Source organism: Sphingobium terrigena (assembly GCF_003591655.1).
Taxonomy (GTDB): domain Bacteria; phylum Pseudomonadota; class Alphaproteobacteria; order Sphingomonadales; family Sphingomonadaceae; genus Sphingobium; species Sphingobium terrigena.
This window is the reverse complement of the sequence record NZ_QVRA01000013.1, coordinates 56,395-108,663: the sequence shown is the minus strand read 5'-3', so window position 1 is coordinate 108,663 and position 52,269 is coordinate 56,395. Positions and strand designations below refer to the sequence as shown.

The 52,269-nt window shown below is 63.1% G+C and carries 68 protein-coding genes and 1 other RNA gene (1 of these 69 only partly in view); 31 read left to right on the top strand and 38 right to left on the bottom strand.

The genetic code is table 11. The features are described 5' to 3' along the window. Positions 1-106 precede the first annotated feature (106 nt). On the top strand, positions 107-349 hold the full coding sequence (locus D0Z70_RS15150) for a hypothetical protein (protein ID WP_119747885.1): 243 nt from the start codon (positions 107-109) through the stop codon (positions 347-349). A 150-nt stretch (positions 350-499) separates the two neighbouring features. Here the strand turns inward: D0Z70_RS15150 and D0Z70_RS15145 are convergent, their stop codons facing one another. Further along, entirely contained in the window at positions 500-937 is a 438-nt protein-coding gene (locus D0Z70_RS15145) for a glycine zipper 2TM domain-containing protein (protein ID WP_119747883.1), read from the bottom strand. A 298-nt stretch (positions 938-1,235) separates the two neighbouring features. Here D0Z70_RS15145 and D0Z70_RS15140 point away from each other — a divergent pair, with 298 nt between their 5' ends. After that, a complete protein-coding gene (locus tag D0Z70_RS15140) occupies positions 1,236-2,228 on the top strand; it encodes an esterase-like activity of phytase family protein (protein ID WP_119747918.1) in 993 nt (330 codons plus the stop codon). A 204-nt stretch (positions 2,229-2,432) separates the two neighbouring features. On the opposite strand, the gene rpmB is transcribed toward D0Z70_RS15140, so the two are convergent. Beyond that, complete coding sequence (rpmB, locus tag D0Z70_RS15135; protein ID WP_119747881.1) at positions 2,433-2,726, bottom strand: 50S ribosomal protein L28; 294 nt, start codon at positions 2,724-2,726, stop codon at positions 2,433-2,435. A gap of 143 nt (positions 2,727-2,869) precedes the next feature. Here rpmB and D0Z70_RS15130 point away from each other — a divergent pair, with 143 nt between their 5' ends. Both D0Z70_RS15130 and D0Z70_RS15125 read left to right on the top strand, forming a co-directional pair. Further along, positions 2,870-3,091 (top strand): hypothetical protein, encoded by a 222-nt coding sequence (locus D0Z70_RS15130; RefSeq protein WP_119747879.1) that lies wholly within the window; start codon positions 2,870-2,872, stop codon positions 3,089-3,091. A gap of 40 nt (positions 3,092-3,131) precedes the next feature. Beyond that, complete coding sequence (locus tag D0Z70_RS15125) at positions 3,132-3,590, top strand: nucleoside deaminase (RefSeq protein WP_119747876.1); 459 nt, start codon at positions 3,132-3,134, stop codon at positions 3,588-3,590. Here the strand turns inward: D0Z70_RS15125 and D0Z70_RS15120 are convergent. Further along, positions 3,552-5,450: a hypothetical protein gene (locus D0Z70_RS15120; RefSeq protein WP_119747874.1), complete on the bottom strand. Its 1,899-nt coding sequence runs from the start codon at positions 5,448-5,450 to the stop codon at positions 3,552-3,554. The genes D0Z70_RS15125 and D0Z70_RS15120 overlap by 39 nt on opposite strands. Positions 5,451-5,492: 42 nt before the next feature. On the opposite strand from D0Z70_RS15120, the gene D0Z70_RS15115 reads away from it, so the two are divergent. Next, positions 5,493-5,909, top strand: coding sequence for a GtrA family protein (locus tag D0Z70_RS15115; RefSeq protein WP_119747872.1), 417 nt, complete (start codon positions 5,493-5,495; stop codon positions 5,907-5,909). Between the two features lie 104 nt (positions 5,910-6,013). After that, complete coding sequence (locus tag D0Z70_RS15110; protein WP_119747870.1) at positions 6,014-6,307, top strand: GIY-YIG nuclease family protein; 294 nt, start codon at positions 6,014-6,016, stop codon at positions 6,305-6,307. Between the two features lie 38 nt (positions 6,308-6,345). Here the strand turns inward: D0Z70_RS15110 and D0Z70_RS15105 are convergent, their stop codons facing one another. From D0Z70_RS15105 to D0Z70_RS15095, 3 genes are all read right to left on the bottom strand, one after another. After that, complete coding sequence (locus D0Z70_RS15105; RefSeq protein ID WP_119747868.1) at positions 6,346-7,149, bottom strand: LytR/AlgR family response regulator transcription factor; 804 nt, start codon at positions 7,147-7,149, stop codon at positions 6,346-6,348. Then, positions 7,146-8,252 (bottom strand): sensor histidine kinase, encoded by a 1,107-nt coding sequence (locus tag D0Z70_RS15100; RefSeq protein WP_119747866.1) that lies wholly within the window; start codon positions 8,250-8,252, stop codon positions 7,146-7,148. The genes D0Z70_RS15105 and D0Z70_RS15100 overlap by 4 nt, the downstream gene beginning before the upstream one ends. Before the next feature lie 85 nt (positions 8,253-8,337). Beyond that, positions 8,338-8,820: a winged helix-turn-helix transcriptional regulator gene (locus D0Z70_RS15095; protein WP_119747916.1), complete on the bottom strand. Its 483-nt coding sequence runs from the start codon at positions 8,818-8,820 to the stop codon at positions 8,338-8,340. A 111-nt stretch (positions 8,821-8,931) separates the two neighbouring features. Here D0Z70_RS15095 and D0Z70_RS15090 point away from each other — a divergent pair, with 111 nt between their 5' ends. The 8 genes from D0Z70_RS15090 to D0Z70_RS15055 all read left to right on the top strand — a co-directional run bounded on the left by D0Z70_RS15090 (position 8,932) and on the right by D0Z70_RS15055 (position 15,158). Beyond that, complete coding sequence (locus tag D0Z70_RS15090) at positions 8,932-11,037, top strand: RelA/SpoT family protein (protein ID WP_119747864.1); 2,106 nt, start codon at positions 8,932-8,934, stop codon at positions 11,035-11,037. 405 nt (positions 11,038-11,442) lie between these two features. After that, on the top strand, positions 11,443-11,958 hold the full coding sequence (rplJ, locus tag D0Z70_RS15085; RefSeq protein ID WP_006956162.1) for a 50S ribosomal protein L10: 516 nt from the start codon (positions 11,443-11,445) through the stop codon (positions 11,956-11,958). A 72-nt stretch (positions 11,959-12,030) separates the two neighbouring features. After that, a complete protein-coding gene (gene rplL / locus D0Z70_RS15080) occupies positions 12,031-12,402 on the top strand; it encodes a 50S ribosomal protein L7/L12 (protein ID WP_006956160.1) in 372 nt (123 codons plus the stop codon). A gap of 281 nt (positions 12,403-12,683) precedes the next feature. Then, positions 12,684-12,995: a hypothetical protein gene (locus D0Z70_RS24650; protein WP_147418772.1), complete on the top strand. Its 312-nt coding sequence runs from the start codon at positions 12,684-12,686 to the stop codon at positions 12,993-12,995. Positions 12,996-13,080: 85 nt separating this feature from the next. Continuing rightward, positions 13,081-13,527: an HPr kinase/phosphorylase gene (locus D0Z70_RS15070; protein ID WP_119747860.1), complete on the top strand. Its 447-nt coding sequence runs from the start codon at positions 13,081-13,083 to the stop codon at positions 13,525-13,527. Next, positions 13,524-14,462: an RNase adapter RapZ gene (gene rapZ / locus D0Z70_RS15065; RefSeq protein ID WP_119747858.1), complete on the top strand. Its 939-nt coding sequence runs from the start codon at positions 13,524-13,526 to the stop codon at positions 14,460-14,462. The genes D0Z70_RS15070 and rapZ overlap by 4 nt, the downstream gene beginning before the upstream one ends. 22 nt (positions 14,463-14,484) lie before the next feature. Further along, positions 14,485-14,889 carry a PTS sugar transporter subunit IIA gene (locus D0Z70_RS15060; protein WP_119747856.1) on the top strand — a complete coding sequence of 135 codons (405 nt, stop codon included), beginning with the start codon at positions 14,485-14,487 and terminating at the stop codon, positions 14,887-14,889. After that, the gene (locus tag D0Z70_RS15055; RefSeq protein WP_119747854.1) at positions 14,886-15,158 is read left to right on the top strand and encodes an HPr family phosphocarrier protein; all 273 of its coding nucleotides are present in this window, start codon (positions 14,886-14,888) and stop codon (positions 15,156-15,158) included. Before D0Z70_RS15060 ends, D0Z70_RS15055 begins: the two co-directional genes overlap by 4 nt. Positions 15,159-15,368: 210 nt before the next feature. Here the strand turns inward: D0Z70_RS15055 and D0Z70_RS15050 are convergent, their stop codons facing one another. Beyond that, the gene (locus D0Z70_RS15050) at positions 15,369-16,451 is read right to left on the bottom strand and encodes an AI-2E family transporter (protein ID WP_119747914.1); all 1,083 of its coding nucleotides are present in this window, start codon (positions 16,449-16,451) and stop codon (positions 15,369-15,371) included. 127 nt (positions 16,452-16,578) lie between these two features. Here D0Z70_RS15050 and D0Z70_RS15045 point away from each other — a divergent pair, with 127 nt between their 5' ends. From D0Z70_RS15045 to D0Z70_RS15035, 3 genes are all read left to right on the top strand, one after another. Next, on the top strand, positions 16,579-17,376 hold the full coding sequence (locus tag D0Z70_RS15045; RefSeq protein ID WP_119747912.1) for a TrmH family RNA methyltransferase: 798 nt from the start codon (positions 16,579-16,581) through the stop codon (positions 17,374-17,376). A 123-nt stretch (positions 17,377-17,499) separates the two neighbouring features. Continuing rightward, on the top strand, positions 17,500-18,780 hold the full coding sequence (locus tag D0Z70_RS15040) for an MFS transporter (protein ID WP_119747910.1): 1,281 nt from the start codon (positions 17,500-17,502) through the stop codon (positions 18,778-18,780). A 48-nt stretch (positions 18,781-18,828) separates the two neighbouring features. Further along, positions 18,829-19,320: a DUF4402 domain-containing protein gene (locus tag D0Z70_RS15035; protein ID WP_119747852.1), complete on the top strand. Its 492-nt coding sequence runs from the start codon at positions 18,829-18,831 to the stop codon at positions 19,318-19,320. A 12-nt stretch (positions 19,321-19,332) separates the two neighbouring features. Here D0Z70_RS15035 and D0Z70_RS15030 read toward each other — a convergent pair whose 3' ends face one another. From D0Z70_RS15030 to D0Z70_RS14975, 12 genes are all read right to left on the bottom strand, one after another. Next, positions 19,333-19,860 carry a GNAT family N-acetyltransferase gene (locus tag D0Z70_RS15030; protein ID WP_119747850.1) on the bottom strand — a complete coding sequence of 176 codons (528 nt, stop codon included), beginning with the start codon at positions 19,858-19,860 and terminating at the stop codon, positions 19,333-19,335. 64 nt (positions 19,861-19,924) lie between these two features. Further along, on the bottom strand, positions 19,925-22,600 hold the full coding sequence (locus D0Z70_RS15025; RefSeq protein WP_119747848.1) for a TonB-dependent receptor plug domain-containing protein: 2,676 nt from the start codon (positions 22,598-22,600) through the stop codon (positions 19,925-19,927). Positions 22,601-22,934: 334 nt separating this feature from the next. Beyond that, positions 22,935-23,303, bottom strand: coding sequence for a 50S ribosomal protein L19 (gene rplS, locus D0Z70_RS15020; protein WP_119747846.1), 369 nt, complete (start codon positions 23,301-23,303; stop codon positions 22,935-22,937). Positions 23,304-23,309: 6 nt separating this feature from the next. Continuing rightward, positions 23,310-24,047, bottom strand: a complete 738-nt coding sequence (gene trmD, locus D0Z70_RS15015; RefSeq protein WP_119747844.1) for a tRNA (guanosine(37)-N1)-methyltransferase TrmD — start codon at positions 24,045-24,047, stop codon at positions 23,310-23,312. After that, positions 24,044-24,316 (bottom strand): hypothetical protein, encoded by a 273-nt coding sequence (locus D0Z70_RS15010; protein WP_119747842.1) that lies wholly within the window; start codon positions 24,314-24,316, stop codon positions 24,044-24,046. The genes trmD and D0Z70_RS15010 overlap by 4 nt, the downstream gene beginning before the upstream one ends. Positions 24,317-24,372: 56 nt before the next feature. Beyond that, positions 24,373-24,747, bottom strand: coding sequence for a type II toxin-antitoxin system VapC family toxin (locus D0Z70_RS15005; RefSeq protein ID WP_119747839.1), 375 nt, complete (start codon positions 24,745-24,747; stop codon positions 24,373-24,375). After that, positions 24,744-25,013, bottom strand: coding sequence for an AbrB/MazE/SpoVT family DNA-binding domain-containing protein (locus D0Z70_RS15000; RefSeq protein WP_119747837.1), 270 nt, complete (start codon positions 25,011-25,013; stop codon positions 24,744-24,746). The genes D0Z70_RS15005 and D0Z70_RS15000 overlap by 4 nt, the downstream gene beginning before the upstream one ends. A 31-nt stretch (positions 25,014-25,044) precedes the next feature. Then, positions 25,045-25,539, bottom strand: a complete 495-nt coding sequence (rimM, locus tag D0Z70_RS14995; RefSeq protein ID WP_119747835.1) for a ribosome maturation factor RimM — start codon at positions 25,537-25,539, stop codon at positions 25,045-25,047. A gap of 5 nt (positions 25,540-25,544) precedes the next feature. Next, positions 25,545-26,009: a 30S ribosomal protein S16 gene (gene rpsP, locus D0Z70_RS14990; RefSeq protein ID WP_119747833.1), complete on the bottom strand. Its 465-nt coding sequence runs from the start codon at positions 26,007-26,009 to the stop codon at positions 25,545-25,547. A gap of 129 nt (positions 26,010-26,138) precedes the next feature. After that, on the bottom strand, positions 26,139-27,614 hold the full coding sequence (ffh, locus tag D0Z70_RS14985; RefSeq protein WP_119747831.1) for a signal recognition particle protein: 1,476 nt from the start codon (positions 27,612-27,614) through the stop codon (positions 26,139-26,141). A 215-nt stretch (positions 27,615-27,829) separates the two neighbouring features. Further along, the gene (locus D0Z70_RS14980; protein ID WP_119747829.1) at positions 27,830-28,087 is read right to left on the bottom strand and encodes a BrnA antitoxin family protein; all 258 of its coding nucleotides are present in this window, start codon (positions 28,085-28,087) and stop codon (positions 27,830-27,832) included. After that, a complete protein-coding gene (locus D0Z70_RS14975) occupies positions 28,047-28,322 on the bottom strand; it encodes a BrnT family toxin (RefSeq protein ID WP_119747827.1) in 276 nt (91 codons plus the stop codon). Before D0Z70_RS14975 ends, D0Z70_RS14980 begins: the two co-directional genes overlap by 41 nt. 101 nt (positions 28,323-28,423) lie before the next feature. Here D0Z70_RS14975 and D0Z70_RS14970 point away from each other — a divergent pair, with 101 nt between their 5' ends. Both D0Z70_RS14970 and D0Z70_RS14965 read left to right on the top strand, forming a co-directional pair. Then, entirely contained in the window at positions 28,424-29,830 is a 1,407-nt protein-coding gene (locus tag D0Z70_RS14970; RefSeq protein WP_119747908.1) for an amino acid permease, read from the top strand. Continuing rightward, positions 29,827-30,450, top strand: coding sequence for an energy transducer TonB (locus D0Z70_RS14965; RefSeq protein ID WP_119747825.1), 624 nt, complete (start codon positions 29,827-29,829; stop codon positions 30,448-30,450). Before D0Z70_RS14970 ends, D0Z70_RS14965 begins: the two co-directional genes overlap by 4 nt. Before the next feature lie 15 nt (positions 30,451-30,465). On the opposite strand, the gene D0Z70_RS14960 is transcribed toward D0Z70_RS14965, so the two are convergent. Further along, complete coding sequence (locus D0Z70_RS14960; protein WP_119747823.1) at positions 30,466-30,762, bottom strand: HigA family addiction module antitoxin; 297 nt, start codon at positions 30,760-30,762, stop codon at positions 30,466-30,468. Beyond that, complete coding sequence (locus tag D0Z70_RS14955) at positions 30,752-31,042, bottom strand: type II toxin-antitoxin system RelE/ParE family toxin (protein WP_119747821.1); 291 nt, start codon at positions 31,040-31,042, stop codon at positions 30,752-30,754. The genes D0Z70_RS14960 and D0Z70_RS14955 overlap by 11 nt, the downstream gene beginning before the upstream one ends. Positions 31,043-31,143: 101 nt before the next feature. On the opposite strand from D0Z70_RS14955, the gene dapF reads away from it, so the two are divergent. The 4 genes from dapF (at position 31,144) to ispZ (ending at position 35,049) form a co-directional block, all read left to right on the top strand. Then, entirely contained in the window at positions 31,144-31,944 is an 801-nt protein-coding gene (gene dapF, locus D0Z70_RS14950; RefSeq protein WP_119747819.1) for a diaminopimelate epimerase, read from the top strand. A gap of 3 nt (positions 31,945-31,947) precedes the next feature. Continuing rightward, positions 31,948-33,270, top strand: coding sequence for a tRNA (N(6)-L-threonylcarbamoyladenosine(37)-C(2))-methylthiotransferase MtaB (mtaB, locus tag D0Z70_RS14945; RefSeq protein ID WP_119747817.1), 1,323 nt, complete (start codon positions 31,948-31,950; stop codon positions 33,268-33,270). Between the two features lie 109 nt (positions 33,271-33,379). After that, entirely contained in the window at positions 33,380-34,318 is a 939-nt protein-coding gene (ftsY, locus tag D0Z70_RS14940; RefSeq protein WP_119747815.1) for a signal recognition particle-docking protein FtsY, read from the top strand. A gap of 104 nt (positions 34,319-34,422) precedes the next feature. Continuing rightward, on the top strand, positions 34,423-35,049 hold the full coding sequence (gene ispZ, locus D0Z70_RS14935) for a septation protein IspZ (RefSeq protein WP_119747813.1): 627 nt from the start codon (positions 34,423-34,425) through the stop codon (positions 35,047-35,049). A gap of 40 nt (positions 35,050-35,089) precedes the next feature. Here the strand turns inward: ispZ and D0Z70_RS14930 are convergent, their stop codons facing one another. Continuing rightward, positions 35,090-35,653 (bottom strand): urate hydroxylase PuuD, encoded by a 564-nt coding sequence (locus tag D0Z70_RS14930; protein WP_119747811.1) that lies wholly within the window; start codon positions 35,651-35,653, stop codon positions 35,090-35,092. 212 nt (positions 35,654-35,865) lie between these two features. On the opposite strand from D0Z70_RS14930, the gene D0Z70_RS14925 reads away from it, so the two are divergent. Together D0Z70_RS14925 and D0Z70_RS14920 are read left to right on the top strand one after the other, a co-directional pair. After that, positions 35,866-36,480: a superoxide dismutase gene (locus tag D0Z70_RS14925; RefSeq protein ID WP_119747809.1), complete on the top strand. Its 615-nt coding sequence runs from the start codon at positions 35,866-35,868 to the stop codon at positions 36,478-36,480. A gap of 132 nt (positions 36,481-36,612) precedes the next feature. Further along, a complete protein-coding gene (locus D0Z70_RS14920; RefSeq protein WP_119747906.1) occupies positions 36,613-37,047 on the top strand; it encodes a hemerythrin domain-containing protein in 435 nt (144 codons plus the stop codon). Positions 37,048-37,049: 2 nt separating this feature from the next. Here the strand turns inward: D0Z70_RS14920 and D0Z70_RS14915 are convergent, their stop codons facing one another. The 14 genes from D0Z70_RS14915 to mscL all read right to left on the bottom strand — a co-directional run bounded on the left by D0Z70_RS14915 (position 37,050) and on the right by mscL (position 47,053). Next, on the bottom strand, positions 37,050-37,385 hold the full coding sequence (locus D0Z70_RS14915; RefSeq protein WP_119747807.1) for a (2Fe-2S) ferredoxin domain-containing protein: 336 nt from the start codon (positions 37,383-37,385) through the stop codon (positions 37,050-37,052). After that, on the bottom strand, positions 37,358-37,906 hold the full coding sequence (locus D0Z70_RS14910; RefSeq protein ID WP_119747805.1) for a J domain-containing protein: 549 nt from the start codon (positions 37,904-37,906) through the stop codon (positions 37,358-37,360). Before D0Z70_RS14910 ends, D0Z70_RS14915 begins: the two co-directional genes overlap by 28 nt. Positions 37,907-38,144: 238 nt before the next feature. Further along, entirely contained in the window at positions 38,145-38,543 is a 399-nt protein-coding gene (locus tag D0Z70_RS24645; RefSeq protein WP_147418771.1) for a hypothetical protein, read from the bottom strand. Then, positions 38,543-39,079 carry a hypothetical protein gene (locus D0Z70_RS24640; protein ID WP_147418770.1) on the bottom strand — a complete coding sequence of 179 codons (537 nt, stop codon included), beginning with the start codon at positions 39,077-39,079 and terminating at the stop codon, positions 38,543-38,545. The genes D0Z70_RS24645 and D0Z70_RS24640 overlap by 1 nt, the downstream gene beginning before the upstream one ends. Beyond that, positions 39,073-39,234 (bottom strand): DUF6471 domain-containing protein, encoded by a 162-nt coding sequence (locus tag D0Z70_RS25830; RefSeq protein ID WP_220475650.1) that lies wholly within the window; start codon positions 39,232-39,234, stop codon positions 39,073-39,075. Before D0Z70_RS25830 ends, D0Z70_RS24640 begins: the two co-directional genes overlap by 7 nt. A gap of 138 nt (positions 39,235-39,372) precedes the next feature. Next, positions 39,373-39,760, bottom strand: an RNA gene (rnpB, locus tag D0Z70_RS14905) — RNase P RNA component class A. A gap of 160 nt (positions 39,761-39,920) precedes the next feature. Beyond that, on the bottom strand, positions 39,921-40,619 hold the full coding sequence (locus tag D0Z70_RS14900; protein ID WP_119747904.1) for an N-acetylmuramoyl-L-alanine amidase: 699 nt from the start codon (positions 40,617-40,619) through the stop codon (positions 39,921-39,923). Positions 40,620-40,718: 99 nt separating this feature from the next. Beyond that, entirely contained in the window at positions 40,719-41,597 is an 879-nt protein-coding gene (locus tag D0Z70_RS14895; protein WP_119747803.1) for a CheR family methyltransferase, read from the bottom strand. Next, complete coding sequence (locus tag D0Z70_RS14890) at positions 41,597-42,679, bottom strand: chemotaxis protein CheB (protein ID WP_119747800.1); 1,083 nt, start codon at positions 42,677-42,679, stop codon at positions 41,597-41,599. The genes D0Z70_RS14895 and D0Z70_RS14890 overlap by 1 nt, the downstream gene beginning before the upstream one ends. A 72-nt stretch (positions 42,680-42,751) precedes the next feature. After that, positions 42,752-43,117, bottom strand: coding sequence for a response regulator (locus D0Z70_RS14885; RefSeq protein ID WP_006958812.1), 366 nt, complete (start codon positions 43,115-43,117; stop codon positions 42,752-42,754). A gap of 114 nt (positions 43,118-43,231) precedes the next feature. After that, positions 43,232-43,669: a chemotaxis protein CheW gene (locus tag D0Z70_RS14880; protein WP_119747798.1), complete on the bottom strand. Its 438-nt coding sequence runs from the start codon at positions 43,667-43,669 to the stop codon at positions 43,232-43,234. A 4-nt stretch (positions 43,670-43,673) separates the two neighbouring features. Beyond that, a complete protein-coding gene (locus D0Z70_RS14875) occupies positions 43,674-46,076 on the bottom strand; it encodes a chemotaxis protein CheA (protein ID WP_119747902.1) in 2,403 nt (800 codons plus the stop codon). Between the two features lie 131 nt (positions 46,077-46,207). Beyond that, entirely contained in the window at positions 46,208-46,477 is a 270-nt protein-coding gene (locus D0Z70_RS14870) for a hypothetical protein (RefSeq protein ID WP_119747796.1), read from the bottom strand. 144 nt (positions 46,478-46,621) lie between these two features. Then, positions 46,622-47,053 (bottom strand): large conductance mechanosensitive channel protein MscL, encoded by a 432-nt coding sequence (mscL, locus tag D0Z70_RS14865; RefSeq protein WP_119747794.1) that lies wholly within the window; start codon positions 47,051-47,053, stop codon positions 46,622-46,624. Between the two features lie 101 nt (positions 47,054-47,154). Between mscL and D0Z70_RS14860 the strand changes: the two genes are divergently transcribed. The 4 genes from D0Z70_RS14860 to D0Z70_RS14845 are packed head-to-tail and all read left to right on the top strand — an operon-like array spanning position 47,155 to position 49,754. Further along, a complete protein-coding gene (locus D0Z70_RS14860) occupies positions 47,155-47,757 on the top strand; it encodes a LemA family protein (RefSeq protein WP_119747792.1) in 603 nt (200 codons plus the stop codon). A 1-nt stretch (position 47,758) separates the two neighbouring features. Beyond that, a complete protein-coding gene (locus D0Z70_RS14855) occupies positions 47,759-48,550 on the top strand; it encodes a TPM domain-containing protein (RefSeq protein WP_119747790.1) in 792 nt (263 codons plus the stop codon). Continuing rightward, positions 48,550-49,227: a TPM domain-containing protein gene (locus D0Z70_RS14850; protein ID WP_119747788.1), complete on the top strand. Its 678-nt coding sequence runs from the start codon at positions 48,550-48,552 to the stop codon at positions 49,225-49,227. The genes D0Z70_RS14855 and D0Z70_RS14850 overlap by 1 nt, the downstream gene beginning before the upstream one ends. Continuing rightward, the gene (locus tag D0Z70_RS14845) at positions 49,224-49,754 is read left to right on the top strand and encodes an NUDIX hydrolase (protein WP_119747786.1); all 531 of its coding nucleotides are present in this window, start codon (positions 49,224-49,226) and stop codon (positions 49,752-49,754) included. The genes D0Z70_RS14850 and D0Z70_RS14845 overlap by 4 nt, the downstream gene beginning before the upstream one ends. A 4-nt stretch (positions 49,755-49,758) precedes the next feature. Here D0Z70_RS14845 and D0Z70_RS14840 read toward each other — a convergent pair whose 3' ends face one another. Then, on the bottom strand, positions 49,759-50,217 hold the full coding sequence (locus tag D0Z70_RS14840) for a DUF6456 domain-containing protein (protein ID WP_119747784.1): 459 nt from the start codon (positions 50,215-50,217) through the stop codon (positions 49,759-49,761). A gap of 103 nt (positions 50,218-50,320) precedes the next feature. Here D0Z70_RS14840 and D0Z70_RS14835 point away from each other — a divergent pair, with 103 nt between their 5' ends. Both D0Z70_RS14835 and D0Z70_RS14830 read left to right on the top strand, forming a co-directional pair. Continuing rightward, the gene (locus D0Z70_RS14835; RefSeq protein ID WP_119747782.1) at positions 50,321-50,884 is read left to right on the top strand and encodes a helix-turn-helix domain-containing protein; all 564 of its coding nucleotides are present in this window, start codon (positions 50,321-50,323) and stop codon (positions 50,882-50,884) included. Between the two features lie 58 nt (positions 50,885-50,942). Further along, complete coding sequence (locus D0Z70_RS14830) at positions 50,943-52,118, top strand: glycosyltransferase (RefSeq protein WP_119747780.1); 1,176 nt, start codon at positions 50,943-50,945, stop codon at positions 52,116-52,118. 104 nt (positions 52,119-52,222) lie between these two features. Here D0Z70_RS14830 and D0Z70_RS14825 read toward each other — a convergent pair whose 3' ends face one another. Next, positions 52,223-52,269: the end of a molybdopterin oxidoreductase family protein gene (locus D0Z70_RS14825; protein WP_119747778.1), read on the bottom strand. Its footprint extends 1,570 nt past the window's final position; the window shows 47 of its 1,617 coding nt (coding positions 1,571-1,617); its start codon lies off the right edge, out of view; it ends in the stop codon at positions 52,223-52,225.

The following is a 52,269-nucleotide window of genomic DNA, read 5'->3' as shown; positions in this document are numbered from 1 at the left end:
AGGGCGACACCCCTCCACCGGCTCCGCCGGTCCCCCTCCCCTTGCAGGGGAGGATTTTTACGGGGCTTGCAGCGAGTATAATCGCCGTTTGATTGGGGACTGACCGATGATCCGCACCTTCTTCATCGCCGCTGCGCTGCTGCCACTGACCGCCTGCGGTTCGGGATCGCCCGATGGCGTCGGCGGGGTCAGCGCCAGTGAAGCCAGCGCGCTCAATGATGCAGCGGCCATGCTCGACGCGCGCGCCGGCGCAGCGCAGAGCGGCGACGCGGGCCTTAATCCCGCCGCCAAAACGGCGGCAGGGGCCGATCGTGGCCGGGTTGCCCCGCAGCCGGAGCCAAAGCCCTGACGCAAAAAGGCCGCCCCGGATGAGACGGCCTTTTTACTTGGTGCGTTAGCCAATTCAGCACTGAGTGTTCCCGCGCAGGCGGGAACCCAGTTGAGAGGACGGAACTGGGTTCCCGCCTGCGCGGGAACACAATCTCACTTGCGCCAGCTTTTAGCAGTTGCGGTCGATCGCCCGGCCGGCGAGAGCGCCTACGCCTGCGCCGATGATCGCGCCGGTCGTGCCGTCACCGCGACGGCCATAGCGGCCCGAACCCTTGCCGACTTCATTGCCCAGCAGGCCACCGGCAATCGCACCGATGATGGTGCCGCCCGTGCCATTGTCCCGGCAACGATAGCCACCGCGATCGCGATAGCCGCCACGATAGGCGTTGCTGCGATAATAGCGGTCATTGCCGCGATAATAGCCACCGTCGCCGCGATAGCCACGGTCACCCCGATATCCGCGATAGCCACGATCGCCATAATAATCGCCACGGTCATAACCGCGATAATAGCCGTCACGGGCCATGGCCGGGGTTGCGGTCACGGCCAGCGAAGCAGCGCCCATCGCCAGAGCGGCTCCCATATTGATCAGAAACTTCATCTTCATGGCGTTGCTCCTTCCAAAATTCGTCTTTTCGTCGGCGCTTCCCAGAGACGGGTTTCGCCAGTGATGAACCTCTTATGGGTGATTCGCCTTGAGCCGACCCTGAATGGGGCTGACAGCCATTGTTAAGAGTTGGTCTCCAGTCCCGCACCGGCCCTCACCCCCACCCGACCTCCCATTCAGGATACACTCTGTGGGCGGTCGGGTGGGGGTGAGGGCCGGTGCGGATGCGCCGAAGGCGCATTTCCAAGCTGACAACGCCTTGCTGCGTCCTGGCTGATATTATCCTATGGCGAAGGGAATGTCGCGAATCCTGATCGTCCTGGCGCTTGCCATCCTGCTGCTGCCAGCCCCGCACAACAGCAAGCCCGAAGCGGTGCAGCCCGGCGCTTTGCTGGTCGCCGCGCGCGCGCTGCCGCTCAGTACGAGCGATCCGGCGCTGCGGCAGGTGGGCTTGCTCGACTATCTGGGCGGCTGGGAATTGCGCAGCGCCAATCCGGGCTTTGGCGGCATATCGGCGCTGCTGGTGTCGTCCCCCGGTGATGTGCTGGCGCTGAGCGACTCCGGCATATTGATGGGACTGCATGTCGGGCCGGGAGAGGCGCGCCGCCGCCCCTTCATCGCCCCCCTGCCCATCCGGCCACAGGACCGCGATCGTCCCTGGTGGGCATGGGATTCAGAATCGCTGACCCATGATCCGCTGAGCGACCGCTATTGGGTGGGGTTCGAGTTGCAACAAGCGATCTGCCGCTATGCGCCCGGCTTTGCGCGGATCGAGGCGTGCCGGACCTGGCCCCAGATCATGGCATGGCCCCCGACCGGATCGATCGAATCGCTCAGCCGCCTGCCCGATGGCCGTTTCATTGCGATTGGCGAGATGGGGATGACGCCCGATGGTCGTCATGACGTGCTGCTGTTTCCGGGCGACCCCGCCGAGCGGGATACCGCCGATCCGATCCACCTGCGCTACACCCCGCCGCAGGGCTATCGCCCGACCGATGCGGTGGCGCTGGATGCACGGCATCTGCTGGTCCTCAATCGCCGCCTGACCTTGCAGGAGCTGTTCACCGCCACCATCGCGATCGTCGATCTGCCCGAACGGCTGGAGCCAGGCATGGAGTTGAAAGCCCGCACCCTCGCCCGCCTCGCCCCGCCGCTGCTGGCCGATAATTTCGAGGGGCTGGCGGTGAGCCTCGAGGACGGACGGACGATCCTGTGGGTCGTGTCCGACGACAATCACGAGTTTTTCCAGCGGACCTTATTGCTGAAATTCGGGCTGGATTGGGTGGAGTGACCACGCTGTTCGGCCTTGTTCCCCCTCCCGCTTGCGGGAGGGGGCTAGGGGGTGGGCTTGCGCAGCGTGGCGTTGGCCCACCCCGCTGCGACTAAGGCGCTGCGCGCCCAAGTCTCGCTGCCCCTCCCGCTTGCGGGAGGGGTGCGCAACGCAAAAAAGCGGCCTGTCGCCAGGCCGCTTTTTATGCCGAAACGAATCGAGAAATCAGGCGGCTGCGGCAGCCTGCTTCTTGACGATGTCGCGCTTCAGGCGACGGGCCTTGAGCGACAGCTTGTCGTCGCTGGTCTTGACCAGCCAGTTGTCCAGACCGCCATTATGTTCGACCGAACGCAGACCATGGGTCGATACGCGCAGTTTGAAGCTGGCTTCCAGCGTTTCGGAGATCAGCGAAACATTCTGAAGGTTGGGCAGGAACACCCGCTTGGTCTTGTTATTGGCGTGGGAAACATTGTGACCCACCTGGCGACCCTTGCCGGTCAGCTCGCAAATGCGCGACATAATCAATAAACCTTGTAGTTCGGGTTCGTTCGGAAAGCCGCGCCGATAACGGGATTCCCGCTGGCCGTCAACCCGCCGCACGGCCGGTCGCAACCCTTTTGCACGGCGAAGCGTTGTGGCCCCGTAACATATGGGAGGTTGAAATGCGATTCATTGGTGGGCTGTTGATCATCATCTTGCTCGTGCTGGCTGGCGGCATCGCCACCGGCTTCATCGACCTGCAAAAAACGCAGGACGGACGCCTGCCCGAAATCGCCGTCAAGCAAGGCGCGCTGCCGAAATATGAGGCGAATGTCGCCAAGGTCGAGGTCGGCACCCGCAACGAGACGGTCGAAGTGCCGACGGTCGAGGTCAAGAAGCCGTAAGTTCGCATGAAGGGCAAGATGCTGTAAGGGCGGGGATGTCATGTCCTCACCCTTTCCCTTGCCCGACCCCATGCGCCGTGCGCTGGCCCTTGCCCGCGCGGCGGAGGCGGCGGGCGAGGTGCCGATCGGCGCGGTCGTGACCAAAGATGGCGTCATCATCGGCGAGGGCGAAAATCGCAACCGCCGCGACCATGATCCCACCGCCCACGCCGAAATCGTCGCGATGCGGGCGGCGGCGATCCATCTGGGCGATTTCCGCCTGACCGGCTGCGACCTGTGGGTGACGCTGGAGCCCTGCCCGATGTGCGCGGGGGCGATTTCCCACGCCCGGATCGCGCGGCTCTATTATGGCGTGGGCGATCCCAAGGGCGGGGCTATCGAGCAAGGGCCACGGCTGTTCGCCCAGCCGCAATGCCTGCACCGTCCCGAAGTCTATGGCGGATTGGCCGAAGCCGAAGCCTCAGCGCTGCTCAGGGACTTTTTTGCTGCCCGACGCTGAATAATCGATGCGGTAGAGCTGATAGGGCAATGTCATGCCGCTGTTCAGTGCCACCGGCACCAGCCAACCCGGTATCGTCCCCCGCATCAGGTCCGCATAGAAACCGCGCGGGCTGCGCGACTGGTAGATCGTGCCTTCGGGGAAATTGGGGCAGACCAGCAAATAGGTCGCATGATGCCGCGCCGCGATCGGCCGGAAGGCGTCGGCGGGGCCGTCATAGGCGTGGTGGATGTCCAGGATCGTCGCGCCGTTGCGATGATAGGGACCGGCCAGCGCGCTATGATGGGTCGTGGCAATCAGGCGCGGGCCGAGATCGACCATGGTGAAGATGGTGGCAGGCGGCAACTGGTCCAGCACTTCGAGCGCGGGTAGCGTGCGGCAACGGCCATTCGCTTTCTTGATCGCATCGTTGCGGGCGATGGCGGAGGGGCGCCAGGGTTTGGGCTTCGTCCCCGCCGCCTCCTGATACAGCCTCACCGCCTGCGGATAGAGCGGATAGGCGCAGGCAATCGCCGCCAGCAGCGCCACCCCTGCCCCCGCCGCGATTCGCACCCGGCGCGTGCCGGTAAAGATAGCGCCGATCAGCCGGTGCGCGGCCCAGGCGGCGGGCGGGATCGCCAGCAATTGCGCCGCCGGGCCAGCCCGCAGCTGCCAGAAGAGCAAAGCGGTGGAAAAGAGCATCATCAGGCCCACGGTCGCCCAGGCCCAAAGCCGCTCAGCGTCGCGCTGCGCATCCCACAAGGCCCAGATCAGGCCGATCAGCCCCGCAACCGGGATCGCCAGCAGCGGCACGACCATGCTCTGCGCCTGCGCCGTGATCGGCTTGGCCTCGCGGATATTGGCAAGCCAGAGCCGCTGAAGTTCGGGCGAAATCTGATAGGGGCTGAGGCATTGCGGCCAGTTCAACCAGAAGAAGGCCGCGACCGCACCGCCGACAACCATCCCTGCCGCCAGCCGCATCGCCCAGCCGCGTAACGGGGCGAGCGAGAGCAGCACCATACCCGCCGACGCTGCGCCGAACACCGCCACCCAGATCGGCGAGATCGCATCGCACACTTGTGAAGCGTTGGCATAGCTGGCGAACAGCAAGTAGCAGAGCGAAGTCGCGCCGCCCAAACTCAGCGCATAGGGCAGCATCCGCCGCTCCGCCCCTTCGCGAAACACCCAGCGCAGCGCAATGAGGCCGCCGCCCGCCGCCAGATAGACGATCATCTCCATGCCGATCGCGATCGACAGCGCGCTGCTGACCCCGGCCATCACCCCGCCGCGCAGCCGGTTGGTGTCGATGACCCCGGCCAGCATCGTCACCGCCAGCGCCAGTTGCCAGCCATGATGGTCGATCCGCATCGGCGCATACATGCCCAGCCCCATCTGCGCGGCTAGCGGGGCGAGCGCCGCCAGCAGCCAGCCATGCGGCCCGGCCAGCCGTCGCCCGATAAAGCCAAGGCTGAGCATCAACAGCAAGAGCGGGAGCAGCGGCGCGATACCGCAGGCCAGCCGATCGGCCAGCCCTTGATCGACAAAGGCGCGGAAGAAGAGGATCAGCCCGGCGATCGGGATATCGACCAGCCGCGACCAGTGGATATTCGCGCCGCCCGGCGGATCGAGCCGATACTGGCGCAAATCATACCAGCCCTGCCCCGCCAGCCAGTCCTTCACCTGCACATAGCGGATATTGTCGTCCGTATCGCTCAGCACCAGCCAGTGGATCGCGGGCCAGCGAGTCGTGACCATGGCGACCGCAATGACGATCCAGATCAGGAAGGTCAGCCACTTCCAGTGCCGCGCGCTCCACGCCAGCAAGGGGGGCAGGATATGGGTCACCCGCGCGCGCAGGGCATCGGCGCTTTTCAAGCTCATCCTTGCCCCCTAAACGAGCCGTGGCAAAGCGCAACGGGGACCATGGCCATCATCAACCGACTTTCACCGCAACATCGCGCGCTGTTCTGGCAAATCGTCCGCTATGGCGTGACTGGCCTGTTCGTCACCGCATGTCAGGCAAGCATCTACTGGAGCCTTGCGGCGCTGGCCGGGCTGCACCCGCAACTGGCCAATCTGGTCGGCTATGGCGCAGCGGTGGTGATCGGCTATGTCAGCCACAGCGCCTTCACCTTCCGCGGCCACGGCACCCGCGACAAGGCGGCAGCGCGGGGGTTTCGCTTCGTCGCGGTGTCGCTGGTCAGCTATGCGCTCAATGCCCTGTGGGTGTGGCTGTGCGTGACCCATATGGGCTGGCCCGAATGGTCGCCGATCCCGGCGATGATCTTCGTAACGCCCGCGGTGATGTTCGGGCTGAACCGGCAATGGGTGTTCAAGTAGCCCATTGGGCGATTTTGAAACAGCGTGCTCCCGCGAAGGCGGGAGCCTAGTTCCGCCCTCTGCACTGGGTTCCCGCCTGCGCGGGAACACGATATCATTTCGGCATGACTAGACACGGTTACGTCTATCTGATGGCAAGCAGCCAGAACGGGACGCTTTATCTTGGCGTGACCAGCGATCTTGTCCAACGGGCGTGGCAGCATCGCAACGGCTTTGGCGGTGAATTCAGCGCCAAATATCGCTGTCGATTGCTGGTGTGGTACGAAGCCTATGACGACATTCAGGAAGCGCGCCAGCGCGAGTTGCGGATGAAGAAATGGGAGCGCAAGTGGAAGCTGCGCATGATCGAGGAAATGAACCCAACGTGGCGCGACCTGTTTGAGGATATCGCCACATAAGCCGTGTTCCCGCGCAGGCGGGAACACGTCAGTTCAGGTCAATGAACGAACCGCGCCACCACGTCGCGGTAGGAGCGGCTGACCTTCACCTGTGCGCCCGATTCCAGCACCAGGAAACACTCGCCGTTGGTATGCGGCTTGACCTGCTTGACCTGGCTCAAATTGACGATGGTGGAGCGATGGACGCGCTGGAAATTGCGGGGGTCCAGGCGCTTTTCCAGATCCTTCATCGTTTCGCGCAGGATCAGCGAGTTGTCGGCGGTGTAGATGCACATATAGTCGCCCGCGGCGTCGATCCGCTCGATCGAATCGACGTCGACGCGGAAAATCTGGCCGCGATCCTTGATGTTGATGAGTTTCTCGAAACGGTTGGAGGCCGGGCCTTCTTCGTCCGCCGAATTAAAATCGCTCATCGCCTGGGGGGCGACTTCGGCCAGCACCTCACGCAATTTCTCCGCTTCCTGCACCTGCCGCTTGTCCGACAGGCGCAGGCGCACCCGGTCGAGCGCGTCGGCGAGACGGCCTTCCTCCACGGGCTTTAGCAGATAATCGACCGCCTGCGCCTCGAACGCGCGAATCGCATGATCCATATAGGCGGTGACGAAGATGAAGAGCGGCGGCTCGACTTCCATAATCCCCTGCACGACGGAAAAACCGTCAAAGCCGGGCATCTGGATATCGAGGAACACAAGGTCGGGTTTATGGGTCTTGATGGCGCGGATCGCTTCGCGCCCATTGTTGCAGGTTTCGATAATTTCGACATCCTCATGCGCTTCCAGACGCAGCATAAGCCCTTGGGTCGCCAGGCTTTCGTCGTCGACGAGGATTGTTCTGATCGTCATGCGGCCACTTTCGATGAATCTTCCAGATTAAGCGGAATTTCGATGATCACCGAAAAACCACTGGGACTTGAACGTGTTTCAAAGCTCTGTCGTTCCCCGAAGGCCTGAATGAGCCGGTCCCGGATGTTCGGCAGGCCAACGCCCGTCCCTTCACTGACGGCAATGTGTGGCTTCATTGCGCCTTCATTCAATCCCGGCCCGCTGTCGGATACGACGATCCGCACATTTTCACCGGCAGGCTGCGCGCTGACCGATATTTCCGCGCCCTCCTCCTTGGGCGTGACGGCATATTTGATCGCATTTTCGACCAGCGGCTGGAGCAGCAGCGATGGCAGCCGCGCCTGCGCGACCGCCGGGGCGATCAGGAACACCGGGCGCAACCGGTCCTCGAACCGCATCTTCTCAATCTCCAGATAGAGTTTGAGCGTCTCAATCTCCTGCTCGATCGTCACCTGCGCGGTCGGCTCGTTGATGAGGGTATAGCGCAGGAAGGAGGACAGGCGTGACAGCATGGCGTTCGCCCGGTCGGTCTGCTTGAGCAGCACCAGCGTGGAGATGGAGTTCAATGTATTGAACAGGAAATGCGGGTTGAGCTGATAGCGCAGCATCGCCAGCTGCGCGCTCGACGCCTGATTTTCCAGATGGAGCAGCTGGTCCGCCTGCTCCTCCACCGTCAGGTAGAAATTGATGGCATAATAGAGCGCGGACCATGCGCCCAGCAGCGTCATCGACAGGTAGAAAGCGCCCAGAAACAGTTGCAGCCCCGCCGTGTCGCTGCCCTTGTTCTGGGTCGAAAAGACCCAGGCGTCGATGAAGGCGACCAGTGCGGCGGCCGCCACCACCGTGACGATCGATACGCCCCAGGTGATGATCGGCTTTTGCTTGAGCAGGAAGCGAAACATCACCGCGATCAGCAGCGTCACCGAATAGCCGGTGACGGTGGAGATGAGGACCGGGACCAGGCTGGACAGCGGCTGGCCATTGGCGATGGTGGACGATCCGCGCAGCAGGAACGCGCCGGCCCAGCCGAGCGACTGCAGGTTCCAGAAAGCGCGATTCTTGTCCGCGAAAAAGGGCTGGGGCTGGAAGGGATGAACAGACATTGCGGGCAGTCTAGGCGATTTGAGGCGGCGGGTGAAGCCGCCGCTGCCCATTCCGTCCCGACCTTGGCCCTGCTGCCCCTGCCCGTCAGGCGGCGGCAGCGGGTTCCTCCGCCATCGGCGTGACTTCATCCGGGCATAGCCAGACCAGATCGCTCAGTTCGAGCACGCGGCCATCATGCGCCTGTATCGTGACCTTGCGGATCGGCAGGCCATCGCGCCGGTCGGCCAGCACCTGACAGGACACGGTGCCGCAGCCCCATTTTTCGCCCCACTGGCGCAGCGCGATCATGACCGGGGCCAGTGCCTGCCCCTTTTCGGTCAGGCGATATTCCACCTTGCGCCGGTCGCACTGCATCGGTTGGCGCAGCATGATGCCATTTTCGACCAGCCGGGCCAGACGGTTCGCCAATATGTTGCGGGCGATGCCCAGCGTCGACTGAAACTCCTCAAAATGGCGGATTCCCGACAGGGCGCCACGCAGGATGAGGAAGGACCAGCGTTCCCCCATCGCCTCCAGCGCGGCGGGAAGCGCACATTGTTCGAGATCCTGGGCCAGATTATGTTTCATGATCATGACTAGATAGCCCAAAGCGGGCGCAGTTGCAAAAGCGCCGTGTATTTAGGGCAAATGGGATTTTTTTGTTGCGCCGCAAGGCACTTCCCACACAATCGGGAAACGATGTTACGCCAGTATGAACTTGTCGAGCGCGTTAAACGCTATGATCCCAATGCGGATGAAGCGATGATCAACCGCGCCTATGTCTTTTCGGTCCAGAAGCATGGCAGCCAGAAGCGCGCCAGCGGCGACCCTTACTTCAGCCACCCGATCGAGGTGGCGGGCATCCTCACCGATTTCGGGCTGGACGACCAGACGATCGTGACCGCGCTGCTGCACGACACGATCGAGGATACGCTGGTCACCTATGAGGAGATAGAGGCCGCGTTCGGCCCCGATGTCGCGCGGATGGTCGATGGCGTGACCAAGCTCAGCAAGATCGAAGCCATGTCCGAAAATGAGCGGGCGGCGGAGAATCTGCGCAAATTCCTGCTCGCCATGTCGGACGATATTCGCGTGCTGCTGGTCAAGCTTGCCGACCGGCTGCACAATATGCGCACGCTGCACTTCATCAAAAATCCCGACAAGCGCCGCCGCATCGCCAAGGAGACGATGGATATCTATGCGCCGCTCGCCGAGCGGATCGGCATGTATGATTTCATGCGCGAAATGCAGCTGCTGGCCTTTCGCGAGATCGAGCCGGAAGCCTATGCCAGCATCACCAAAAGGCTGGAGCAGCTGAAGGAGGGCGGCCATGACAAGGTCGACCGGATCGGTGCGGAACTGCAATTGCTGCTGGGCGGATCGAACATCCCGGTCACCGTGTCGGGGCGCGAAAAACATCCCTTCTCGATCTGGAAGAAGATGCAGGAGCGGCATATCAGCTTTGAACAGCTAACCGACGTGATGGCGTTCCGCGTGATTACCGAGACGACGGCGGACTGCTACCGCGCGCTGGGCGTCATCCACCAGACGTTCAAAATGGTGCCGGGCCGGTTCAAGGATTATATCTCCACCCCCAAACGCAACGGCTACCGCTCGCTCCACACCACCGTCATCCATCAGGACAATGCCCGGATCGAGGTGCAGTTGCGCAGTCGCGACATGCACAACGACGCCGAACTGGGGCTGGCGGCGCACTGGGCCTACAAGCAAAAGGGCGACGCGACCGACCAGAATGCCGCATGGCTGCGCGATCTGGTCGAGATTTTGGAACAGAGTCAGGACGCGGACGAGCTGCTCGAACATACCCGCATGGCCATGTATCAGGACCGCATCTTCGCTTTCTCCCCCAAGGGCGAACTGCACCAGCTGCCCAAGGGATCGACCCCGGTGGATTTCGCCTATGCGGTGCATACGTCGCTGGGCAACCAGACGGTCGGCGCGAAGGTCAACGGCCGGGTCGTGCCGCTGCGCACGTCTCTGGAAAATGGCGATCAGGTCGAAATCCTCAAATCCGCGGGGCAGGAACCGCAGCCCGGCTGGCTGACCTTCGCCATCACCGGCAAGGCGCGCGCGGCGATCCGCCGCTATATCCGCCAGAAGCAACGCGGCGAGGAAGTCGCGCTGGGCGAGAAACTCTATGAGGAGATTGTCGGCCGCTTCTCCCACGACCTTGCCAGCGAATTGGGCGACAAGGCGCTCAAGGCCGCGCTCAAGCGGCTGAAACTGGATGATCGCGCCGCACTGATGGTCGCCATCGCCACCCATCGCCTGCTCGATTCGGAAGTCATGGAGGCGCTGGTCCCCGGCTCCACCACCGGCACCGGGATGGAGGAAGCCCATCCGCGCCAGCACGCGCCCATCTCCATTCGCGGCCTGACGCCGGGCATCGCCTACAGCCTGTCCGATTGCTGCCACCCCGTGCCGGGCGACCGCATCGTCGGCATCCGCCGCACCGGCGGGCCGATCGAGGTCCATACGATCGACTGTCGCACGCTGGAGGCGGGGCAGGATGACGACTGGGTCGACCTGTCCTGGGACAGCAAGTCCAAGGGCGGCACAGCCCGGTTGCAGGTCATCGTCAAGAACCAGCCGGGTGCGCTGGCGGCAGTCACCAACGTGTTCGGCGCGACCAAGGCGAACATCCTCAACCTGCAACTGGTCAACCGCGAAGGCCCGTTCCACACCGATATCATCGACCTGGAAGTCGCCGACGCCCAGCATCTGATGCGGATATTGTCAGCGCTGCGCGCGCTCGACACGGTGGTGCAGGCGGACAGGGTTTAAGGCATCATCCGTTCGGGCTGAGCGAAGGCGAAGCCTTCACCTGAGCGGAGGCGAAGGCACCTCGCTTCGCTCGGCAGAACCCTTCGACTTCGCTCAGGGCGAACGGTGTAAGGAATTTCCGCGTGACATCGCGGCCCTTCCCCGCTAATGGCCCCGCAGCGAACCCCCTGTGGGTTCACCGTCCGAGACAGTTGGTGAGGGGAATTTGCCCCTCTTAATGTCCAGCCTAGACGGGGAAAAGTTCTTTACCGGACGGGCCATTACGGTCTGTTTCGGGTCTGCCGCCTTCCTTCAAACGGACGAACGGCCAGTCGATCTCTCCCCTTCGGACTAACATCCCGTGTGCTTGCACGCGGGTTTTTGCCGTTCATCGGGCTTTCCGGTGGACATGAAGTGGAGAATGGCATGGATCGTAATCAGAAATCTGAGGTCGTCACCACGCTGAACGCTACTTTTGCCGACCTGGGTGTTGTCGTGGTCACACGCAACCTGGGCATGACCGTCGCACAGTCGACAGTCCTGCGGCAGAAGATGCGCGAAGCGGGCGCGTCCTACAAGGTTACGAAGAACAAGCTCGCCAAGATCGCGCTGAAGGACACGCAATACGAAACGATCAGCTCCATGCTGACCGGCCCGGTTGCGCTGGCCACTTCGGCAGATCCGGTCGCCGCCGCCAAGGTGGTGATCGATTTCGCCAAGACCAACGACAAGCTTGAGATCGTTGGCGGCGCAATGGGCGGTGTGCTGCTCGATGCAGAGGGCGTCAAGGCGCTCGCATCGATGCCCTCGCTGGACGAACTGCGTGCAAAGATTATCGGCCTCATCCAGGCGCCGGCAACCAAGCTCGCTACCGTCATCCAGACGCCGGCTTCGCAGCTCGCTCGTGTCTTCAACGCCTATGCGGAGAAGGAAGCGGCCTGATCGGTCGCAACCAACTTCCTGTAATCGTTTCAACATATTGCGGGGTTCACCCCGTTTAGAAGGAAAAATATCATGGCAGACATCAACGCACTGGTCGAACAGCTTTCGGCCCTGACCGTCCTCGAAGCCGCCGACCTGTCGAAGGCGCTGGAAGAAAAGTGGGGCGTTAGCGCCGCTGCCGCCGTCGCCGTCGCCGGCCCGGCCGCTGCCGCTGCCCCGGCTGCTGAAGAGCAGACCGAATTCGACGTGATCCTGACCGGCGACGGTGGCAAGAAGATCAACGTCATCAAGGAAGTCCGCGCCATCACCGGCCTGGGCCTGACCGAAGCCAAGACCCTGGTCGAGTCGGCCCCCAAGGCGATCAAGGAAGGCGTGAACAAGGAAGAGGCCGAGAAGGTCAAGAAGCAGCTTGAAGAAGCCGGCGCGACCGTCGAACTCAAGTAATCGGGAGGCTCCGCTTCATGCGGGGCTGAACGGCTGACCTTTGGGCTGGCGGATAATGGGGCGGTGCCGCAAGGTGCCGCCCTTTTTCTGTTTGGCGGTGTTGAGAGATGCGCGCGCCTCCTCCGTCATCCCGGACTTGATCCGGGATCCATTCACGCAACGGTCGTGATCCTGCGCGGTGGTAGAGCCAATGGATCCTGACTTTCGTCAGGATGACGGTGGTGGTAAATGGAAAGAAGTGACCGTTGGCGGCCATTGCGATAACTTCTATAGGCTAAAGCATGTTTCGTTTGGTGCCTCTGTCTTTGGCCTGCATATCGGTGGGATGCGGTGAAGCACCTCAATCGAAGGCGGCTGACAATGTGCAAAGCCTTGCGGTAGAATGTGGATTGCTTCCGCAATCTATAACTTTTTGGGAAGAAGGCGGCTATTTCGCTCTCACGTTGCCGCTTGATGCACACGGACAGCTTGATTGCTTGAAAGCAAACGCTTCACTCCATGACATCATGGTGAAAGCAGAGCGAGAGCGCGACGGTGTCAGCGTGGCACTGTTTGACTTAGTGCTGCCCTCTAATCCTGCGAAGACAGACTGACGACTCCCCGCCCCACGCTGGCACGCCCCACCCCCCAAAAACCCGTTCCCACTTTTCCCCAGACTGTTCTACAAGCGGAACAGATATGCCGCGCGCCCTTTCATCCGAGACGCTTCATGCGACCAGCGTGGCCATTGGTGGCCGCGCGGTTTTGTTGTGCGGGGTGAGCGGGATCGGGAAGTCCGACCTGGCGCTGCGGCTGATCGACCGGGGGGCGACGCTCATCAGCGACGATTATACGCTGGTCAAGCGGGTGGACGGGCAGTTGGTCGCCACCGCGCCCGTGACGATCATGGGCAAGATGGAGGTGCGCGGGCTTGGCATCGTGGCGATGCCGCATGTCGCCGATGTGCCGGTCGCGCTGCTGGTTGATCTGTTCGACAAGGTGGACCGGATGCCGCTGGAGCCGCTGATGCGCACGGTGGCGGGGATGGACGTGCGGGTGGTGAAGATCGCGCCGCTCGAAACCTCCGCGCCGATCAAGGTCGAACTGGCGCTGCGGACGCTGGGTCAGGGATCAGGCACGCCATGACCCAGTCCCATCCCAAGTCTATCCTCCTCCTGTCCGGCCTGTCGGGCGCGGGCAAGACCACGGCGCTGAAAACGCTGGAGGATATGGGCTGGGAGGTGGTGGACAATCTGCCGCTCGTCCTGCTCGACCGGCTGCTCGACACCCCCCTGCCCGCTGGCCATGCCGGTGCGGACGACCGGCCGCTGGCGCTGGGCATCGACGCGCGCACCCGTGGGTTCGACGCCAATGCCATCGTCCAGCGGATCAAGGCGCTGCGCGACAAGCATGGCCATGATGTCGAGACATTGTTCCTCGATTGCTCCGGCACCGAACTGGAGCGCCGCTTTGCCGAGACGCGGCGGCGGCACCCGCTGGCGCTCGATCGCCCGGCAGCCGACGGGATTGCGCGCGAACGCGAACTGACCGAACCACTGCGCCGCTGGGCCACACAGGTGATCGACACCACCAGTTTCTCCAGCAACGCCCTGCAACAGGAAATCCGCGACCGTTTCTCGCGTGAGCGCCTGTCAGACCCGGTGCTGACCATATTGTCCTTCGGCTTTTCGCGCGGGATGCCGCGCAACGCCGACCTGATGTTCGACATGCGATTCCTGCGCAATCCGCATTGGGACGAAACGCTGCGGGCCAAAACGGGGCAGGACGCGGATGTCGCCACCTATATCGTCGCCGATCCGGCCTATGAGGAGGCAGTCGGCAAGATTGAGGAACTGCTCAAAATCGTCTTGCCGCGCTACGCAGAAGCCGGAAAGGCCTATATTACCGTAGCGTTTGGCTGCACCGGGGGACGGCATCGGTCGGTTCATGTGGCCGAGCGTGTCGCCAGATACTTGCAAGATGCGGGGTTTTCGCCCACGGTCTCGCACCGCAATATGGAATCGGCGCCACAGGATAGTCTGGAGAAGCGCCCACCGGGAGGCCCGAAAGCAATATCATGAAGCAGGTGGGCCGCAAAAGCACATGATCGGACTCGTACTCGTCACCCATGGGTCGCTCGCGACCGAATTCGTCGTCGCGATGGAACATGTCGTCGGCCCGCAGCAGCAGATCGAAACGATCTGCATCGGGCCGGAGGATGACATGGAATTGCGCCGCGCGGACATCGCCACGGCGGTCGCCCGCGTCAATGACGGCAGCGGCGTCATATTGCTGACCGACCTGTTCGGCGGCACCCCTTCCAATCTGGCGATTTCGCTGCTCAAGGCAGGCGAGATCGAAGTGATCGCGGGCATCAACCTGCCCATGCTGATCCGGCTGGAAAGCGCGCGCAAGGTGATGGACGTGAAAGCCGCCGTCGCCGCCGCGCGGGAGGCGGGACAGAAATATATCAGCGTCGCATCGGAACTGTTGGGCAGCACCACATGAATGAAGTCAGCCGGGAAGTCCTTATCAGCAACAAGCGCGGCCTCCACGCCCGCGCCAGCGCCAAATTCGTGACCCTGGCAAGCGGCCTGCCCGCCGACATCATCGTCAGCAAGGATGGCAGCGACGTGACCGGCACGTCGATCATGGGCCTGATGATGCTGGGCGCGGCCATGGGCGACAGCATCACCATCAAGGCGACCGGGCCGGAAGCGGTCGATTCGCTGGGCAAGCTGGTGGGTTTGGTCGAGGACAAGTTCGGGGAGGAATGAGCTACTCCCCTCTCCCTTGAGGGTCGGCCAGAGTCACGTGCCTCTGGCCGAGGTGCGCAGACTTGGCAGCGTGCTGCCTAGTCGAAGCTGGGAGAGGGTGTGCCGCCCTCTCGCAAACGCGCCACCGGCGGCGCCCCCCTCTTCCAACTGCGCCTAACCTCACTGCGTTCGGCAAGGCTGCGCATCCTTCTCCCCCGTGGGGAGAAGGTGTCAGTTGCCGCCCACTTCGCCTTCGCGCCGCATCTGGGTAAAGATGTTCCACGTCGCGATGAACAGCGCCGCGATCACCGGGCCGATGACGATGCCGTTGAAGCCGAACATCTCGATCCCGCCCAGCGTCGAAATCAGCACGACATAGTCGGGGATGCGCGTTTCGCGGCCGACCAGTATCGGGCGCAGCAGATTGTCGACCGATCCGATGATCAGCGCCCCGGCCGCAACCAGCACCACCCCCTGCCAGATTGCCCCGGTGGCAAACAGATACAGCGCGACCGGCGCCCACACCAAAGCCGCGCCGATGGCCGGCAATAGCGAGAAAGCACCCATCAGCACGCCCCACAGCAAGGCACCCTGTATGCCCAGCATCCAGAAGATGACCCCGCCGATAAAGCCCTGCACGATGGCGACGACCAGGCTGCCCTTCACCGTGGCGCGGATCACCACGACGAAGCGGCGCAGCAGCGCCTCGCGCTGATGCGCGCGCAGGGGCGCGGATTCGGCGAAACGCTGCGCCAGCCGATCGCCATCACGCAACAGGAAGAAAGCGAGATAGAGCATCACGCCCAGCGCGACGATGAAGCTGAATGCGCTCTGCCCGATCAGCAGCGCCTGGCCCGCCAGCGTGCGGAAGCTGCTGGTGATGCCGCGCGTCACGGTGACGCGGGCCGCATCGAAATTGCTGAACCCCATGCGCCGCAACACGCCATGCGCCCAATTGGGCAGGGCGTCCTGCATCTGCGCGAACATGCGGGCAAAGTCGATCTTGCCCGACTGTATCTGCGCATAGAAATGCGCCGCTTCCTGGATCAGCGCGATCGACAGGAAAATGGCCGGGATGATGACGATGGCGATGATCAGCAACAGCGTCAGCAGCGCCGCGCTGTTGCGATGGCCCGGCATCCGCGCCGCGATCCGCTGGTTCACCGGCCAGAACAGCACCGCGATGATGACACCCCACAGCACGGCGGCGAAAAATGGTTCCAGCACGAACGCAAAGGCGATCGTGACCAGAATGACGAGGCCGAGGAAGAATCCGTCCTCGATGCGGGTGTGGCTGGTATGCGGCGTGGTCATTTCACCCCCGTAAGCAAGATCGGGCGGCAAATCCATGGGGCAGCCCATCGGTTCCAACCCCCCTGTCCTTTTACGCAATCCGCCGGTAGAGAAGCCGCTTCATCCGCCTATCGGGAACAGACGCAACGTGGCACGCGAAATCACCGGATTTTCCAACCCGCTGGTGAAGCGCGTCCGATCGCTGCGTGAAAAGAAATATCGCAAGGCCGAGGGGCTGTTCCTGGCCGAAGGACTGCGCATCCTGACCGAAGCGCGCGAGGAAGGCGTGCTGCCCGAAATGCTGTTCCATGCCGGGTCCACCCACAAGCTGGCGATAGACCTGATCGCGGCGATGGAGGCGGCGGGCGGCGACGTGATAGAAACCTCCGCCGACATTCTCTCCAAGATCAGCGGCAAGGATAATGCGCAGGCCGTGGTCGGCGTCTATCGCGACCGGCTGACCCCGCTGGAGCGACTGGACCGGACCAAGGCCGACATCTGGATCGTCGCGCAATCGCTGCGCGATCCGGGCAATCTGGGCACGATATTGCGCACCGGCGACGCGGTGGGGGCTGGCGGGCTGATCCTGATCGACGATTGCGTCGACCCCTTCTCGGTCGAATCGGTGCGGGCCAGCATGGGCGCGCTGTTCACCCAGTCGATCACCCAGGCGCGTTGGGGCGAGTTCATGCACTGGCTGCGGCAGGGTCCAGGCGAACTGATCGGCACCAGCCTGAAGGCTACCCATGATTATCAGGAGCCGCGCTATGCCAGCCCGTCCTTCCTGCTGGTCGGCAATGAGGCGCAGGGGCTGCCGGAATTCTACGAGGCGGAATGCGACCTGCTGGTCAAGATGCCGATGCTGGGCAAAGCCGACAGCCTGAACGCGGCGGTGGCGACGGCGGTGATGGCCTATGAACTGCTGAACCAGAAACGAAAGCGATAACGCCCGTCATCCCGGCGAAAGCCGGGATCCCGCTTCTTCGTTGCGCGGGACAAAGTCAGAGGGATTCCAGCCTGCGCTGGAATGACGGCATTTGGATTGATCAGGGGGCAAGAGATGACGAACATGAGCGGCATCGGCGAAATGTGGCGGCACAAGCGGGTGCTGACCGCCAGTCTGGTCGGCACGGCGGTGGAGTTTTACGACTTCTACATCTACGCCACCGCCGCCAGCCTGATCTTCCCCTCGCTCTTCTTCCCCTCCTCTTCGCCCACGGCGCAGTTGATGGCCTCTTATGGCAGCCTGGCCCTCGCTTTCTTCGCGCGGCCCGTGGGTGCGGCGGTGTTCGGCCATTATGGCGATCGCGTCGGACGCAAGGCGACACTGGTCGCGTCGCTGATGCTGATGGGCGGCTGCACGCTGCTGATCGGATTCCTGCCCACCTATGCGATGATCGGTTACTGGGCGCCTTTGATCCTGTGCGTGCTGCGCTTTGGCCAGGGCTTTGGCCTCGGCGGCGAATGGGGCGGCGCGGCGCTGCTGGCGGTGGAGAACGCCCCGCCCGGCTGGCGCGCGCGCTTTGGCATGTTCCCGCAGCTTGGCGCCCCGGTGGGCTTCATCGCCGCCAATGGCCTGTTCCTGATTTTGGGCGCGCTGCTGACCGAAGAGGATTTTCTGGCCTGGGGCTGGCGCTTGCCCTTCCTGGGCAGCGCGGTGCTGGTGATATTGGGGCTGTGGGTTCGCCTGAAGCTCACCGAAACGCCCGAATTTGCCGCCGCGCAGAAAGAAACCCCGCCGCCTGCCGTGCCGCTTGCCACCTTGCTCAGGTCGCATCTGGGCGCGGCGATTGCCGGCACCTTCGCCTGCGCCGCCTGCTTTGCGGTCTATTATATCGCCACCGCCTTCGCGCTCGGTTACGGCACCACGGCGCTGAAGATCGACCGGGAAATCTTCCTCGCCATCCAGCTGGGCGCGATCCTGTTCATGGCGGCCAGCATCATCCTGGCCGGCTGGTGGGCCGACCGCACCACCCCCACCACCGCGCTTGCCTGGGGCTGTGTCGGCACGGTCGTGATGGGGCTCGTCTTTGGCCCGATGATCGGCACCGGGGCGCTGCTGCCGATCTTCGTGGCGCTCAGCCTTGCGCTCTTCATGATGGGCTTCATCTACGGGCCGCTGGGTGCCTATCTGCCCGCTCTCTTCCCGATCCAGCTGCGCTATACCGGCGCATCCTTCGCCTTCAATCTGGGTGGCATCATCGGCGGCGCGCTGGCCCCGATCGTCGCCACCTGGCTGATCGGCGTGCAGGGTGTCGGGCTGGTCGGCCTCTATATGTCTTTGGCGGCGCTCATCAGCCTTGGCGGGCTGTGGTGGACCAGCCGCCAGCACAGCTTGCCGGATCGCTGACAAACATCGTTAATCCCGGCTTTACCATGTCGTGGCAAAGCCGGTTGGATGACGATCCGACGCCTTGCCTTTGCTGCCAGCATGATGCTGGCATTGGCCGACGCCCCGGTCGCCAGCGCCGCACCCGCGACCGGCGGGTCCAGCGCGACCATATTGGGCGGCCTGCGCGTGACCAAGACCAGCGATCTCAATTTCGGCCTGCTCGCTATCCCCAACCGGTCAGGCATAGTGCGCGTCCGCGCCGATGGCAGCCGGGTGTGCGGCAACGGGCTGGTCTGCATGGGCGGCACCAGTGCCGCATCCTTTACCGTCCATGGGCGGCCCGGCGAGCGGGTCGAGATTGATCTTGCCCAATCATCGGTCCGCCTGACCAACGCAGCGGGGAACCGGATGACCGCCAGCCTCAGCCGCTCCCACTCCTCCGTCCGCCTGACCGGGGGCGAAGCCATGTTCCAGATTTTCGGCACCTTGCAGGTCAGCGCCAGTCAGGCGATCGGCACCTATCGCGGCAGTTTCAACGTGCTGGTCCAATATGACTGAGGGCAGCGCCGTTCAGTCGATCACCTTGCGCATCAGGATCATCGGCACGCCGCTATCCTCGAACGGGCGCACATCGACAAAGCCGAAGCTGCGGTAGAGCGGCGCGCCCGCCAGCGTCGCGGACAATTCCAGCGCGGCAAACCCGTCCGCCAGCGCCGCCGCCTGACAGAGCGAGAGGACGAGCGTGCCGACGCCTTTGCGGACATGGTCGGGGTGGGTGTACATCGCCCGGACCTTGGCGGCCTCCGTCGCCGGATCGAGCAGCCGGTCATCGCGCCCGGCACTGTGATTGCCGCCATAGGCGGTCGCCCTGCGGCTCCAGCCACCACAGCCCGCGATGGCATTGCCCTCCTCCACCACGAAATAGGTGCCGTCGGCGATCAGGCGGCTGTCCAGCCCCATGAAAGCATGGCTGGCCCGCACCTGATCGGGCGTCAGGAACGGCGCTTGCAACCGGTCGATCGCCTGCCGCATCAACGCGGCAAGCATGGGTTCGTCGGCCGCAGTGGCGAGGCGGTTGGTCAGGGTGCGCGTCATCATCGCATCTTTTGAAACGGCAAAGGCCGGCCCCGCAAGGGACCGGCCTGCACCTGTCAGGATCGGATCAGAATTTGAAGCCGACTTTCCCGTACCAGAAGCCGCCGTTGAAGCCGAACGGCGACACGTCGGGGTAGATATCGCCGGTGAAGCGACCGCCGGTCGAACCAAAGACCGGACCAAGGCCATTGACCCGGTTGTCATATTTGTCGGGATAGTTGCTGAACAGGTTTTGGACGCCAACGCTCAGCGTGAAATTGTCATTCACTTCATAGCTGGTTTCAAAGTCGAAAACGAATTCGCTGCCGAAGGTCTGCGACACCGGGCCGTCATCCGTCTGGGTATATTTGCCGTACCAGTTCATGCGCGCCAGCACGGAGAAGGGACCGCTGTTCCAGTTTTCGGTCAGGATGACGCGCGTCTTGGGCAGGGTCTTTTCCAGCTGGGCGACACGGACGTCGGATACGATCGCCGGATCGCGCGCGATCACCTTGGTCTTGTTATAGTTGAACGCCAGCGTCGTGTTGAAGCTGCCCATCGTATCGGTCGCAAAGCGATAGCTGCCGACGACATCGACACCCTGGGTGCGGGTATCGAAGGCGTTGGTCAGGAACTGCACTTCGTTGACGGTCGCATAGTTGGCCAGCCCCAGCGACTGGAGCGTCGGCCGCTGCGAATCGGCGATTTCAAACGTGCCGGATGTGCCAATCCGGTCCTTCACCTTGATGTTGTAATAGTCGACCGACAGGGTGAAGCCGGGCGCAGGCGTGAACACGGTGCCCAGCGAGAAGCTGACCGACTCTTCGGGCTTCAAGGGCGTCGCGCCCAGGAAGGCGGCAACCGGGCTGGTAACCGGCAGCGTCATCGACTCGATCGCGTTGGGATTGCCGGGGTTGAAGCCGGTCGCGATGCTGCTGCTGTTGACCTGCCCTGGCGTAGGCGCACGGAAGCCCGTCGCCACCGTGCCGCGCAGCGCCACAACGTCAGGCACCACGGCATAGCGGGCCGAGAATTTGCCCGTGGTCGAATTGCCAAAGTCGGACAGGTGTTCGTAGCGGCCCGCAATGCCGAAGGAGAGCTGTTCGGTGATATCGCCTTCAATATCGATATACAGCCCCTTGGAATTGCGGTCGCTTTCGCCCGCAATTGCCGGGCCGTAACCGGGGAAGCCATTGGCACCCACCGGCAGCGCGACCGACAATTGGGTGCCGTCCGCGTTCAGCACTGGCGTGCCGTCCTGATGGAAAACCAGATTGCCGGTATATGGCCCAATCGCCCAGGACGGCTGGTCACCCAGACCCAGTTCATAGGCTTCGCGGAAATATTGGCCGCCAAAGGCGATCGTGACGGGGCTGGCAAAACCGACCTCCCAGGGATAGCTGAAGTCCGCGTTGAACAGGGTTTCGCGCTGTTCCAGCTTGCCGAGATAAAATTCGTTGGGCGATGTGATGCCCAGCGACGGGTTCATCGTCCCGTTCATCGTGTAGCGCAGGGTCGACTGGCCGTAGCTGCCCGAAATATCGTAATTCAGGCCGAAACCGAATGTGCCCTTATAGCCCACGGTGCCCGAAATATCGTCGATCTTGCCGAAGAAGATCGGCGTGAAGCCACCGGGATAGACGCAGCTCCAATTCTGGACCAGCGGATCGGAACAGGTCGCAACCTTGGTATAGTCGCGCGTGGTAACTTCATAATCGTTGGGCGCATAAACATTGCCCCCCGCAGCGCCGGTCTGGATGCCCGGCAATGTGTTGTCGAAATCGGTGAAATAGTCGTTGAAAATGCCATTCTTGCCGAAGCTGTTGCCTTCAATGTCCACGCCGCGCGTGTTCACCGACTGGCGATAATTGAAGCTTTCTTCCTGGAAACTGTGGCCATAATTGCCGAAGAAGTAGATCGAGCTTTCGCCCAGATCAAAGCCGCCATTGACGAAGAAGCGATAGGATTCCATCGCCGGGTTGCCGTAGCGCTGCGCGAGCTTGGGCACGCCGATGGTCGGCTGCTCCTGCGCCAGCAGATGCGCGCCCGCGCGGGTGACGCCCCGGCTGGTCTTGCCCGCATTCACATATTCGCCGCTGATGTTGATGAAGCCGCTGTCGCCCAGCTTGAACCCGCCATTGAGGGCCAGCTGATAATCCTCACCATCGCCGCGATAATATTGGCCGTAGCGGGCATAGCCCGAAAAACCGTCCGTATCGTCACGCAGGGTCATGTTGATAACCCCGGCGATCGCGTCGGACCCATATTGTGCCGACGCGCCGTCGCGCAGCACTTCGACCGCACGGACCGCAATGGCGGGCACCTGCGCAAGGTCAGCCGAATGAGCGCCGGCCGATTGCGCGTTCGCGCCAATCTGGACGAGCGCGGAACGATGCATCCGCTTGCCGTTGATCAGGACCAGCGTCTGGTCAGGCGCCAGGCCGCGCAGGTTGGGCGGGCGGACGAAGGAGGAGCCGTCGCCAATGGCGTAGCGCGCGACGGAGAAGGAGGGGACGAGGTTCTGGATGACCTGGTTCATGTCCGCCGTGCCCTGCTTTTGCAGTTCGACGCCGGAATAGACGTCGATCGGCGTCGGCGATTCGGCGACCGTGCGGTCGGTGCGGCGCGTACCGGTAACGATGATGGTTTGGCCCGGCGCGTCAGCGGCAGCAGCTTGCGGCGCGGCATCCTGCGCCAGAACAGGCATCGAATAGAACAACGCAACGGCAATGGCGCTGCGCGAAATCAGTCCCTGATACTTCATCAAAAAAAGCCCCCTAATGTCTCTTTTACAGAGGCCTTTTCGACATCCCCTTCCGCGTCCCGACTTTTCTGGGCTGAACAAGGCTACAGGTTACCCCGCCCGAAACCGCCGGTTTCAGTGCAACATTGTTCAGCAACATATGGAAACGTTAGGCTGGCATAAATCCACTATGGGCGAAATGGACCTTTTTTACAGGCGTGCGAATCCATTCGCAGGCGCGGCACGACAGGCTGTCCGCGCACCGGTCAAATCTTTGTAACATATAGAAAAGGCGGCAGTCCGTGGGACCACCGCCTGTTTCATTTTTACAACTGTCAAGAATTGATTCTTGCGATCAACCCTCGCTGCGCACGTCGCGGCGTTCGGCGATGCGCGCGCGCTTGCCGGTGCGGCCGCGCAGATAATAGAGCTTCGCACGACGCACGACGCCACGGCGGACGACGACGATCGAATCGAGGTTGGGCGAATAGAGCGGGAATACGCGCTCCACGCCTTCGCCGAACGAAATCTTGCGGACGGTGAAGTTGCTGCCCATGCCCTTGTTCGAACGCGCGATGCACACGCCTTCGTAATTCTGGACGCGGCTGCGTTCGCCTTCGACCACCTTCACGCCGACGCGCAGCGTGTCGCCGGGGCGGAAATCGGGAATGTCCTTGGCGAGGGCGGCAATGCTTTCCGCCTCGATCTGCTGGAGGATGTTCATGAAACGTCAGTCCTTCAAGTCGCGTTGCGCGCCAGAGGGCGACTGGACCCGAACGCCGATGTGACGTTCCCAAAGGTCCGGCCGCCGTGACCGTGTATCGATCTCCGCCTGCTGTTTCCGCCAGGCAGCGATCTTCGCATGATCCCCCGATCGCAACACTTGCGGGATCGTGCGCCCCTCCCATTCGACTGGTCGGGTATAATGCGGATATTCGAGCAGCCCTGTTTCAAAGGACTCCTCAACCCCGCTGGAAGCCGCGCCCATTACACCGGGAAGCAGCCGGACGCAAGCATCCAGCAGCATCAAAGCGCCCATTTCCCCACCCGACAGGATGATGTCGCCCATGCTGACCTGCTCGATCGGCCGGGCGTCGAAAATCCGCTCGTCAAACCCCTCGAATCGCCCGCATAATATGGTCGCGCCCGGACCGTCCACCAACGCGCGAATGCGGCTCTGGCTGATCGGCGCGCCGCGCGGGGTCATGGCGATAACCGGCAGGTCGGGCCGCTGTTCCAGCGCATGGTCGACTGCGCGCGCTATTATGTCGGCGCGCAACACCATGCCCGCGCCGCCGCCCGCTGGCGTATCGTCCACGGTACGATGCTTGTCGGTGGCGAAATCGCGCAACTGGATGGGCGCGCAGGACCAGCGCCCTTCCGCGAGCGCCCGCCCCGCCAGCGACACGCCCAGCGGCCCCGGAAACATCTCCGGGTAGAGCGTCAATATCTGCGCGGCAAAGCTCATCGACGCCGCGCGCGCAGCCAGGCCGCCGACACACCGCCCGCCAGACACAGCGCGCCACAGGCGAGCAGCGCCAGCCCGATGGCGCGCAGCAGGTCGGCAAAGGGCCGCTCAGGATGGATCAGGCCGGGCAGCAGCACCAGCAACGGCACCGGGCAGACAAGCGCTACCGCCGCGGCGATCTTGATCCGACGCGACCAGCCAAGGCCAAACAGCCGCCAGCCAGCGGCCAGCATCGCGAGGAGATAGAGAGCGGTAAGGATCTGAGCCATGATTGCCGCTTAGGCGATGGAGGCGGCATCGTCCAGTTCCCGGCTGGCGGCAAGCGTCAGCGCGTCCAGTCCTCGACGTGCAAGCCGGGCATGTCGGCAAAGTCGGCTGCGTTGCGGGTCACCAGCGCCGCATCCAGCGACAGGGCGTGGGCCGCGATCAGACGGTCGAAACTGCCGCGCCGAAAGGGAAGCGCCGCATAGGCCTGCGCCGCCGCCTCATCGAACGGAAGAATAGCGATCTCCGCGACAAAGGCCGACAGCGCTTCGGGTGGCGGCGGTTTGCCCCGCACCGTGCCATAGGCCAGTTCGGCATAGGTGATCGACGATATGAACAGGCTGCCAGCCGCCTGCTCCGCCATCCGGGCAATCAGCGACGGATAGATGCCGGTAAAGACATAGATGCAGCTATTGGTATCCAGCAGCCGCATCATGCCCCGGACGCATCACGACCCAGCAGGTGCCAATCGCGAGGGGAATCATCGAAATCCTCGCGCGGCAGAGGTTCCAGCCATGGCACCTTGCCCGCGAATTTGCTGACGTCGATCTTGCGGTCATTCTGAGCCGGCTCGAAAGTGAAGCGGCCATGATCCTCGCGCAGGGTCATTTCCGCGCCTTCCTTGAGGCCAAGAGCCTTGGGCAGGCGCAAAGCCAGGCTATTGCCCGACTTGAAAATCTTGGCCTTATACTCTTCGCTCATCGCGGACCTCCGTATATACAAGCAGTATATACTATTCCACGAACGCCGCGTCAATCACCGCCCGCTCCGCGTCCAGCGTGACCGCGTGCATGGGTGCCATGAAGCGCTTGCCGGGCTTGCCGTCCACCGGCGGCCGCTGAACCTCGATAATGTCGCCAGCGCCGAAATTCTCTATGGCGATGATCTCGCCCAGCGCTTCACCGTCACTCGACAGGCAAGGCAGGCCGATGACGTCGGCATGATAATATTCGCCCTCGCCCAGCGGCGGCAGGGCGGAGCGCGGGACGGTCAGCGCCGTGCCGCGCATGGCTTCGGCCGCGCTGCGATCGCCAATTTCGGCGAAGCGCGCGACCGCACCATTGGAACCGGGGCGCAGCGACTTCAAGGTCAGCCTGCGCCCGCCCGCGTCGAAACTGCCATAGGCTTTGAGGCTTTCGACCCCTTCGCCAAACAGTTTCAGGCGGACTTCGCCCGCCACCCCATGCGCACCGATGATCGCGGCGAGAGTGACGGGCTTGTCGGTCAAGAGGATCAGCCCTCGGCCTGTTCGGCAGCGGCTTCTTCAGCCGGTGCTTCGGCAGCAGGTGCCTCTTCAGCGGCAGGCGCTTCGACGGGAGCCTTGGCGGCTTCCTCGGCGGCGACGCGGGCTTCTTCGGCCTCGGCCAGCTTGGTCGCACGATCTTCGGCGCGATCCTTGGCCTTCTGGCCCGGCACACCCTTGTTCGGGTTGTTGCGCACGATCCGCTCCTTGACGCCAGCGGCGTCGAGGAAACGGGCCACGCGGTCGGTCGGCTGGGCGCCGGCGGCCACCCAATGCTTGGCGCGTTCCACGTCCAGAACGACGCGCTTTTCGTCGCCCTTGGGCAGGACGGGGTTGTAGCTGCCGATGCGCTCGATGAACTTGCCATCACGCGGCGCGCGGCTGTCAGCCACGACGATGCGATAATAGGGGCGCTTCTTGGAACCACCGCGCGAGAGACGAATGGACGTTGCCATGGAACTTACCTTTCTGACGTAAACTACGAATATACTTACATTAATCGTCATACCGGACTTGATCCGGCATCCAGAGCGGCTGGTCATTCCCATCCGACACTGGAGTCCGGCATCCGCCGGAATGACGGGCTACTTCTTCATGAAATTCTGAAAGCCGGGCGGCAGCTTGGGCATGTTACCGCCAAGGCCGCCAAGGCCACCCAGGCCCGACAGGTCAGGCGGGCCACCGGCCCCGCCATCGGGACCACCCAGTCCGCCCATGCCACCACCGGTGAACATCTTGGCCAGCCCTTTGAGGCCACCCATCTTGCGGATCTTCTTCATCGCGCCTTCCATTTCCTGATGCATTTTCAGGAGCCGGTTGACTTCCTGCACCGTGGTGCCGGAGCCTTTGGCGATGCGGATCTTGCGCTTGGCGTTGATGAGCGCCGGGCGTTCCCGCTCCTTGGGCGTCATCGATCCGATCATCGCGTCGAGATGGATCAGCGTCTTGTCGTTCGCGCCGCTATTGGCCATCGCCGCCTGCGCTTTTTTTAGGCCTGGGATCATCCCCGCCAGCGCGCCCAGCCCGCCCATACGGCGCATCTGACCCAGCTGCGCGCGCAGATCGTTCATGTCGAACTGACCCTTGGCCATTTTCTTGGCCAGCTTGTCAGCTTCGTCCGCGTCGATGCTCTCGGCAGCGCGCTCGACCAGCGACACGACGTCGCCCATGCCCAATATGCGCTGCGCAACGCGCTGCGGATGGAACACCTCGATCGCGTCCAGCTTTTCGCCGGTGCCAGCAAATTTGATCGGGCGGCCGGTCACCGCGCGCATCGACAGCGCCGCACCACCGCGCGCATCGCCATCCATGCGGGTCAGCACCACGCCCGTCAGCGGCACCTGCGCCGTGAAGCTCTGCGCGACATTGACCGCGTCCTGACCGGTCAGCGAATCGACCACCAGCAGGATTTCGGCAGGCGTCGCCACATCGGCCACCGCCTTCATCTCGTCCATCAGCGCCTGATCGACATGCAGTCGACCGGCGGTGTCGAGCATCACCACGTCGAAGCCCTGCAACTTCGCTGACTGGAGCGCGCGGCGGGCAATATCGACCGGCTGCTGCCCGGCGATGATCGGCAAGGTCGCGACGTCGCACTGGGTGCCCAGCACGGCGAGCTGTTCCTGCGCGGCGGGGCGCTGGACGTCGAGCGACGCCATCAGCACCTTCTTGCGGTCTTTTTCCTTCAGCCGCTTGGCGATCTTGGCGGTCGTGGTCGTCTTGCCCGACCCCTGCAAACCGACCATCATGATGACGGCGGGCGGGGTCACGTCGATCATCAGGTCCGACGTATCGGACCCCAGCGTTTCGGTGAGCGTGTCGGATACGATCTTGACGACCATCTGCCCCGGCGTGACCGACCGCAGCACATCGCTGCCGACCGCACGCTCGGTCGCCTGATCGACAAACTGGCGCACGACCGAGAGGGCGACGTCGGCTTCGAGCAGCGCGATTCGCACCTCGCGCATCGCGGCGCGGACATCGTCCTCCGTGAGCGCACCACGCCCCCGCAGCTTGTCGAATACCCCACCCAGACGATCGCTCAGCGAATCGAACATCATCACCTCAATTGGCCCAAAGGCCTGAAAATCTTTGCATTCCCATCAAACGACAAAATCGCCGGTGGGCGAAACCTCGCCAACCAGCGTCCATACAAAGCGCCTGATGCTGACCCGTTTACCGGGCGCGCGCTCAATGGATATGTCATGGACCGAACGGCAAACCGCCCGATTGCAGACGCGCCCCTAGCGGAAAGCCCGCCGCCGCGCAAGCAAAGCTACAGCTTGGCCGCGCGGAGTATCTCGTTGATCCGCGTCTGCCACCCCGGCCCGGTCGCGCGGAAGCGCGCCAGCACATCCTTGTCTATGCGCAGCGCGACCTGCTCCTTGTTCGAGCCTGCCGGACGACCACCAAGGCGACGTCGCGCTTCCCGCTCCGCCAATGCCTGCTCGATCGCCGCCACACTGACGTCGCGATCCTCGGGATCATCAGGGTCAGCGGGCAATCCCACTATATAGTCTTTGTTCAGTTCCATTGCTCTTCCTTACCGAAATGAAGCGATACCTATATTCGCGCATCACATAGATGACGGTCCATAACCTGCCATCAATCAGTCCGATCGCCTTGTATCGCTGCTCTTCATCCTCGATCCTGATGGTTGGAACGATCAGCATCTCGGCATCGGAGAAAACCTCTACGCCAAAGGCAAGCGGCACATGGCGCTTGCCCCGGTTGATCTCGTCTTTCGCAGGATCAAACTCAATCTCCACTGATGTTTATGTATATGCAAAAACATGGCTCGTCAATCTCCGCCCTTGCCAGTCCCGCAGCTTTCGGCATGGTGGCGCGACAATCAGGGGAGCAGATCACCATGAGCTGGACACGCCGCAAGCCGATGGAGGCGATGAGCCCAAGCGGTGATCAGCATCGCATGGCGCGCACCCTGTCCTGGCCGCATCTGCTGGCGCTGGGCGTCGGCGCGATTGTTGGCACTGGCATATTGACGCTGATCGGCGTCGGCGCGGACCGGGCCGGGCCTGCCGTCCTCCTCTCCTTCGCCATAGCCGGCGCGATCTGCGCCTGCGCCGCGTTGGCCTATGCCGAACTGTCGACCATGATGCCCGCCGCGGGCAGCGCCTATAGCTACTCCTATGTCGTGCTGGGCGAAGGCATCGCCTGGATCGTGGGGTGGAGCCTGATCCTGGAATATAGCCTGGTCGTATCGACCGTCGCGGTCGGCTGGTCGGGCTATGCCGCGCCGCTGCTCACCGCGATCGGCTTTCCCGTGGGCCTGACGCAGGGACCGGAACTGGGCGGCCTCATCAACCTCCCCGCCATCTTCATCATCGCCGTGGTCGCTGGCCTGCTGATGCTCGGCACCCATGAAAGCGCGCGGCTCAACACGCTGCTGGTCCTCATCAAGATTGCGACGCTAAGCCTGTTCGTCTGGGTCGCCCTGCCCGCCTTCGACGCGCAGAATCTGGAGCCGTTCATGCCCTTCGGCTTTGCCAAGCATATGGGTGCCGACGGGGTGGAGCGCGGGGTGATGGCGGCCGCCGCCATCATCTTCTTCGCCTTTTACGGCTTCGACGCCATCTCGACCGCAGCAGAGGAAGCCAGGAACCCGGAGCGGGATCTGGCCATCGGCATCGTCGGATCGCTGGTCGTCTGCACGCTGATCTATGTGTTGGTCGCCGCCGCCGCGATCGGTGCCATGCCCTTCACCCGCTTTGCCGACAGCCCGGAGCCACTGGCGCTGATCCTGCGCGAAATGGGCCGGGGAGAGGTGGCGCGGATCGTCGCCATCGCCGCCGTCATCGCCCTGCCCACCGTGTTGCTGGGCTTCCTCTATGGCCAGAGCCGCATCTTCCTGGTCATGGCGCGCGACGGCTTCCTGCCCCAGAGCCTTGCCAAAATCTCCAAACGCGGCACGCCTGCCCGGATCACGATGGTGACCGCCATATTGGTGGCCATCATCGCCGGGTTGCTGCCGATCGACGAGATTGCAGCGCTCGCCAATGCGGGGACGCTGATCGCCTTCACCTCGGTCGGCCTGTGCCTGCTGGTGCTGCGCAAGCGCCTCCCCGACATGCGCCGTCCCTTCCGCACGCCTGCCGCCTGGTTCGTCGGACTGGGGGCGATGGGCGGCTGCGCCTATCTGTTCATCAGCCTGCCGATGCAGACGATATTGGCGTGCCTGGGGTGGAATGCCGTGGGGCTGGTGGTGTATTTTCTCTATGGGCAGAAGCGGGCGACGGCGGCGGCGGGTAGAGCATGAGTGCGATATTTGCTCTTTTACTGGCTTCTGCGTTAGCACCGGCTAGACCAAATGGCCCAGCAGTTTGGCTCAGCGATAGCGACTATCCCGCAGGCGCGAAGCGCCGCCGCGAGGAGGGGACGATCAGTTTTTCCCTCTTGATCTCGCCGGAAGGGCGAATATCGAAATGTTCCGTCACGCAGTCCAGCGGTTTTCCCGAACTGGACGACAGAACCTGCACGGTGATCACTGGGCGAGCTCGATTCAAACCGGCAACTGATGAAAATGGCATGGCGACTCACGCCCTCTACAACGGTCGTTTAACCTGGCTGCTCCCCGGGAGGAAAGGCCGCCTACCCGGCCGTTCAACTGCGATTCCGCCCGCTGACATCGAATTGCAGGTCCAAAGACTTCCTAACGGCGCGCTGGAAGAAAGCGTTTCGATTGTCACAAAGGTCGATCCAACCGGACATGTCATTTTCTGCGAACCGGCCAGCCAGAAGGAAGGCCCGACGAAATTGGTTGAAATCGCCTGTGCCGAGGCAAAGACTTATTGTGCCTTCATCCAGACCGATGCCGACGGCAAGCCCGTCACCCTGATTCGCAGTTTACGGGTGACATTCAAGGCAGTACCAAAATAGCAGCCTATCGTCTCGTCAAGCAGCCAGCGGCTTGACCGACAATTCATCGGCATGGCCCCGCGCCACCGCCAGATCATGGCGTATCTGCATCCGCATCAGCGTATCGGCGTCGATACCGAACAGCTTTTCAAAGCGGATCGCCATGTCCGCCGTCAAATCCTGCCGCTGGTTGAGCAATCGACTGACGGTCTGGCGCGTCACCCCCAGATGATCCGCCAGATCGCCGATCTTGAGGCCATGCGCCTCGACCATTTCGGTCTTGAGCCAGTCGCCGGGATGGACTGCCAACGAAGCGTGCATCTTAAGCGCCATGATAATCCTCCAAATCCATGTCGACCAATGCCCCTTCTTCGTTCATGCGAAAGGTCAATCGCCAATTGCGCGTAACCGTCATCGACCATGTGCCAGCCCGGTTCCCCGTCAGGGGATGCAAGCCATAATTGGGCGGCTGGGCCAGCACATCCAAAGATGACGCTGCATCGATAAAAGCCAGCATCTTGCGTAGCCTACCAATATCGCCCACCAATCCTTTGGCGTTACCCGTCTCGAAAAAGCGACGCAGCGCTTTATGCGCGATGCCCTCAATCTCCATATGTAACGTCATGCGTTACAATAGACAGCATGTCAACCCAGACGTTACATCGCGGCAGCCACTGGTCTTTTCCCTTCCCTCCCATTACATGCGCCCCCATCATGGGACGCTTTTCCAAAATGCATGGCCTGGGCAATGATTTTGTCGTGATCGACGCGCGCACCGATGTAGTCGAGATGACGGAAAGCCGCGCCCGCGCCATTGCCGATCGTCATGCCGGGATTGGCTGCGACCAGTTGATCCTGATCGGCAATGCGCCCGACGCCGACGTGTCGATGCAGATTTTCAACGCCGATGGCAGCGAGGTCGAGGCGTGCGGCAATGCCACACGCTGCGTGCCACTGTTCGTGGGCCGCGACGTGCTGATCCGCACGCAGGCGGGCCTACTGGACGCCAGGGCGGTCGATGGCGGCGCAAGTGTCGATATGGGCGCGCCGCGCTTCGAGTGGGACGCGATTCCCTTGGCCTATGCCATGGACACGCTGACCATGGGTGCGAGCTGGGAGGATTTGCCGCCGCCCGCCGCGGTCAATGTCGGCAACCCGCATGTCATCTTCTTCGTCGATGATCTGGACGCCGTGGACACCGCCCGGCTTGGCCCGATCATCGAGACGGACCCGCTCTTCCCCGCCCGCGTCAACGTCAACTTCGCGCAGGTCTTGGGCGACAATCATATCCGCCTGATCGTGTGGGAGCGTGGCGCTGGCCTCACCCGCGCCTGCGGCACCGGCGCCTGCGCCACCGCCGTCGCCGCCGTCCGCCGCAAGCTGGTGAGCGGTCCCGTGACCGTCAGCCTGCCCGGCGGCGACCTCATCATCGACTGGGCGCCGGGTGGCACGATCCGCATGACCGGCCCCGCCACCCATGTGTTCGATGGCGAGGCCGACTGGTCGCGTTTTTAAGCCATGCCCGGCCCCGATATCATCACCATGGGCTGCCGCCTCAACATTGCCGAGAGCGAGGCGATCCGCGACATGGCGGCGGATCAGGACGATCTGATCGTCATCAACAGCTGCGCCGTGACCGCCGAAGCGGTGCGCCAGACACGGCAGGCGATCCGCCGCGCCCGCCGCGACCGGCCCGACGCGCGCATCATGGTGACCGGCTGCGCGGCGCAGACCGAGCCAGAGACCTTCGCCGCCATGCCCGAAGTCGATGCCGTGATCGGCAATCGCGAGAAAATGGAGGCAGAAACATATTTCCCGTCATCCCGGCGAACGCCGGGATCTCTCTTTTCTTCCACCTCACCCTCAGAAAGTGGGATGCCAGCCTTCGCTGGCATGACTGAGAAGGTGAAAGTCGCCGACATCATGGCCGTGCGCGACACCGCGCCGCATATGGCCAGCGCCTTTGCCGATCATGCCCGCGCCTTTCTGGAGGTGCAGAATGGCTGCGACCATCGCTGCACTTTCTGCATCATCCCCTATGGCCGGGGCAACAGCCGCTCCGTCCCCGCCGGGGCCGTGATCGACAAGGCCAGGGAACTGGTCGCGGCGGGTTACAAGGAAATCGTGCTGACCGGCGTGGACGTCACCAGCTATGGTCCCGATCTGCCCGGCAGCCCGTCGCTCGGCCTGCTGGTGGAGCGCATCCTGAACGGCGTGCCGGACCTCCCCCGCCTGCGCCTGTCGTCCATCGACAGCGTGGAGATTGACGATCGGTTGTTCGACCTGATCGCCCATGAACCCCGGATGATGCCCCATCTGCATCTGTCCCTGCAGGCGGGCGACGACATGATCCTGAAACGCATGAAGCGCCGACATAGCCGCGCCGACGCCGTCCGCATCGTCGATCGCCTCACCGCCGCGCGCCCGGACATCAGCATCGGCGCGGATATCATCGCCGGTTTCCCGACCGAGGATGAGGCGATGTTCGCGCGCAGCCTGGCGCTGGTGGCCGACTGCCGCATCGTCCACGGCCATATCTTCCCTTACTCGCCGCGCACCGGCACGCCCGCCGCGCGGATGCCGCAGGTGGACCGCGCCATCATCAAGGGCCGCGCCGCCCGGCTGCGCGCCGCCTGCGAAACCCAGCGCGCCGACTGGCTGGAGAGCCTTGTCGGCACCCGCCAGTCAGTGCTGGTCGAGCGCAGCGGGCTGTCCGGCCATGCCGAAAATTTCGCCCCGGTGCGCTTTACGACCGCGCAAGTGCCGTCCTCGATCGTATCCACCCGCATCACGGGGCTTGAGAAGAACATGCTGATCGCGCAAGAGGCGGTTCAAGAATGACGCTCTTTTTTCCGTCATTCCCGCGCAGGCGGGAATCCATCTCCCAACCGCAGCGCTTGATGCTATGCCGGGAGATGGATCCCCGCCTTCGCGGGGATGACGATGATGGATGACTATGACTGAAACATCCTGGCGCGATCGCCTGTTCGGCGGGCTTCGGCGCACATCCGACAAGCTTGGCGAAAATCTCAACGGCCTGTTCGGCAAGGCCGCGCTCGACAACCAGACGCTGGACGAGATTGAGGAAGCGCTGATCGTGTCCGATCTTGGTCCCGCCATGGCCGCGCGGGTGCGCGACCGGCTGGCCGAAGGGCGGTTCAACAAGGAATTGACCGAGGAATATCTGCGCGAGATCATCGCGGAGGAAATCGAGAAGGTGCTGGCCCCGGTCGCCCGCCCGCTGGAGATCGAGGCCTTTCCGCGTCCGCAGGTCATCCTCGTCATCGGCGTCAACGGGTCCGGCAAGACCACCACCATCGCCAAGCTGGCGCATAATTTCCTGGAGCAGGATTATGGCGTGATGCTGGCGGCGGGCGACACGTTCCGCGCGGCAGCCATCGGCCAGCTCAAGGTCTGGGCCGACCGCCTCGGCATCCCCATCGTCGCGGGCAAGGAAGGCGGCGATGCGGCGGGTATCGTGTTCGACGCGGTCAAGCAGGCAACCGCCACCGGCATCGACGTGCTGATCGTCGACACAGCAGGCCGGCTCCAGAACAAGACCGAGCTGATGGACGAACTGGCCAAGATCCGTCGCATCCTTGGCCGATTGAACCCGGCGTCCCCCCACGACGTTGTGCTGGTGCTGGATGCCACCACGGGACAGAATGCGTTGAGCCAGATCGAGGTTTTCAAGGAAGTCGCCCATGTCACCGGCCTGGTCATGACCAAGCTGGACGGCACCGCGCGCGGCGGCGTGCTGGTCGCGGCGGCGGAAAAATATCGCCTGCCGATCCATGCCATTGGCGTGGGCGAAAAGATCGAGGATCTGCGCCCCTTCGATCCGGGCGACATGGCGCGGGCGATCGCCGGGACCGCCTATGCGCGGTGATCCCCTTCAACCGTCACCCCAGCGAACGCTGGGGTCCCTCTTCCTTTTTGCCCGACCTTAAAAAAAGCGGGATGCCAGCCTTCGCTGGCATGACGGAGTAAAAAATGGCTGATACCAAACCTGCCCACAGCCCCGCCCATTCCGGAACGCTCAGCCTGGCGCTCGATTTCGGGCCTCTGCTGGTCTTTTTCCTGGGCTATAAATTCCTCGGCATGATCGTCGGCACGGGTGCCTTCATGGCAGCCATCGTCGTCGCGGTGATCGTGTCGAAATGGAAACTGGGCAAGGTATCGCCAATGCTGTGGCTGTCCGCCGCGCTGGTGCTGTTCTTCGGTGGCCTCACCATCTATTTCCACGACCAGAGCTTCATCCAGATCAAGCCGACGATCATCTACAGCTTCTTCGCACTGATGCTGTTTGGCGGGCTGCTGCGTGGCAAGCCTTTGCTCAAATATCTGCTCCAGGCTGCTTATGATGGCCTGTCCGAAACCGGGTGGCGCAAGCTGTCGCGCAACTGGGCGATCTTCTTCGTCGCCATGGCCATCGCCAATGAAGTGATGCGCCGCACGATGAGCTTCGACAGCTGGCTGGCGGTCAAGGTGTGGGGCGTGACCATCGTGTCGGTGGTCTTTGCCGCCGCCAATATCCCGATGCTGATGCGCCATGGCCTGAACCTGGGCGACAAGCTGGACAGCGACGAGATTGGCGGCACGTCCCCGCCACAAGGGTAACGGACGTGCCGGGGCCGAAACCCCGGCAGCCATCATTGCATCAACCGCCGTTGAAGTTGATCATGCAATAGAGCATCGCCAGCGACAGCAAAGTGTTGGTGCGTGAGAAGATCATCGCGGTGGTCGCGGCCTTGGCCTTCACCGCATCTTCGGCAGGGACCAGCCCCAGCGCCTTTTTCTGGTTCGGCCAGATCACGAACCACACATTGAACGCCATGATCAGCGCCAGCCACATGCCGATGCCGATCAGCACGAAACCCGGCTTGAAGATCAGCGCCTCAACCAGATAAGCCGCACGCCAGGCGATCACCACGCCGGTCAATACGGTCAGCGCAGCAGCCCAGCGAAAGAAGAACAAAGCCGACGGGGCGATGAACTTGGACACGCCCGGTTTCAGTTCGGCCGGCACTTTGGGCATGGTCGGGATCTGCACGAAGTTGAAATAATAGAGCAGACCGATCCAGGTGATGCCGAAAAACAGATGGAGCCAGCGCAAGATCGCCTGCTCCGCTATTGTGTTCGCGGGGACCGCGAAAATCACCAGCAGCGCAAGGACAAGCCCCGCCGCCAGAACGAGATGCAGATTGCCGAAAAACTTCGCCATAGCCCTACCCCCATGTTCCGGCCGCCGCATGTGTCGGGCGGCCTGACCGCAAAGTCTATGTCATCGTTACGGGGATGTCACATGGATATTTCCTCAATTTATAACGAAAATATCCTGTTTTCCGCAGCGCAATAAGCCTGCTAGGGGCGCGGAGCCTTAAGGCCGCAGCTTCGTTATGTGGCCAACCCCATCCATGAACCGAGGAGTAATTCATGGCTTTCACTCTGCCTGCCCTGCCCTATGCCAAAGATGCCTTTGGCGATATTTTATCGGCCGAAACCTTCGACTATCATCATGGCAAGCATCACAACGCCTATGTCGTAAAGGCCAATGAACTGGTCGCCGCCGACGCTGCACTCCAGGGCAAGTCGCTGGTCGAGCTGATCAAATCGTCCAAGGGCGGTCTGTTCAACCAGGTCGGCCAGATCTGGAACCACAGCTTCTACTGGCTCTGCCTGTCGCCGGAAAAGAAAGCGCCTTCGGGCAAGCTGCTCGACATGATCAACGAAAGCTTCGGGTCGGTCGACGCGCTGGTCGAAAAGCTCAAAGCCGAAGCCGTCGGCCATTTCGCCAGCGGCTGGGCGGCGCTGGTGCTGAAGGACGGCAAGCTGGAGGTCACCTCCTATCATGACGCCGACACGCCAGTCGCGCATGAAGGCCATGCGCCGCTGCTGATCCTCGATGTATGGGAACATGCCTATTATATCGACTATCGCAACCTGCGCCCGGCCTATGCCGAAAAGCTGCTCAAGGAAGCGATCGACTGGGACTTCGTCGCGCTCAACCTGGACGGCGAAGGCGTCAGCCGCGCCGACCAGCCGGGCTGATGATCCAGAATGCCCCCGCGCTACAATGGTGCGGGGGCATTATCTATCGCGTCCATTATGATGGCCGCGGCAACGCTTTATTAAGTCGCTGCACCCATCATCGGCCTTTCGTGGGGACGGAAGGGCGAAATGATGGACATGACGCAATTGCGCCGGCAGCATGACGAAATCAGCCACACGGCGCACAGGCTGGCGCAAGCGACGGCTGACCGCACCAACCCGCGCAGCGTGGGTGCCATACGCTGGCAGCTTGCGCGCCAGTTGATGGCCCATCTCGCCCTGGAGGACCGCATCCTCTATCCCGCGCTGCAACGCGCCGCTGATGACCGCACCCGCACCACCGCCGCCACGCTCCAGACCGAAACCGGCGCGCTCGCCGAAAGTTTTTCCCGCTACATGACCGCGTGGAGCGACGATCGCGTCGCGCGCGAATGGGCCGATTTCTGCGTCGAGACACAGGCTATCATCCGGGCGCTCAGCGAACGGGTCGACCGCGAAAATCGCACCCTCTATCCCCTCGCCGACAAGGTTGACGACAGCGCACCACGGATCGCCCGCGCTGGCTGACGTCAGGCGGGCGGCGTTGCCAGCCCCAGCGTCCGGGCCAACTCATCCAGATCCGCGCCGGGCTGCACCAGCAGCCACTCCCGGCTGGCCGCGCCGTTCACCACCGTCACCGCGCCCTTGGGACAGACGCCCAGGCAATTGACCTCGACTATGCCCGCCGCCGCCTTGCGTCCCTTCTTCAACGACAAATGCCGCTTCAGCGCCTTGGCCAGCCGCGCGTCGCCATCAGGGCCAAAGCCGCCATCCAGCTTCTTCTCGCATTTGCGGCAGACCAGCACGGCATTGCGCCAATTGGATCGGACCAGCGCCTTCAATCCACCGCCCCGCGCGGCTTCCATGTTCGCCGCTCCTCTGCGGCGCGCAACACTTCATAGGCGGCCTGGATCGTCTGGAAACGGGCGGCGGCCTGCGCGTCGCCCGGCTTGACATCGGGATGATATTCCTTGGCCAGCGTCCGCCAGCTTTTCTTCACCGCCTCGAAATCCGCGTCATCCTCCAGATCGAGCGCCTTCAACGCATGAAGCTCGTCGCGCGACCGGCTGCCGTCACCCGGCCCGCCCCAGCTATGATAGGCGCTGCCCTGATAGCCGCCCGCATCGCGCCGCTCGTCGCGCTCGCGCTGTTCGCGTTCTTCCTGGTCCAGTCCCTGAAAATAGTCCCAGTTGCGGTTATACTCGCCCGCATGATCGGGGCAGAAATACCAGCGTTCCGGGCTATTGGGGGATTTGGGCGCGGGGCAGTCGCCCGGCTTGTCGCAGCCAAAACGGTCACACATACGCACGCGCTGCGCCTCACGCGATGCACCATAGGCACGCCAGCGGGGAAAGCCCCAGTCATTGGATCGGCTGTTTCGTGCCATAAGTCCGAATTAGGGAAGGTACGGGCGGAAAGCCACCCCACCTGCTATATTTGCTGACGCTTGTTCCAAAATGCGCGGAAGAGCGCATTTTTAAGGCCGGTGCGGCCGCCCAATCAGGATATTCGGCATTATGTAGCAGACGCACCAAGCCAGTTACACAGGCCCGCGCGCGCGATGGCGAACGTATCGCAGATGGTAGCGTAGCTTGATCGGGTCGCTGGTCGCATTAGGGTTTATTTTAAGTGCTAACGTTGTGGAATGGTGCGCCCGGCCAAGTTATCTTTCCGGGATTAGCCTTGTGATCACCAAACTCAACACGGGTGAGTTCATAACAAAATTCTGTTCGCCAAGAGTCTCCGAACGTATCAGTATAGTTGGCCAAGCCAAATATGTAGAGATTAAGCCGACCCTGCTCAATAAGGCGCAAGGTATCGGGACCAACGTTCCCGCGCACCTCTCTGCGCTCACTAACACCACCATTCAGGACCGTTCCTTCAATATCATGTCCATCCACTTTGCGTGGAGCCCGACTAATAATATTGAGAAAAGCATCTTGCGTCATAGCACGTATGGAGCCGCCAAAGTCAACTTGATACGCTGGCGTTACCCCATCATTGTTGACAAAAATTTCAGCCACTATCGAACCGGTCCCAAGATTATGTTGAAGTGTACCGGTTCGAATCGAGATGTAAGGGCGCATTCTTTTTTTTCAACATCACGAGAAATACTAACTTGTTCCGAAGCGGCATCGGCATTTTGCTTAGCGAATGCAAGGGCAGTCGCGGTGTCGGCAGCACCCGCTACTGCCTGACGAGTGGCCCGCGCATTGGCCTTCATGGTAATTCGGTTTCCACGTCTCGCCTCTGTAAGAGCGCCATTGGTTTGAAAGAGCGTATATATTAGGCCGCCGACACCTGCTGCGCTCAAGAGGGTAGCGATGATCGCCCAATTGGTGGCGCGCGCAGCTTCTTTCGCGGCCTTTTCAGCAGCGATAGCAGCGCGCCATTGAGCGCACAGGTCGGCCTTGTCGTGATCGGGGGACTTATAGCAGGCGTCGGAATAGCGTTCGGGATAGGCAACAAACAGCGGATCGACGGGCGCTTGGCTTTGGGTTTGGGCTGCGCTTGCCTTGTGACCTTGGAGTGCTGGATAAGCGCCGCAAAAGATCAGCAATCCGACAGCCGCAAGGATGATGCTCCGATAGCCTCTAGACATTGGATCAGGAACACCGCTGTAAATTTACCCCGGCTCAGCTTGTTCCTGATATTCGGCTCTGAGTCCATAACCCCTATATCGGCCAGCTTGCCCACCAGGTCGGCATAGGACAATCTTGCTCATGACCCCAAAATAGCGAGAGACACACTTCTAGGGCATGGAGACGTTGGTGCGCTTGCTACATAGTGCCGAGGATATTCTGTGGCTGGCCGGGTGGGGGAGCGGGCCGGTGCGGAAAAATATCTCAAATACATGCCAGAGGGCCTGTAAGCCGGGTTCTGTCCACCCCGTCTCCGGGGATAGGCGACCATTCCTCTAGGGAACGGATTGCTCCGTTCCTCAAGCAACCAACCCGGACGGTCTCGGTCGAAACAGACCTAGCGAGTTACCTCGCGCGCCGCCCCTATTCGGTCTTGCTCCCGGTGGGGTTTACCATGCCGCCTTGCGTTGCCGCAGACGCGGTGCGCTCTTACCGCACCCTTTCAATGTCACTGGGCCGAAGCCTTAGCGACCTGCTTTCTGTTGCACTGTCCCTTGGATCACTCCAGCCGGTCGTTAACCGGCACCGTCATTTCGTGGAGCCCGGACTTTCCTCGCCGTGGAAGTTACCCGCCACGCCGCGGCCGCCCGGCCCTCTGGCGGAACGGTCCCTAGCCAGCTTCGGGCCTTCCGTCACGCTATAATATTGATAGAGAACCGCACCGGCCCACACCCCCACCCGGCCACCCACAGAATATCCTGATTGGGCGGCCGGGTGGGGGTGTGGGCCGGTGCGGCCTTCCACGTCAGTGGACAAAAACTATTCATCACCCCTGGGCTTGGGCAGCAGCAAGGCCAGCAGGATGGCGCGACATTCGCCGCAAATCACCCCGTCGATCAGTTCGGGACGAAAGCGCCGCTGGAACGCCACGACTGCCGCCTGCGGGTCGGCAATGTCATAGCCAAACCGTTCGAGCGCCAGCATGAAACCGCCATCGGTCCAGTGCGGGTCCATCAGATTCTTGGTCGGGCGCGGCAGGGCCAGCCGCAACCGCGCCAGTTGCGCCCAGGGAAACAGCTCGCCCGGATCCTGCTTGCGCGCCGGGGCAATGTCGCTGTGGCCGACGATATTGCCGCGGGTGATCCGGTGCCGCTGGACGATGTCATGCACCAGCGGGATCAGCGAACTCATCTGGGTTTGCGGAAAGGGCCGATAGCCCCATTCATGCCCCGGATTGACGATTTCTATGCCGATGCTGGCGCTGTTGATGTCATCCACCCCGCGCCAGTGCGATCGCCCCGCGTGCCAGGCGCGCTTGGCTTCATCGACCATGCGGATGATCTGGCCATCCTCGGTCACGACATAATGGGCGGAGACTTTGGATTCGGGATTGGCCAGCCAGTTGATCGCGCTCGCCGCGTCCGGCATCCCGGTATAATGCAACACCAGCATCGAGACCGGCAGGCTGCGCTCGTCGAAATTGGGCGACGGCGTTTCGATCATCGGCAGCTCGTTCATCATGCCCTTTCGGCCCGCCCGTGCAGTCGCGCAGCCTGGGCGTGACAATGGCGCAGGCAAGCGCGGCAATCAAGCGTGGTTAAGCGCCGGGTCGGCGACTCATCCGGCGCGCCGCACCCGTCCGATCGCGCCTTCGGGCAGGGCCGCCTGCCGCGCATAGCCGCCGCGAAATTCGGGATGGGCGGTAAAATCATCGCCCTGCCCGATCACGGTTTCCCCCGCACCCAGCAGCAATATCGACCCGGCATGGCTGTGCCTGGCGAGCAGGGACAGCACTGCCTGCCGCCGTTCCGGGGTGAAATAGAGCAGGACGTTGCGGCACAGCAGCAGGTCGTAGGCACCGGTCGGTGCCTTGGCATCGAACAGATTGTCGTGGCGGAAATCAATCATGCGTCGCAATTCGGGGCTGGCGCGCCAGTCCTCGCCCGACGGCTCAAACCATTTGAGCAGGTCGCCGACCGCCAGCCCGCGTTGCACATCCATTTGCGAAAATATGCCCGATCGCGCCTGATCGATCGCGGCGGTCGAAATATCCGTCGCCAATATTTCGATCCGCCATCCACTCCAGCGCGCCGCGTCATTGCGCAGGCGGATCGCGAGCGAATAGGCTTCCTGTCCGGTCGAACAGCCCGCGCTCCAGATGCGCAGCGTCCGGTCGGTCTTGTCGGCATGAATGGCGGGCAATATCTGCCGATGGATCATGTCGAATATCTGAAGGTCGCGAAAGAAGCTGCTTTCATTGTTGAGCAGTGCATCGACGACTTCCTGCTCCAGCCGCGCGTCCCCCTTGCGCAGCAGCCGGGCGGCCAGTTCGTCCATGTCGGTCAGGCCATGCGCGCGCAGCACCGGCCGCAGCGCGGTTTCCATCCGCCACGCCCGGCCCTCGGACAGGACTTGCCCGGTGCGCGCTTCCAGCAGACCGGACAGGACGCGCGCGGCACCTTGTAAACTGGAGGCAGGCGAAGGGGGCATGACCATCAAACAAGCACCTTTCCGCGCCGGGACACGAAGTCCATAATCGCCAGCGGCTCCATCACGGCGCAGGTCAGGCCTGCCCCCGCGACCGATCCGGGCATCCCCCACACCACGCTGCTGGCTTCATCCTGCGCGACGATCCAGCCGCCAGCCGCGACAATGTCGCGCGCGCCGACCGTGCCGTCGCGACCCATGCCGGTCAGGACAATGCCTGCCGCGCCCGCGCCATAAACCTCCGCCATGCTGGCGAACATCGGATCGACACCGGGCAAATTGCCCGCGGGCGTGCGTTCCGGGTTCAGCGTTACAGTCACCCGGCCATGCAGGCCGCGCCGCAATTGCAGATTAGCGTCGCCCGGCGCGACATAGACGGTGTCGGCCATCAACAGATCGCCGGTCTCTGCAACCTTGACCCGCAGGCTCGTCATGCGCGCCAGTTGCTGCGCGAAATAGACGGTGAAGCTGGCGGGCAGATGCTGGGTCAGCAGCACTGGCACGCCCAGCGGCGCGGTGAGACCCTCAAACAACTGACTGAGCGCATGAATGCCACCGGTCGACGCGCCGATACCCAGGCAGGCAAGCGGCTGCGCGGCAGGCTGGACGACAAGTGGCGCAAGCGGGCGCTGCGGCGGCGATGGCGCGGGACGGTCGGTGAACAGACGGTTCAAACGCTCAATCAGCGTCTGGGGGAAATGTTCGCCAAAACTGCCGCTGCCCGGCTTCGACAAAATGTCGCTGGCACCCAGCGCCAGTGCCTCGATGGCAGCCGCGCTGCCCTCCTCGCACTTGCCCGACAGGATCGCGACCTTGACGTCGGGATTGGCCCGCAGGATCGCGGGCAGCGCCGCAAGCCCGCTTTGGCCGGGCAATTCGATGTCGAGCAATACCAGATCAACATCATGCCCCACCAGATAGAACATCGCCTGTTCGGCGCTGTTCGTCTTGTGGACCACGGCATAGGCCGGATCGGCATTGAGAATGCGTTCGATAACGGTGCGGACGACGACCGAATCGTCAACGACCAGCGTGCGAACCGACTTGGGTTCGCTCCTGTGACTGGTCATGATCGGCGCGATGAAGGTCATCACGGGACTTTCTGCACGAAAGATGAAGGAAAGGTCGGAATTCTCCCAAGGATGAGGACTGTGTCCCGCCCGCTAGATCACCCCGACGATGACCAGCTTGCTTTCCAGCGTTTCCCGGTCAAACGGCTTCATCACATATTCGTCGGCCCCGGCCTCTACGGCCGCCTTGATATGGCCAATGCCATTTTCGGTGGTGCAGAAGATGATCTTGGGCCGCGCCGTCATCTTCGCGCTCGACAGCGCCTGCAGAAACTCCATCCCGCTCATCACCGGCATATTCCAGTCGAGCAGGACGACATCGGGGGCGGACGCTTCGCACTGGGTCAGCGCGTCCTGACCATCCACCGCTTCGCTGACCGTCAGGTCGAGCGATTCAAGGATATGGCGCGCCACCTTGCGGATGACCTTTGAGTCGTCAACGACCAGGCAATTCTTCATGAGGCGTCCCTTTGGTTTTTGCGTCCCGGATCAAGGCTTAACCGGCAAAGCCGAGGAATTGGTAAACAAGAGAAGGATGATCTTTCGGTTGGTCGCATATTTGGTTGTGTGCGCTTACGCCGCCTGCGCCAGCGCCCCACCCTCGATGAAGGCGGCAAGCGACACCAGCAGCCAGGGATGGCCTTCATGCTCCACGATCGCGCGCGCATAGGGTGCCCAGGCCGGGCCGATCTGGCCACGCAGGGGCAGTTCGCCTTCCGGCACACGGCAAATGTCAGTGACGCCATCGACCATCAGGCCATAGCTGTGGCCGCTAATGTCAGCGATGATGGCCAGCCCTCGCTCCACCCGTGGGCTGGCGATGCCGTGGATCAGCGCCGCTACGTCGATGATGGTCAGCACCCGGCTGCGCAACGCGGACAGCCCGGCGATATGCGCGCCCATGCCCGGCACGGGCGATATCTCGCTCAGGCGGACGACGGCCTCGACCTCGCTCGTCTCGACCGCGATGCGCGTGCCAGCCAGCGTGGCGAAAAGATAGAGTCTGTCCATGGCCTTACCCCACTCCTCCGGCCATCTGGCCCCCGGCGATCGCCGCCATCAGTGCGTCCTGATCATAGCGATAGATGCTGCTGTCCTGCGGTCCCGCCGCGCGTGGCGTGGCGCGCAGATGGACGATGCGGCATCCGATCATCCCGGCCATGACGCCCGCCGTCTGCGCGGCGTCGTGACCGGTCAGCAACAGCACGTCGCGCGGATCGACCGCTGCATCATCAGGCAGGCCCATCACCACCTCCTGCCCCGCCTGACGCAGCAGCGGCGCCAATATGTCGCGGGTCCAGCCATCGTCGCTGTCGGCCAGCAGGCAGCGCCCCCGCGCCCGTTCGACAATGCCACCATCGGGCAGGCTGGCGAACAGCGCAAAGGGATTGATCACTTCCAGATGCTCGCCGTCGATCACCGCGACGCCGCTGATATGGCCATGCATCGCCACCATGTCCGGCACTATCGGCATCTGGACAATGTCCAGCACGGCCGCGACCGGATAGCAGGCTTCCACCGAACCATCGCGCAGGCGCAGCGCGGACACCTTGTCGCGCCCGAAATCGGTCAGGCCATTGGCGACCGGCACCAGCCGCCCGTCGAGCCGGACAAAGGCGTTGCCGCCCGACCGGCCGAACAGCGACGCATCAATATCCTCGACCCGCTCGATCAGCGAAAGTTGCAGCAGGCGGCGTTCGCCCGAACATTCCTCGAACCGCAGCGCCGCGACCATCTCGACCCTGCTTTGCGCATCGGCCTCCTGGTCCGATTGCCGCGCGGGACGGTCGTCGATCATCGTCGGCAGTCTGGCGGCGCTGGCGATGCCCGCCGCATCGAGCAGCAGCATCGGCTTGCCATTGTCGGGCAGGGTCATGCCCGCATAGACGCCCGACGCCATGACCAGCGGGGAGGCTGGACGGATCACCAGTTCCTCATGATTGTCGACCGCCGACACCCCCATGGCAAAGGGTACGCCGGTCGCCGAACGCACCACCATGATGGCGCGCGGCCCGGCCTCGACCGGCTTGTCCATGCCCAGCACATCTTCCAGATCGATCATCGAATGGCGCAGGCCACGGATCGTCGCGATCTTGGCCCCGGCAATTTCGCTGATCTGGAGCGTGTCATTATTGTCGTGCAGAATTTCGACCACCGCCGCGCGCGGGATCGCGAAATGCAGGCCACCTGCGCGGATGATCAGGCCGGGGATGATGGTCAGCGTCAGCGGCACCCGCAAGGTGATGCACAGGCAGCGCCCCGGATGATTGTCCAGCGCAATGAGCCCACCGATCCGCTCCACATTGGCGCGCACCACATCCATGCCGACGCCGCGCCCGGAAATTGACGTCACCTGATTGGCGGTGGACAGACCGGCCTGGAAAATCAGCTCCAGCCTGTCCGTCTCGCTCATGCGGGCGGCGGCTTCCGGGGTCAGGCGACCCGCGGCAATCGCCTTTTCCACCAGCCGCGCCGTGTCGATGCCTGCGCCGTCGTCGGTGATGACGATGACGATCTGGTTGCCCGATTGACGCGCTTCCAGCCGCAGCGAACCTGTCTCCGGCTTGCCCGCCGCGCGGCGCCTTTCAGGGGTTTCGATGCCATGGTCGATGCTGTTGCGCACGATATGGGTGAGCGGGTCGACGACCATCTCCACCATCTCGCGGTCCATCTCGACATCGCCACCTTCTAGGGTCAGGTCGATCCGCTTGCCCAGATCCCGGCCCAGGTCGCGCACCATGCGCGGGATCGCGGCAAACAGCCGGTCGACCCGCTGCATCCGCGTCTTGCTGATCACGTCGCGCATGTCAGCCACGCAGGTCGACAGCCGCTCGAACACTGTGTCCAGCTCAGTGTCGACCGAGCGTTCGCGCAGCTTGCGCGACAATTCGTTGCGCGCCAGCACCATGTCCGACACGCCGTTCATCAGTTGGTCGATCAGGCTGAGGGGCAGGCGAATGGTGCGGGGACCGGACTGGCTGCCCTGCCGTGCTACCGCGACGGGCGCAGCGGCATGGCCATGCTCCACCTCCACCGTCAGAGCCGCGTCGGCTGGCGTGGTCAACGCGGCGATCAGAAATTCGTCATTCTCATTGGGCAACGCCGCGCCCATCGCCACCGCCTCGGCCAGTTCGCCGATCCGGTCCATCAGGCCCAGCACCGCGCTGACCGTCGAGGGATCAGCGACGCGCTTGCCCGCGCGAATGTCGGACAGCACATCTTCGGCCGCGTGGCTCAGCCGCTCGAACCGGGGCAGGTTCAGGAAGCCGCAGCTGCCCTTGACCGTGTGGAAAAAGCGGAAGATCGCGTCCAGCCGGTCCCGGTCAGACGGGTCGGCTTCCCAGGCGACGACTTCGCCTGCCAGCGCCTCCAGCGTTTCCTGGGTCTCGGAGATGAATTCCTGTAATAGTTCGTCCATGCCCATGGTCCCACGGATGCGCGCAAAGGGCACCATGGCGGGACGTGGTTAAGAGCGGGTTAAAGCGCAAACAAAAGGGGCGCCGCGATCCACTCGCAACGCCCCTTCCGGTTTTAATCTCAGAAAAGCGCTTATTGCTGCTTTTCGACCGCATCCTCGGCCTTGTCGCCCGCTTCGCGCGTGGCTTCAGCCTTGTTTTCCAGCGCGTCAGCGGCGTTTTCAGCCGCATTTTCGGCGCTGCCGGTCAGATTGTCTGCCATGGCTTCCATATTGTCAGCCTGATTGTCGATCGCATCCGCCTTGTTTTCGTACGCATTCTCGACCTGATTTTCCTTGGCGGAATCGCACGCGGCGAGGGCGACAAGGCTGGCAAGGCCAAGGATTTTGACGAAGGTTTTCACGGCGTTTTCTCCTGTTGCGCCCCCTGGGGCAGACGGCATTGTTCAACGGGCGGAAACGGCCTCAGCCGCTCCCAACCCTGACCGCGATCAACCGGTCACGCCGCCGATGGTTCCCGACAACCGCTCCGTTCGTCGCATAGTCCCTTATTTTTGCAGCGAATCGCGAATCTCGCGCAGCAGGACGATGTCCTCCGGCGTCGCGGCAGGTGCCTCCGGCTCAGGCTTCACCATCACGCGGTTGACCGCCTTGATCAGCAGGAAGATGGCGAAGGCCAATATGACGAAATTGACCATCACCGTCAGAAACTGGCCCCAGCCGAACATGGCGACGCCAGCGGCCTTCAGATCGGCATAGCTTTGCGGATTGCCCTTATAGTCGGCGGGCAGATCACCCAGCCGGATAAAATAGCCCGAAAAATCCGCCCCGCCGAACAGATAGCCCACCACCGGCATGATCAGATCATCGGTCAGCGACTTTGTGATGGTGGCAAACGCCCCGCCGATGATGACGCCGACCGCCAGGTCGATCACATTGCCGCGATTGATGAAGGTCTTGAATTCGCTGATCAGTCCCATGTCCGCCTCTTGTCCAGCCAAAGATAATCACTGGATGGCCCGTTGCGCCAGGCAGGACAACCGCCTATTTCGTGACGCAGATAATAGCTTGAGGATCTTCCATGACGCTCCTGCGCCGCTTTGCCCCTTTCCTGCTGCCGCTGCTGGGGGTTTTCGCCCTGTCCGCCTGCGGCATCAACAGCGTCCCCACGGCCGAGGAAGAGGCCAAGGCCAAATGGGCCGACGTCCAGGCGCAATATCAGCGCCGCTCCAATCTGGTCGGCAACCTCGTCGCCACGGTGAAGGCGGCTGGCAAGCAGGAGCAGGACACGCTGGTCCGCGTTACCGAAGCGCGCGCCAAGGCCACATCGGTGCAAGTCAATGCAGAGGATCTGTCCGATCCGGCCAAGGTCGCCCAGTTCCAAGCCGCGCAGGCCCAGCTGAGCCAGGGGCTTGGCCGCCTGCTCGCCTCGGTAGAGGCCTATCCAGACCTCAAGACCAACGCCAATTTCCTGAACCTGCAATCGCAGCTGGAAGGCACGGAAAACCGCATAGCCGTCGCCATCCGCGACTATAATGAAGCGGTGCGCGCCTATAACACCCGCATCCGCACCTTCCCCGACGCGATCGGCGCCAAGATCATCCACGGTGCCAAGCCCATGACCCCGTTCCAGGCAACAACGCCCGGCGCGGAAGAAGCGCCAAAGGTCGATTTCGGCAATTGACGTGATCCGCCGCCTGCTGCTCCTCCTCGCGCTGCTGGCCTTTGTGCCGGCAGCGCAGGCCCAGTCTTTCCCCAAGCTGACCGGCCGGGTGGTGGACGATGCCGCCCTGCTGTCCCCGGCGCAGGAACAGGCGCTGACCGACAAGCTGGCTGCTTTGGAAACGCAAAGCGGGCGGCAGTTGGTGGTCGCGACCATCCCCGATCTTCAGGGCTATGACATAGCCGACTATGGCTATCGGCTGGGGCGCGAATGGGGGATTGGCGACAAGGCGAAGAATGACGGCGCACTGCTGATCGTCGCGCCCAATGAGCGCAAGATACGGATCGAGGTCGGCTATGGCATGGAAGGCCTGCTGACCGACGCGCAGTCGTCCCAGATCATCCGCGACGCCATCACCCCGCGCTTCAAGGCAGGCGACATGCCCGGCGGCATCGACGCGGGCGTGGCAGAAATCGGCACGATCATGACCCTGCCTCCGCAAGAGGCCAAGGCCCGCGCGGCGGCGGCGGAAGCGGCTGCGCGCAAGGGATCGGGCGGTAATGTCAGCGGCATGGCGATGATCTGGGTCATCATCATGGTCGTTGCCTTCATCGCGCTGGCATCGCGTCGACGCGGCACGGGCAAACGCTATCGCAGCGGTTCGGGCGCGCCGATCATCCTGTGGGGACCGGGCGATTCCGACTGGGGCGGTGGTGGCGGCGGCTGGGGTGGCGGCGGCTTTGGCGGCGGCGGTGGTGGATTTTCGGGTGGCGGCGGCAGCTTCGGCGGCGGCGGCGCGTCGGGGGACTGGTAATGCAGCTTCATCTTTCAGCAGCCGACCACGCCCTCGTGTCCGCCGCCGTGGCGGAGGCCGAGGCGCAGACATCGGGCGAGATCGTGACGATCGTGACGCGCCGGTCGGACGCCTATCATGATGTCGGGCTGCACTGGGCAATCGCGGCAGTGTTCATTGCTCTATCTGTGGCAGCGGCCTTTCCAGAGCATCTGCGCCATCTCCTGTCCGCCCTGCTGCGCGACTGGGAGCATGAGCTGGCCGACTGGAAATTGCTGACCGGGCTGCTCGGCCTGCTGATCCTGAAATTCGTGGTTGTCCGCTATCTGCTCGCCATCCCGGCGCTGCGCATGTGGATGACGCCGCGCGCGACACGGGCGCGGCGGGTGCGACGACGCGCGATCCTGCTGTTCCGCACCGCCGCCGAAGCGCGCACCCATGGCCGGACCGGCGTATTGATCTACCTCTCGCTCGACGAGCATCGCGCCGAAATCGTCGCCGACGCCGCGATCAATGGCAAGGTCGCACCGGAAGAATGGGGCGCGGCGATGGCGGCCTTGATCGACGCCATTCGCGACGGTCGCGCGGGCGAAGGGCTGGCGCAGGCGGTAAGGCAGGTCGGCATCGTGCTGGCCGCCCATTTCCCGCGCGCCGATGACGATATCAACGAACTTCCCGACAGGCTGATCGAATTATGAGCGAACAGGATGCGTCTGCGCCTGAAGAAGTCATGTGGGCCGGACGCTTCATCACCGCGAAACGGCGCGGCAAGTGGGAATATGTCAGCCGCGCGCGGGGCATCAAGGCGGCGGTCATTCTGGCAATCGATGACGGGCATGTGCTGCTGGTCGATCAATATCGCGTGCCGCTGGGCAAGCGCTGCATCGAACTGCCCGCCGGGCTGGTCGGCGATCATGACGCAGACGAGGACGCCAGTATCGCCGCCAGCCGCGAGCTGGAGGAGGAAACCGGCTATCGCGCCGCCCGCCTCGAATCGCTGGGTGAATTTTTCAGCTCGCCCGGCATGGTCGCGGAAAGCTTCACCCTGTTCCGCGCCCATGATCTGGAAAAAACCGGCGATGGCGGCGGCGTCGATGGCGAGGATATCCACGTCCACCGCGTGCCGCTGGCCGGGCTGGAGCGCCAAGTCACCGCCTGGCGCGAAGAAGGCTATGCCATCGACGTCAAGCTGCTGTTGCTACTGGGCGCTGGCATGATCGGCTGACGGGTCACGCGACCCGATACCATCCCGCCACCCGATCGAGCGCCAGTGTCAGCACGAGCTTGCCCGCGCGGCTCGGCCAGCCCAGCGCCCGTTCCGCCGCGACCAGCCCTTCGCCAGCACACACCACCCGCCATAATATATCCGCCAGCCCCGGCCCCGCCGCGCTGATCGCCCCGTCGAAGCGTTCGCGCGCCGACAATTGCATCAGCGTCGGGTCCGGCTGTCGCCCCGGCATGGCCCGCCCGCCCGCGCGCGGTGCCGCGTCCCAGCGCATCGTGATCCGCGCGCCCAGCCCCGCTTTCTCCCAGTCGGTGCGCAGCCGGTCGCCCGCGACATAATGCCGCTCGCTCAGATGCCCACGCGCATGAAGCCAGGCGAGCGGCGATTCGCCGATATGGACCAGCACGGTCTGATGGCGGCTATGGGGGTCCTCGATCGTCTGTTCGATATGGGTGGCGGTCATGCGGACTTCTCCTTTTGACGATGGGGAATCGGGAAATCAGCCTTGCCATGGCGGATAGTTTGTAGGAAAGAGAAAACCAAATAGGTTATTTATCGAGGCAGGTATGATCACCCGCATCCGCGAAGTCCGCAAGGTTAAGGGGCTGACGCTGGAACAGGTCGGCGCGCTGTGCGATCCGCCGACGACCGCCCAGACGATCGGCCGGCTGGAAACCGGCACCCGCACCGTGTCGATCAAATGGCTCAACCGCATCGCGCTGGCGCTCGGCGTCACCAGCGCCGAACTGGTCGCCATGCCGGGGCAGAGCGAGGTGCCGGTCGCCGCGCTGCTGGGGCCGGACGGTGCGCGCGCGCCCACCCGCCCGCTAGCCTTCCCTACCCCCAATGCCGCCGATGGCATGGTCGGCGTCCATGTCAGCGCCAGCATCGGCGACTATCGCAGCGGCGACGCCATCTGGTGCCGTCGTATCGCGCCGGAGGATTTTGGCAGCGCGCTCAACCGCGACATTCTCTTTCCCCGCCCGGCAGGCCGGTTCCTGTTCGGGCGACTAATCGGACGCGAAGGGAACCGGTTGCAGCTGCTGCCGCTGGGTTCCGGCGCGCGCCAGCTGGTACTGACCGACCCGCCATGGGCCGCAGTCGCGGAACAGCTCGTCAGACGGCTCTAGCCAAAAAGTCACCAGCCTCTTAACCCAATTGCAAAGGCTGCTGCGCGAAAGAGAGACCATGACGCTCAACGTCCTCATGCTATCGACCCTCTTTCCCGACATCAGCCGCCCGACCTTCGGCGTGTTCGTGGAACGGCAGGCCCGCGAACTGGCGAGCCGCCGGGAAGCGAGCGTCACCGTCATCGCGCCGGTCGGCCTGCCGCCATGGCCGCTCGCCCTCGCCCCGCGCTACGCCCCGCTACGCGCGCTGCCGCGTCGGGAAAAATGGCGCGAACTGACCGTCTATCGCCCTACCTTCCCGATCATCCCCAAATTTGGCGGACGTACCAATGTGTGGACCATGACCCGCGCCATCCTGCCGCTGGTCAAGCGGTTGCACGCGGAAAAACCATTCGATGTGATCGACGCCAGCTTCTTCTTTCCCGACGGTCCGGTGGCGCAGCGCCTGTCGCGCGCGCTCGGCATCCCCTATTCGGTCAAGGCGCGCGGCGCGGATATCCACCATTGGGGCAGCCAGCGCGGCACCCGCAAGCTGGTGCAGCGAGCCGGTGACGGCGCCGCGGGCCTGCTTGCCGTATCCGACGCCATGCGCCGCTCCATGGTCCGCATGGGGATGGAGCAGGACAAGATCCGCGTCCATTATACCGGGGTCGATCTCGACACGTTCGAAATCGCCGACCGGGCGGAGGCGAAGGCTGCGCTCGATTTTGACGGGCCGGTCATATTGTGCGTGGGTGCGCTTATCCCGCGCAAAGGGCAGGATCTGCTGGTCCGCGCCTTGCCTCTGCTGCCCGACGTCACGTTGCTGCTGGCCGGACAGGGGCAATATCGGCGAACGCTTGAAAATCTGGCGCAGGAACTGGGTGTCGACCGACGGATCGGCTTTCTCGGCTCCGTCCCCCACCATAAATTGCCGCGCATCTTCGCCGCTGCCGATGTGATGGCTTTGCCCTCGGCGTCCGAAGGGCTGGCCAATGCCTGGGTCGAGGCGCTGGCCTGCGGCACCCCGATCGTGATCAGCGATGTCGGTGGCGCGCGCGAATTGCTCGACAGACCGGAAGCCGGGCAGATTGTCGATCGTGATCCCGAAGCCATCGCCGCCGCCATCCGCGCGATATTGGACAATCCGCCCGACCGCGAAGCCGTGCGCGCCGCCGCGCTGCGTTTCACCTGGGCGGCCAATGGCGACGCCCTGCTCGCGCATCTTCAGGACATCGCAGCCACGCCCCGCTGACGGGCTGTCCTACATCGGCCCAGGGCGATAAGATCGCCTGTCGGCATTTCGATAGGATCAGCAACGCGCAACAAAATGTCGCATTTACCGGGAAAAGTGCGAAGTTAAGCGAATCTCGCCCGTCCGTCCGGCGTCGGAAAATGCCCGCCAT

What these genes read in the sequence shown, in the direction of transcription:
- D0Z70_RS15050 (WP_119747914.1), bottom strand. Translation starts at nt 16,451, where the DNA reads ATGACCACGCCGCATACCAGCCACACCCGCATCGAGGACGGATTCTTC.
- D0Z70_RS15110 (WP_119747870.1), top strand. Translation starts at nt 6,014, where the DNA reads ATGACTAGACACGGTTACGTCTATCTGATGGCAAGCAGCCAGAACGGG.
- ispZ (WP_119747813.1), top strand. Translation starts at nt 34,423, where the DNA reads ATGGCTGATACCAAACCTGCCCACAGCCCCGCCCATTCCGGAACGCTC.
- dapF (WP_119747819.1), top strand. Translation starts at nt 31,144, where the DNA reads ATGGGACGCTTTTCCAAAATGCATGGCCTGGGCAATGATTTTGTCGTG.
- D0Z70_RS15010 (WP_119747842.1), bottom strand. Translation starts at nt 24,316, where the DNA reads ATGGCTCAGATCCTTACCGCTCTCTATCTCCTCGCGATGCTGGCCGCT.
- rplS (WP_119747846.1), bottom strand. Translation starts at nt 23,303, where the DNA reads ATGAACATCCTCCAGCAGATCGAGGCGGAAAGCATTGCCGCCCTCGCC.
- D0Z70_RS14970 (WP_119747908.1), top strand. Translation starts at nt 28,424, where the DNA reads ATGAGCTGGACACGCCGCAAGCCGATGGAGGCGATGAGCCCAAGCGGT.
- rpmB (WP_119747881.1), bottom strand. Translation starts at nt 2,726, where the DNA reads ATGTCGCGCATTTGCGAGCTGACCGGCAAGGGTCGCCAGGTGGGTCAC.
- D0Z70_RS15070 (WP_119747860.1), top strand. Translation starts at nt 13,081, where the DNA reads ATGCCGCGCGCCCTTTCATCCGAGACGCTTCATGCGACCAGCGTGGCC.
- rplJ (WP_006956162.1), top strand. Translation starts at nt 11,443, where the DNA reads ATGGATCGTAATCAGAAATCTGAGGTCGTCACCACGCTGAACGCTACT.
- D0Z70_RS14830 (WP_119747780.1), top strand. Translation starts at nt 50,943, where the DNA reads ATGACGCTCAACGTCCTCATGCTATCGACCCTCTTTCCCGACATCAGC.
- D0Z70_RS14960 (WP_119747823.1), bottom strand. Translation starts at nt 30,762, where the DNA reads ATGGCGCTTAAGATGCACGCTTCGTTGGCAGTCCATCCCGGCGACTGG.
- rplL (WP_006956160.1), top strand. Translation starts at nt 12,031, where the DNA reads ATGGCAGACATCAACGCACTGGTCGAACAGCTTTCGGCCCTGACCGTC.
- D0Z70_RS15125 (WP_119747876.1), top strand. Translation starts at nt 3,132, where the DNA reads ATGTCCTCACCCTTTCCCTTGCCCGACCCCATGCGCCGTGCGCTGGCC.
- D0Z70_RS14885 (WP_006958812.1), bottom strand. Translation starts at nt 43,117, where the DNA reads ATGAAGAATTGCCTGGTCGTTGACGACTCAAAGGTCATCCGCAAGGTG.
- D0Z70_RS14965 (WP_119747825.1), top strand. Translation starts at nt 29,827, where the DNA reads ATGAGTGCGATATTTGCTCTTTTACTGGCTTCTGCGTTAGCACCGGCT.
- D0Z70_RS14955 (WP_119747821.1), bottom strand. Translation starts at nt 31,042, where the DNA reads ATGGAGATTGAGGGCATCGCGCATAAAGCGCTGCGTCGCTTTTTCGAG.
- D0Z70_RS14915 (WP_119747807.1), bottom strand. Translation starts at nt 37,385, where the DNA reads ATGGAAGCCGCGCGGGGCGGTGGATTGAAGGCGCTGGTCCGATCCAAT.
- D0Z70_RS15150 (WP_119747885.1), top strand. Translation starts at nt 107, where the DNA reads ATGATCCGCACCTTCTTCATCGCCGCTGCGCTGCTGCCACTGACCGCC.
- D0Z70_RS15100 (WP_119747866.1), bottom strand. Translation starts at nt 8,252, where the DNA reads ATGTCTGTTCATCCCTTCCAGCCCCAGCCCTTTTTCGCGGACAAGAAT.
- D0Z70_RS15000 (WP_119747837.1), bottom strand. Translation starts at nt 25,013, where the DNA reads ATGAGCGAAGAGTATAAGGCCAAGATTTTCAAGTCGGGCAATAGCCTG.
- D0Z70_RS15030 (WP_119747850.1), bottom strand. Translation starts at nt 19,860, where the DNA reads ATGATGACGCGCACCCTGACCAACCGCCTCGCCACTGCGGCCGACGAA.
- D0Z70_RS15095 (WP_119747916.1), bottom strand. Translation starts at nt 8,820, where the DNA reads ATGAAACATAATCTGGCCCAGGATCTCGAACAATGTGCGCTTCCCGCC.
- D0Z70_RS24650 (WP_147418772.1), top strand. Translation starts at nt 12,684, where the DNA reads ATGTTTCGTTTGGTGCCTCTGTCTTTGGCCTGCATATCGGTGGGATGC.
- D0Z70_RS15025 (WP_119747848.1), bottom strand. Translation starts at nt 22,600, where the DNA reads ATGAAGTATCAGGGACTGATTTCGCGCAGCGCCATTGCCGTTGCGTTG.
- D0Z70_RS14920 (WP_119747906.1), top strand. Translation starts at nt 36,613, where the DNA reads ATGGACATGACGCAATTGCGCCGGCAGCATGACGAAATCAGCCACACG.
- D0Z70_RS15005 (WP_119747839.1), bottom strand. Translation starts at nt 24,747, where the DNA reads ATGATGCGGCTGCTGGATACCAATAGCTGCATCTATGTCTTTACCGGC.
- D0Z70_RS15105 (WP_119747868.1), bottom strand. Translation starts at nt 7,149, where the DNA reads ATGACGATCAGAACAATCCTCGTCGACGACGAAAGCCTGGCGACCCAA.
- D0Z70_RS15090 (WP_119747864.1), top strand. Translation starts at nt 8,932, where the DNA reads ATGTTACGCCAGTATGAACTTGTCGAGCGCGTTAAACGCTATGATCCC.
- D0Z70_RS15140 (WP_119747918.1), top strand. Translation starts at nt 1,236, where the DNA reads ATGTCGCGAATCCTGATCGTCCTGGCGCTTGCCATCCTGCTGCTGCCA.
- D0Z70_RS14840 (WP_119747784.1), bottom strand. Translation starts at nt 50,217, where the DNA reads ATGACCGCCACCCATATCGAACAGACGATCGAGGACCCCCATAGCCGC.
- D0Z70_RS14850 (WP_119747788.1), top strand. Translation starts at nt 48,550, where the DNA reads ATGCAGCTTCATCTTTCAGCAGCCGACCACGCCCTCGTGTCCGCCGCC.
- D0Z70_RS14925 (WP_119747809.1), top strand. Translation starts at nt 35,866, where the DNA reads ATGGCTTTCACTCTGCCTGCCCTGCCCTATGCCAAAGATGCCTTTGGC.
- D0Z70_RS14980 (WP_119747829.1), bottom strand. Translation starts at nt 28,087, where the DNA reads ATGGAACTGAACAAAGACTATATAGTGGGATTGCCCGCTGACCCTGAT.
- D0Z70_RS15040 (WP_119747910.1), top strand. Translation starts at nt 17,500, where the DNA reads ATGAGCGGCATCGGCGAAATGTGGCGGCACAAGCGGGTGCTGACCGCC.
- D0Z70_RS15035 (WP_119747852.1), top strand. Translation starts at nt 18,829, where the DNA reads ATGACGATCCGACGCCTTGCCTTTGCTGCCAGCATGATGCTGGCATTG.
- trmD (WP_119747844.1), bottom strand. Translation starts at nt 24,047, where the DNA reads ATGAGCTTTGCCGCGCAGATATTGACGCTCTACCCGGAGATGTTTCCG.
- D0Z70_RS14875 (WP_119747902.1), bottom strand. Translation starts at nt 46,076, where the DNA reads ATGGACGAACTATTACAGGAATTCATCTCCGAGACCCAGGAAACGCTG.
- D0Z70_RS14860 (WP_119747792.1), top strand. Translation starts at nt 47,155, where the DNA reads ATGACGCTCCTGCGCCGCTTTGCCCCTTTCCTGCTGCCGCTGCTGGGG.
- D0Z70_RS15145 (WP_119747883.1), bottom strand. Translation starts at nt 937, where the DNA reads ATGAAGATGAAGTTTCTGATCAATATGGGAGCCGCTCTGGCGATGGGC.
- mtaB (WP_119747817.1), top strand. Translation starts at nt 31,948, where the DNA reads ATGCCCGGCCCCGATATCATCACCATGGGCTGCCGCCTCAACATTGCC.
- rapZ (WP_119747858.1), top strand. Translation starts at nt 13,524, where the DNA reads ATGACCCAGTCCCATCCCAAGTCTATCCTCCTCCTGTCCGGCCTGTCG.
- D0Z70_RS15115 (WP_119747872.1), top strand. Translation starts at nt 5,493, where the DNA reads ATGGCCATCATCAACCGACTTTCACCGCAACATCGCGCGCTGTTCTGG.
- D0Z70_RS14900 (WP_119747904.1), bottom strand. Translation starts at nt 40,619, where the DNA reads ATGAACGAGCTGCCGATGATCGAAACGCCGTCGCCCAATTTCGACGAG.
- D0Z70_RS15055 (WP_119747854.1), top strand. Translation starts at nt 14,886, where the DNA reads ATGAATGAAGTCAGCCGGGAAGTCCTTATCAGCAACAAGCGCGGCCTC.
- D0Z70_RS15130 (WP_119747879.1), top strand. Translation starts at nt 2,870, where the DNA reads ATGCGATTCATTGGTGGGCTGTTGATCATCATCTTGCTCGTGCTGGCT.
- D0Z70_RS14910 (WP_119747805.1), bottom strand. Translation starts at nt 37,906, where the DNA reads ATGGCACGAAACAGCCGATCCAATGACTGGGGCTTTCCCCGCTGGCGT.
- D0Z70_RS14845 (WP_119747786.1), top strand. Translation starts at nt 49,224, where the DNA reads ATGAGCGAACAGGATGCGTCTGCGCCTGAAGAAGTCATGTGGGCCGGA.
- mscL (WP_119747794.1), bottom strand. Translation starts at nt 47,053, where the DNA reads ATGGGACTGATCAGCGAATTCAAGACCTTCATCAATCGCGGCAATGTG.
- D0Z70_RS15060 (WP_119747856.1), top strand. Translation starts at nt 14,485, where the DNA reads ATGATCGGACTCGTACTCGTCACCCATGGGTCGCTCGCGACCGAATTC.
- rpsP (WP_119747833.1), bottom strand. Translation starts at nt 26,009, where the DNA reads ATGGCAACGTCCATTCGTCTCTCGCGCGGTGGTTCCAAGAAGCGCCCC.
- D0Z70_RS15120 (WP_119747874.1), bottom strand. Translation starts at nt 5,450, where the DNA reads ATGAGCTTGAAAAGCGCCGATGCCCTGCGCGCGCGGGTGACCCATATC.
- D0Z70_RS14880 (WP_119747798.1), bottom strand. Translation starts at nt 43,669, where the DNA reads ATGGACAGACTCTATCTTTTCGCCACGCTGGCTGGCACGCGCATCGCG.
- ftsY (WP_119747815.1), top strand. Translation starts at nt 33,380, where the DNA reads ATGACTATGACTGAAACATCCTGGCGCGATCGCCTGTTCGGCGGGCTT.
- D0Z70_RS14930 (WP_119747811.1), bottom strand. Translation starts at nt 35,653, where the DNA reads ATGGCGAAGTTTTTCGGCAATCTGCATCTCGTTCTGGCGGCGGGGCTT.
- D0Z70_RS14895 (WP_119747803.1), bottom strand. Translation starts at nt 41,597, where the DNA reads ATGGTCATGCCCCCTTCGCCTGCCTCCAGTTTACAAGGTGCCGCGCGC.
- D0Z70_RS14890 (WP_119747800.1), bottom strand. Translation starts at nt 42,679, where the DNA reads ATGACCTTCATCGCGCCGATCATGACCAGTCACAGGAGCGAACCCAAG.
- ffh (WP_119747831.1), bottom strand. Translation starts at nt 27,614, where the DNA reads ATGATGTTCGATTCGCTGAGCGATCGTCTGGGTGGGGTATTCGACAAG.
- D0Z70_RS14835 (WP_119747782.1), top strand. Translation starts at nt 50,321, where the DNA reads ATGATCACCCGCATCCGCGAAGTCCGCAAGGTTAAGGGGCTGACGCTG.